Source organism: Gemmatimonas sp. (genome assembly GCF_031426495.1).
Taxonomy (GTDB): domain Bacteria; phylum Gemmatimonadota; class Gemmatimonadetes; order Gemmatimonadales; family Gemmatimonadaceae; genus Gemmatimonas.
This window is the reverse complement of the sequence record NZ_JANPLK010000040.1, coordinates 114,117-171,787: the sequence shown is the minus strand read 5'-3', so window position 1 is coordinate 171,787 and position 57,671 is coordinate 114,117. Positions and strand designations below refer to the sequence as shown.

The 57,671-nt window shown below is 64.7% G+C and carries 49 protein-coding genes (2 of these 49 cut by a window edge); 23 read left to right on the top strand and 26 right to left on the bottom strand.

The window, feature by feature from the left end:
• Nucleotides 1-405: the 5' portion of an ATP-binding protein gene (locus RMP10_RS10515; protein WP_310570249.1), read on the bottom strand. 1,395 nt of this gene lie to the left of the window's left edge; the window shows 405 of its 1,800 coding nt (coding positions 1-405); its start codon is at nt 403-405; its stop codon lies off the left edge, out of view.
• Nucleotides 406-507: 102 nt separating this feature from the next.
• Here RMP10_RS10515 and RMP10_RS10510 point away from each other — a divergent pair, with 102 nt between their 5' ends.
• From RMP10_RS10510 to arfB, 3 genes are read left to right on the top strand one after another with little or no spacing between them, the layout of a single operon-like run.
• Complete coding sequence (locus RMP10_RS10510) at nt 508-1,863, top strand: hemolysin family protein (protein WP_310570248.1); 1,356 nt, start codon at nt 508-510, stop codon at nt 1,861-1,863.
• On the top strand, nt 1,860-2,669 hold the full coding sequence (locus RMP10_RS10505) for a methyltransferase domain-containing protein (protein WP_310570247.1): 810 nt from the start codon (nt 1,860-1,862) through the stop codon (nt 2,667-2,669). The genes RMP10_RS10510 and RMP10_RS10505 overlap by 4 nt, the downstream gene beginning before the upstream one ends.
• 1 nt (nt 2,670) lies before the next feature.
• A complete protein-coding gene (arfB, locus tag RMP10_RS10500; protein ID WP_309670198.1) occupies nt 2,671-3,108 on the top strand; it encodes an alternative ribosome rescue aminoacyl-tRNA hydrolase ArfB in 438 nt (145 codons plus the stop codon).
• A gap of 27 nt (nt 3,109-3,135) precedes the next feature.
• Here the strand turns inward: arfB and RMP10_RS10495 are convergent, their stop codons facing one another.
• The gene (locus tag RMP10_RS10495; RefSeq protein WP_310570246.1) at nt 3,136-3,741 is read right to left on the bottom strand and encodes a hypothetical protein; all 606 of its coding nucleotides are present in this window, start codon (nt 3,739-3,741) and stop codon (nt 3,136-3,138) included.
• 327 nt (nt 3,742-4,068) lie between these two features.
• Here RMP10_RS10495 and RMP10_RS10490 point away from each other — a divergent pair, with 327 nt between their 5' ends.
• Entirely contained in the window at nt 4,069-4,788 is a 720-nt protein-coding gene (locus tag RMP10_RS10490; protein WP_310570245.1) for a class I SAM-dependent methyltransferase, read from the top strand.
• 299 nt (nt 4,789-5,087) lie between these two features.
• Nucleotides 5,088-5,921, top strand: coding sequence for a polysaccharide deacetylase family protein (locus RMP10_RS10485; RefSeq protein ID WP_310570244.1), 834 nt, complete (start codon nt 5,088-5,090; stop codon nt 5,919-5,921).
• Here RMP10_RS10485 and RMP10_RS10480 read toward each other — a convergent pair.
• Nucleotides 5,918-6,616, bottom strand: a complete 699-nt coding sequence (locus RMP10_RS10480; RefSeq protein ID WP_310570243.1) for a hypothetical protein — start codon at nt 6,614-6,616, stop codon at nt 5,918-5,920. The genes RMP10_RS10485 and RMP10_RS10480 overlap by 4 nt on opposite strands.
• Before the next feature lie 229 nt (nt 6,617-6,845).
• Here RMP10_RS10480 and RMP10_RS10475 point away from each other — a divergent pair, with 229 nt between their 5' ends.
• From RMP10_RS10475 to RMP10_RS10430, 10 genes are all read left to right on the top strand, one after another.
• The gene (locus RMP10_RS10475) at nt 6,846-7,286 is read left to right on the top strand and encodes a hypothetical protein (RefSeq protein WP_310570242.1); all 441 of its coding nucleotides are present in this window, start codon (nt 6,846-6,848) and stop codon (nt 7,284-7,286) included.
• Nucleotides 7,287-7,403: 117 nt separating this feature from the next.
• Nucleotides 7,404-9,626: an ABC transporter ATP-binding protein gene (locus RMP10_RS10470; protein ID WP_310570241.1), complete on the top strand. Its 2,223-nt coding sequence runs from the start codon at nt 7,404-7,406 to the stop codon at nt 9,624-9,626.
• A gap of 5 nt (nt 9,627-9,631) precedes the next feature.
• Nucleotides 9,632-10,993, top strand: coding sequence for an HlyD family efflux transporter periplasmic adaptor subunit (locus RMP10_RS10465; RefSeq protein WP_309671794.1), 1,362 nt, complete (start codon nt 9,632-9,634; stop codon nt 10,991-10,993).
• Complete coding sequence (locus tag RMP10_RS10460; RefSeq protein WP_310570240.1) at nt 10,990-12,456, top strand: TolC family protein; 1,467 nt, start codon at nt 10,990-10,992, stop codon at nt 12,454-12,456. The genes RMP10_RS10465 and RMP10_RS10460 overlap by 4 nt, the downstream gene beginning before the upstream one ends.
• 64 nt (nt 12,457-12,520) lie before the next feature.
• Nucleotides 12,521-12,829 (top strand): CPXCG motif-containing cysteine-rich protein, encoded by a 309-nt coding sequence (locus RMP10_RS10455; protein WP_309671796.1) that lies wholly within the window; start codon nt 12,521-12,523, stop codon nt 12,827-12,829.
• Nucleotides 12,804-14,336 (top strand): CHAD domain-containing protein, encoded by a 1,533-nt coding sequence (locus RMP10_RS10450; RefSeq protein WP_310570239.1) that lies wholly within the window; start codon nt 12,804-12,806, stop codon nt 14,334-14,336. Before RMP10_RS10455 ends, RMP10_RS10450 begins: the two co-directional genes overlap by 26 nt.
• A gap of 21 nt (nt 14,337-14,357) precedes the next feature.
• On the top strand, nt 14,358-15,566 hold the full coding sequence (locus RMP10_RS10445) for an HDOD domain-containing protein (protein ID WP_310570238.1): 1,209 nt from the start codon (nt 14,358-14,360) through the stop codon (nt 15,564-15,566).
• Nucleotides 15,566-16,060 carry a hypothetical protein gene (locus RMP10_RS10440; protein WP_310570237.1) on the top strand — a complete coding sequence of 165 codons (495 nt, stop codon included), beginning with the start codon at nt 15,566-15,568 and terminating at the stop codon, nt 16,058-16,060. Before RMP10_RS10445 ends, RMP10_RS10440 begins: the two co-directional genes overlap by 1 nt.
• Before the next feature lie 3 nt (nt 16,061-16,063).
• Entirely contained in the window at nt 16,064-16,471 is a 408-nt protein-coding gene (locus tag RMP10_RS10435) for an RNA-binding S4 domain-containing protein (protein WP_310570236.1), read from the top strand.
• 210 nt (nt 16,472-16,681) lie between these two features.
• Nucleotides 16,682-17,353, top strand: coding sequence for a response regulator transcription factor (locus tag RMP10_RS10430; RefSeq protein ID WP_310570235.1), 672 nt, complete (start codon nt 16,682-16,684; stop codon nt 17,351-17,353).
• Here RMP10_RS10430 and RMP10_RS10425 read toward each other — a convergent pair.
• On the bottom strand, nt 17,332-17,637 hold the full coding sequence (locus RMP10_RS10425) for a hypothetical protein (protein ID WP_310570234.1): 306 nt from the start codon (nt 17,635-17,637) through the stop codon (nt 17,332-17,334). The two genes, RMP10_RS10430 and RMP10_RS10425, sit on opposite strands and share 22 nt — an antisense overlap.
• 9 nt (nt 17,638-17,646) lie before the next feature.
• Complete coding sequence (locus RMP10_RS10420) at nt 17,647-18,057, bottom strand: Rid family hydrolase (protein WP_309671803.1); 411 nt, start codon at nt 18,055-18,057, stop codon at nt 17,647-17,649.
• Between the two features lie 30 nt (nt 18,058-18,087).
• On the opposite strand from RMP10_RS10420, the gene RMP10_RS10415 reads away from it, so the two are divergent.
• Entirely contained in the window at nt 18,088-19,227 is a 1,140-nt protein-coding gene (locus RMP10_RS10415; RefSeq protein WP_310570233.1) for an alanine racemase, read from the top strand.
• A gap of 41 nt (nt 19,228-19,268) precedes the next feature.
• Here RMP10_RS10415 and RMP10_RS10410 read toward each other — a convergent pair whose 3' ends face one another.
• Both RMP10_RS10410 and ybaK read right to left on the bottom strand, forming a co-directional pair.
• Complete coding sequence (locus RMP10_RS10410; protein ID WP_310570232.1) at nt 19,269-20,087, bottom strand: DUF4198 domain-containing protein; 819 nt, start codon at nt 20,085-20,087, stop codon at nt 19,269-19,271.
• Nucleotides 20,088-20,126: 39 nt separating this feature from the next.
• Nucleotides 20,127-20,597 carry a Cys-tRNA(Pro) deacylase gene (gene ybaK, locus RMP10_RS10405; RefSeq protein ID WP_309671806.1) on the bottom strand — a complete coding sequence of 157 codons (471 nt, stop codon included), beginning with the start codon at nt 20,595-20,597 and terminating at the stop codon, nt 20,127-20,129.
• A gap of 49 nt (nt 20,598-20,646) precedes the next feature.
• Between ybaK and RMP10_RS10400 the strand changes: the two genes are divergently transcribed.
• Entirely contained in the window at nt 20,647-21,933 is a 1,287-nt protein-coding gene (locus RMP10_RS10400; protein WP_310570231.1) for a DNA polymerase IV, read from the top strand.
• A 73-nt stretch (nt 21,934-22,006) separates the two neighbouring features.
• Complete coding sequence (locus tag RMP10_RS10395) at nt 22,007-22,255, top strand: hypothetical protein (RefSeq protein ID WP_310570230.1); 249 nt, start codon at nt 22,007-22,009, stop codon at nt 22,253-22,255.
• A 29-nt stretch (nt 22,256-22,284) separates the two neighbouring features.
• Here RMP10_RS10395 and RMP10_RS10390 read toward each other — a convergent pair whose 3' ends face one another.
• The gene (locus RMP10_RS10390; RefSeq protein ID WP_310570229.1) at nt 22,285-23,895 is read right to left on the bottom strand and encodes an ATP-binding protein; all 1,611 of its coding nucleotides are present in this window, start codon (nt 23,893-23,895) and stop codon (nt 22,285-22,287) included.
• A gap of 108 nt (nt 23,896-24,003) precedes the next feature.
• On the opposite strand from RMP10_RS10390, the gene RMP10_RS10385 reads away from it, so the two are divergent.
• On the top strand, nt 24,004-25,875 hold the full coding sequence (locus RMP10_RS10385; RefSeq protein WP_310570228.1) for a heavy metal translocating P-type ATPase: 1,872 nt from the start codon (nt 24,004-24,006) through the stop codon (nt 25,873-25,875).
• 175 nt (nt 25,876-26,050) lie between these two features.
• On the opposite strand, the gene RMP10_RS10380 is transcribed toward RMP10_RS10385, so the two are convergent.
• The 3 genes from RMP10_RS10380 to RMP10_RS10370 all read right to left on the bottom strand — a co-directional run bounded on the left by RMP10_RS10380 (nt 26,051) and on the right by RMP10_RS10370 (nt 30,223).
• Nucleotides 26,051-26,671, bottom strand: coding sequence for a PEP-CTERM sorting domain-containing protein (locus tag RMP10_RS10380; RefSeq protein ID WP_310570227.1), 621 nt, complete (start codon nt 26,669-26,671; stop codon nt 26,051-26,053).
• 460 nt (nt 26,672-27,131) lie between these two features.
• The gene (locus tag RMP10_RS10375) at nt 27,132-28,325 is read right to left on the bottom strand and encodes a GGDEF domain-containing protein (protein ID WP_310570226.1); all 1,194 of its coding nucleotides are present in this window, start codon (nt 28,323-28,325) and stop codon (nt 27,132-27,134) included.
• A gap of 107 nt (nt 28,326-28,432) precedes the next feature.
• The gene (locus tag RMP10_RS10370) at nt 28,433-30,223 is read right to left on the bottom strand and encodes an acyl-CoA dehydrogenase C-terminal domain-containing protein (RefSeq protein ID WP_310570225.1); all 1,791 of its coding nucleotides are present in this window, start codon (nt 30,221-30,223) and stop codon (nt 28,433-28,435) included.
• Nucleotides 30,224-30,432: 209 nt separating this feature from the next.
• Between RMP10_RS10370 and sppA the strand changes: the two genes are divergently transcribed.
• Nucleotides 30,433-32,346, top strand: coding sequence for a signal peptide peptidase SppA (gene sppA, locus RMP10_RS10365; protein ID WP_310570224.1), 1,914 nt, complete (start codon nt 30,433-30,435; stop codon nt 32,344-32,346).
• On the opposite strand, the gene RMP10_RS10360 is transcribed toward sppA, so the two are convergent.
• From RMP10_RS10360 to RMP10_RS10345, 4 genes are all read right to left on the bottom strand, one after another.
• Complete coding sequence (locus tag RMP10_RS10360) at nt 32,327-33,583, bottom strand: HD domain-containing phosphohydrolase (protein WP_310570223.1); 1,257 nt, start codon at nt 33,581-33,583, stop codon at nt 32,327-32,329. The genes sppA and RMP10_RS10360 overlap by 20 nt on opposite strands.
• Entirely contained in the window at nt 33,576-34,817 is a 1,242-nt protein-coding gene (locus tag RMP10_RS10355; protein ID WP_310570222.1) for a response regulator, read from the bottom strand. The genes RMP10_RS10360 and RMP10_RS10355 overlap by 8 nt, the downstream gene beginning before the upstream one ends.
• Nucleotides 34,814-36,625, bottom strand: coding sequence for an ATP-binding protein (locus RMP10_RS10350; protein ID WP_310570221.1), 1,812 nt, complete (start codon nt 36,623-36,625; stop codon nt 34,814-34,816). Before RMP10_RS10350 ends, RMP10_RS10355 begins: the two co-directional genes overlap by 4 nt.
• A 130-nt stretch (nt 36,626-36,755) precedes the next feature.
• The gene (locus RMP10_RS10345; RefSeq protein WP_310570220.1) at nt 36,756-37,082 is read right to left on the bottom strand and encodes a hypothetical protein; all 327 of its coding nucleotides are present in this window, start codon (nt 37,080-37,082) and stop codon (nt 36,756-36,758) included.
• A 111-nt stretch (nt 37,083-37,193) separates the two neighbouring features.
• On the opposite strand from RMP10_RS10345, the gene RMP10_RS10340 reads away from it, so the two are divergent.
• Nucleotides 37,194-38,234, top strand: a complete 1,041-nt coding sequence (locus tag RMP10_RS10340; protein WP_310570219.1) for a hypothetical protein — start codon at nt 37,194-37,196, stop codon at nt 38,232-38,234.
• Nucleotides 38,235-38,257: 23 nt separating this feature from the next.
• Here the strand turns inward: RMP10_RS10340 and RMP10_RS10335 are convergent, their stop codons facing one another.
• Together RMP10_RS10335 and RMP10_RS10330 are read right to left on the bottom strand one after the other, a co-directional pair.
• Nucleotides 38,258-40,450: a TonB-dependent receptor gene (locus RMP10_RS10335; protein WP_310570218.1), complete on the bottom strand. Its 2,193-nt coding sequence runs from the start codon at nt 40,448-40,450 to the stop codon at nt 38,258-38,260.
• Nucleotides 40,451-40,521: 71 nt separating this feature from the next.
• Nucleotides 40,522-40,956: a hypothetical protein gene (locus RMP10_RS10330; RefSeq protein WP_310570217.1), complete on the bottom strand. Its 435-nt coding sequence runs from the start codon at nt 40,954-40,956 to the stop codon at nt 40,522-40,524.
• 368 nt (nt 40,957-41,324) lie between these two features.
• Between RMP10_RS10330 and RMP10_RS10325 the strand changes: the two genes are divergently transcribed.
• Nucleotides 41,325-42,758 carry a rhodanese-like domain-containing protein gene (locus tag RMP10_RS10325; RefSeq protein ID WP_310570216.1) on the top strand — a complete coding sequence of 478 codons (1,434 nt, stop codon included), beginning with the start codon at nt 41,325-41,327 and terminating at the stop codon, nt 42,756-42,758.
• A 209-nt stretch (nt 42,759-42,967) separates the two neighbouring features.
• Here the strand turns inward: RMP10_RS10325 and RMP10_RS10320 are convergent, their stop codons facing one another.
• The gene (locus RMP10_RS10320) at nt 42,968-43,492 is read right to left on the bottom strand and encodes a hypothetical protein (protein ID WP_310570215.1); all 525 of its coding nucleotides are present in this window, start codon (nt 43,490-43,492) and stop codon (nt 42,968-42,970) included.
• 161 nt (nt 43,493-43,653) lie between these two features.
• Complete coding sequence (locus tag RMP10_RS10315) at nt 43,654-45,642, bottom strand: M1 family metallopeptidase (RefSeq protein ID WP_310570214.1); 1,989 nt, start codon at nt 45,640-45,642, stop codon at nt 43,654-43,656.
• 114 nt (nt 45,643-45,756) lie between these two features.
• On the opposite strand from RMP10_RS10315, the gene argJ reads away from it, so the two are divergent.
• Entirely contained in the window at nt 45,757-46,935 is a 1,179-nt protein-coding gene (argJ, locus tag RMP10_RS10310; protein ID WP_310570213.1) for a bifunctional glutamate N-acetyltransferase/amino-acid acetyltransferase ArgJ, read from the top strand.
• A 161-nt stretch (nt 46,936-47,096) separates the two neighbouring features.
• On the opposite strand, the gene RMP10_RS10305 is transcribed toward argJ, so the two are convergent.
• From RMP10_RS10305 to ytxJ, 7 genes are all read right to left on the bottom strand, one after another.
• Nucleotides 47,097-48,653: an amidase family protein gene (locus tag RMP10_RS10305; protein ID WP_310570212.1), complete on the bottom strand. Its 1,557-nt coding sequence runs from the start codon at nt 48,651-48,653 to the stop codon at nt 47,097-47,099.
• Between the two features lie 220 nt (nt 48,654-48,873).
• The gene (locus RMP10_RS10300) at nt 48,874-49,929 is read right to left on the bottom strand and encodes an LLM class flavin-dependent oxidoreductase (RefSeq protein ID WP_310570211.1); all 1,056 of its coding nucleotides are present in this window, start codon (nt 49,927-49,929) and stop codon (nt 48,874-48,876) included.
• A complete protein-coding gene (locus RMP10_RS10295) occupies nt 49,929-50,903 on the bottom strand; it encodes a hypothetical protein (RefSeq protein WP_309671836.1) in 975 nt (324 codons plus the stop codon). Before RMP10_RS10295 ends, RMP10_RS10300 begins: the two co-directional genes overlap by 1 nt.
• A gap of 219 nt (nt 50,904-51,122) precedes the next feature.
• Nucleotides 51,123-53,105 carry a methyl-accepting chemotaxis protein gene (locus RMP10_RS10290; RefSeq protein ID WP_310570210.1) on the bottom strand — a complete coding sequence of 661 codons (1,983 nt, stop codon included), beginning with the start codon at nt 53,103-53,105 and terminating at the stop codon, nt 51,123-51,125.
• Between the two features lie 130 nt (nt 53,106-53,235).
• A complete protein-coding gene (locus RMP10_RS10285; protein ID WP_310570209.1) occupies nt 53,236-55,377 on the bottom strand; it encodes a M1 family metallopeptidase in 2,142 nt (713 codons plus the stop codon).
• Nucleotides 55,378-55,419: 42 nt separating this feature from the next.
• Nucleotides 55,420-57,102, bottom strand: coding sequence for an ATP-binding protein (locus RMP10_RS10280; RefSeq protein ID WP_310570208.1), 1,683 nt, complete (start codon nt 57,100-57,102; stop codon nt 55,420-55,422).
• 285 nt (nt 57,103-57,387) lie between these two features.
• A protein-coding gene (ytxJ, locus tag RMP10_RS10275; RefSeq protein WP_310570207.1) for a bacillithiol system redox-active protein YtxJ crosses the window boundary here: on the bottom strand, nt 57,388-57,671 show its 3' end. The gene runs 442 nt beyond the window's last position; 284 of the gene's 726 nt are visible here — the last part of the coding sequence; the start codon falls outside the window, past its right edge; its stop codon occupies nt 57,388-57,390.

Genomic DNA, 57,671 nt, shown 5'->3' with positions numbered 1-57,671 from the left:
ACCCGCGACCGCCAGCCCGCCGCGAAAGGGCAACAGCAGCGCCGCGCTGGCGATCACCAAGATGTACAGGGCAGCGAACTGGGAGCTCCAGCCGCCCGTGATGTGCACGACGGCGGTTACCAATGCCAAGTCGATCGCGCACTGCAGTCCATAGAAGCGCAGACTCAGCGCGCGGCGTTCGAATTCGCCGTAGAGCGCAGAACCAATGGTCGCGAGGGTTGCGCCGGCGAACGCCAGCGTCGCGACCAGGGTGTCGCTGGGGGCCGCCTCGCTCCAGACGAACACCGCCGCCACCAGAATCGCACAGGACAACACGACACGGCCGAGCCAGACCCAGCGCAGTACACGGCGCGGGTCGAGCATCTCCTGAATCGGGACCTGCGGGATCGCGGGGGTATAGCGCACAGAAGTCGTGAGTCTTGCAGAATGCCGCAGAAGCGGAATGCCCGGCACTCTTGCAGATTGCACTACCCTGACGAATCACCCGCGTGTCCGTTTCCTTTCAGTATGCTTGCTGACCCTTCTTTGCCCGTCGTCCACGAACTCACGTTCGGGGTGGCTTCGGGCCGATTGCTCGTCGTGCTCCTGCTGGTCCTGCTCAATGCCTTCTTCGTCGCGGCGGAATTTGCGCTGGTGGCGGTCCGGCGAAGCCGCATCGATCAGATGGCCGCCGAGGGGGACAGCAGTGCGAAGGTGGTGCAACGTGCCCTGAGTCAGCTGGATCGGTACATCTCCGGGACCCAGCTCGGTATTACCCTCGCGTCTCTCGCCCTTGGCTGGATCGGTGAGCCGGCCATCGCGGTGCTGGTCGACCGCGCCCTGCACGTGGTGGGCGTCGAGCCCGCGAATGGTGCGGTGCACACGGGCGCCGGGATCGCGGTCGCGTTCCTGGTCATCACCTTCCTGCACATCGTGCTCGGTGAGCTGGCCCCGAAGTCGATTGCCCTCGCACGTCCGGAAACGGTGAGCCGCTGGGTGGTCCGCCCGCTCATGCTTTTCTCGCGCGTCATGTCGCCGTTCATCGGCATGCTGAACGGCACCGCCAACCGACTACTCAAGCTGCTCGGCGTCGAGCCCGTGTCCGAGGGGGGACATGTGCACAGCCCGGAAGAGCTGCGGCTGTTGGTGATGCAGGCGCGCGCACACGGCACGCTCGACGAGTCCGACTCGGCCATGCTGGCCGGCGTGTTCGACTTTCACAACAAGAAGGCGCTCGATGTGATGCGTCCGCGCACCGATATGATCGCGATCGCCGAAGACGTGGAGCTCGACGAGCTGATCGCAACGCTGCGCCGCGAGCGCTACTCGCGCTATCCGGTATACCGCGAAACGCCCGACGACATCGTGGGTGTCTTTCTCGCGAAAGACTTCTGGCTCGATGAACACCCCGAGTCGTTCTCGCTGCGCGATCACCTGCGTGAACCGATGTTCGTGCCGGCCACGCGCGCGGCCGAACGCGTGCTGGATGATCTGCGACGCACGCGCGCGCACCTTGCCGTCGTCCTCGACGAGTACGGCGGCACCGCAGGGATCGTGACGATGGAAGATCTCGTGGAGGAAGTCATCGGCGACATTGCCGACGAGTACGATCCGCTGTCACGCGATGCCCTGCTCTTCGATGGCGTCCTTGAACTCGCCGGCTCCATGTCACTCGTCGATGTGCGCTCCGACCACAAGCTTCCGATTCCCGAAGGTGACTGGTCGACACTTGGCGGCTATGCGTTCGCGATGCTGGGGCGACTGCCGAAGGTCGGCGATCGCGTGACCTATCCCGGCGGTGAACTCGAAATTGTCGCGATGGATGGCCGTCGCGTGGCGGCACTACGCGTGCACCTGCGAACCGAAGCACCGAGCACATCATGATTCGCGTCAAGTGGTCGCTACTGTTAATCGTTGCCGCCGTGGCGTGCGGCGCTGCGGTAGATCGCGCGGATCGCGCCGAGCGCGCGGCATCGGGTACGAGCGGAACCGCACAGGATACGGTCGGTCCGGCGGCGCCGCCCGGCGAGCCGGCGCGCGCCTTTCCGAGCCCAATGCGACCGGTGGCGGATATCGTCGCGCCGAGATGGAGCGATGAGGACGATCGCGACGACGTCGGCGAGTTCGCGCGCGTGGTGCAACTGGCCAAGATCGGTCGCGGACAGCGCATCGCCGACATCGGCGCAGGGGATGGCTACTACGTGACACGACTGTCGCCCGTGGTAGGTGCCACCGGCCAGGTGTATGGGCAAGACATCATGCCCGATTACCTCGCGTTGCTGCAGCGCCGCGTGCGACGCGAAGGGCTGCGCAACGTCCAGGTGGTACGCGGCGATGCCCACGATCCGCGTTTGCCGGCGGCCAGTGTGGACGTGGCCATCATGATTCACATGTATCACGAGATCGAGCAGCCCTTCGCGCTGCTCTGGAATCTTGCGACGGCCATGCGGCCTGGTGGACGCCTCGTGATCCTCGACCTCGAGCGGCCGACCTACGGCCACGGCACGCCGCCGTCCCTGTTGCGCTGCGAGTTGGCGGCTGTGGGCTATCGACAACGGTCGTTCACCAAGACCGCACCGTCGGAGTACGTGGCGATCTTTACAGCCCCGGACTCGACTGCACGTCCGACGCCCGCGTCGATCTCGACTGCACTCAGCGCGTCGCCGTGTCGTGCGCCGGGAGGTGACTGAGGTGACCGCGCCGTCACAGGACGACGTGGATGTGGTTCCGGGTGTTTGCATTCCGGCGTATGAACTCGACGTCACCGCCATCTCCGGGAGTGGGCCCGGCGGTCAGCATGTGAATCGCAGTGCCACGCGCATCGCGCTCCAGTGGAACGTGCGGCACACGCGCGCGCTGCGTGACGAACAGCGGGCGCTCGTCATGGCACGTCTCGCGTCACGCCTCGACAGCGACGGCGCACTGCGCATCGTGGCCGGCGAGTATCGCAGTCAGCAGCAGAACCGGCGGGCGGCGATCGAGCGGCTCGTGCAGCTCGTGTCGCGGGCACTGATTGTGCAGAAGCCCCGGAAGGCCACGCGGCCTACACGGGGCTCCGTCGAACGACGATTGACCGAGAAGCGTCAACGCGGTGAGACCAAGCGTCGTCGACGTCCGGACGACGACTGAGCGACGCCGAACGCTGGCAATACGCGCCTAGCCAGCGGCGTAAATGAGCAATTGTTCATACTCGGCTTTCTTGATGAGGCGGCCCTGGTCGACAAAGCGCTCGATGATCGGTTGCGCCTTGGCGTACGCAAATGAGCCGGTATAGAACAGCAGCTCCCCGCCAGGATTCATCGTCGCGAGAAACAGTTCGACCAGCGACGTATCGTCGAGCGGCGCGTATTCGGCATTCGACACGTTGTAGAACTCGCACAAATGGAAGAGCGACACCACGTCGAACTTCGGCAGCATGCGCGGCGTCAGCGTGTAGATATCCGCGAAGAGCACCTTGTAGTACTTCGCTGCCTGCGGCTCATTGATGACGTAGTCGACATACGCCTCGTACTCGCCGAGCGACGCGGTGATGCCGAGGATTTCATTGGGCTCCGAGAGTGCCTGATTCTCTTTGGCCAGCAGATGGTGTTCACCCGTCCCGAAGTGGAACACCATGCTGCCAGATCGACCACTGGCAGCCAGAAAGTCGGCAAATTGCAGGTCGCACGGACAGACCTTCGCTTGCAGCTTCCAACTGTCCGCATAAAAATTGAGCTTGCCTGGCTTGGGGTCCCAAGGCTTGGGAGGCGGTGAGAAAACCATGCGCCTCAGACGGCGCGTGCCGGCGCGTACGACGCGCACACCCTCGCTCAAGAAGGACGGAGCGGAATCCCCGCCCGCTGTGGCCGATGAATCGGAGTTAGTCTCTGGCAACGACCATGTCCCGCACGTTTGAGGTGATATGAGCGCACGACGAGTGTCCAAAGTCGATCAATCCGTGGTGTTGTCAAGTCTTGCGAGACGAACGTGGGACGTGATGCCAAACCATAACAAGGATGACCGGTCGCATTGACAAGCGTCGTCATTCGGCGATCGTTCATCGGCGTTGACACAGAGCGGACAGCGGCCATTTCCTCTTTTCTAGAACCGATGCCAGGTGCCGTTCCGAGAGACGCCGCATTCTTCGATGACTTGTATCGGACTCACGCCGACCCGTGGGGGTATCGTCAGGCGGCTGAACAGTCCAAGTACCACCTCACGTTGAGAGCCGCACGCCGTTGGCAACCCCGCCCGCGCCGCGTGCTCGACGTGGGCTGCAGTCTCGGGTACCTGACCGAGATGCTGGCCGACTACGCGCCACGTGTCAGTGCGTTCGACATTTCACCAACGGCCATTCGCATGACGCAAGACCGCTGCGCGGCCCGTCGAACCTCGACCGCGTTTGACATACAATTGGGCGATGCCTTGGCGCCCGCGTATCCTCGCGGCCACTTCGACGTCGTGTTCGCTGGCGACGTGTTGCTTGGCGCCTTCGATGGCGCTGAACGCGCTGTGCGGGCGGTGCGGGCGCTGTTGCCCCTGCTCTCCGCAAACGGCGTGCTGATTGCCACCGACTTCATGAACCCGACCGCGCAGCAGTCGTACGTGAATTTGGTCGAGACCGCCGGCGGACGGATTCGAGAAGCGTTGTACTTCAACGACCGGTACTGGTTTCGGCTCAAGACCGCGCTTAAGTCGCGGCGGGACTCGGCGTGGGGACAACGACTGTTGTGCAGCCCGCGCGTGTTCCAGTTTCTGGCCCACCGCGCTGCGCGGCGTGGGCCTGCGGGATCCAAGCACTTTGGCTTAGTCGTCCAACCAGTCGCCTGAGTGTCGTGCGAGTTCTCCTTACCGTAGACCATGCGGATCCGACCGCGGACGCACACGCTGTAACACTGGCCGATGCGCTCGTCGCACGAGGGCACGACGTGTTTATCGCCTCCGAGCATGCACACGCGCCAACCAGAGCTAGCCGCGTCAAGGTTCGGCTGGGTGCCGGTTCGCTTTGGCGGACCGGCAAGGGTGTGCTTTCGCTGGTGTGGTTGATCCGCCGGAACCGCCTTCAGGTTGTTGATGCGCGCTCCCCACGCGTTCGTTTGGCGAGCTGGCTGGCGTCCCGCCTGGCTGGGGTGCCGCTGGTTAGCGTAACGGCCGACGCCACGAGCGACGCTGACGTGGTTTGCCGTGAATACGCGTACCGATCGACGTACGTCAAGGCGACTCGCCATGAGATACCGATCCTCTGCTACCATCGTCTCATCGAGCGTGACGACGAGGGAAGCGAGTTCGAAACGCACTTGCGCGCCGACCGATTCGAAGCGCAGCTCCAATACTTGCGCGATCACCGCTTCCGTACCTTGCATTTCGCCGATGTCGACAATGCAATGGTGTTCGAGAAGCAGCGGCGCGCCGTCGTGCTAACGTTCGACGACGGGTATGAGGACAATTTTCGGTTGCTGTTTCCGCTGCTTAAGAAGTACAACGCCAAAGCCGTCATTTACCTCGTCTCCGGCCTCCAACACAACGAATGGGACATGCGGCGTGGTGATGCGCCGCGTCGTCTGCTGAATCAGGCGGAACGCCGCGAGATGCTTGAGAGCGGATTGGTGGAATTCGGAGCGCACACGGTCACGCACGCCGACCTGAGCACCGTCGATCTTGAACGGGCTCGGGTAGAGATTCAGCACTCCAAGACGCAGTTGGAGTCAGAGCTGGGCGTGCCCGTTCAGACGTTCGCCTATCCGTACGGCCACCTGTCGGCGCAAGCCAAAGAACTCGCGCGGCACGCCGGCTTCCGTTACGCCTTGGCGACCAACTCCGGGCCGCTCGCGATGCACGAAGATCCGTTTCACGTGCGTCGTGTCGTGGTGTTTCCCAGCATCACCATGAAACGCTTCAAACGGAAAGTGAGCGGACGATACGTCCAACGACCGACCGTCTGCCAACGAGAAGCGCCACGCTAAAAGACGATCGCGTTGACGCCGAGATAGTACGTCACGAAGTCGGCACGACCGCGAATCGGGACGGGCGGACGATCGTTGGCGTACGCCTCGCGGACCCGATCGGCGTTGAGATATCGGACGTCATCGTGACGGAGAAAGCGCGCGCCAAGATCGATGCGTACCGGATTCTTGCCGTTGCTCACCCGGATGTAGCTGCCCACGGCTCCCCCGTAGGCCAACACCGCGTCACTGGCATTCGTGGTCGTGGCGAAGGGGTCGTTCTCGTTGCTCGATCCTTCGATCGCACTCGAGGTCCAGAATACCGAAAATCCGCCGAGCGCGGTGGCGTAGGGGGTAAAGGTTCCGGTGGGGCCGAGCAGCTGCGGCCCCGTCACGACCGACACAATGTTGCTGGTGGTGCGCAAGTCCAGCTGAAGCAGGCCACCCGTTCCATTTAATGGAATGCGACGGGTGGTATTCCCGTACATCAGAAACGAGACATCGCCACGGAGATTGGCGATGGAGTTCGGATCGAGCCGCATGAGGACATAGCCGCCGAAGCCGAAGCCGTTGCCTGTATTCCGACCAAGCTCGCCTTTGGGTTCAGAGACCTGCAGATGGACGCCGATCGATCCGCGACCAGACGGCGCGCCGCCGATGCCGCTGGACTGTGCGCTGGCCGAACCGGCCAGCAGGACGGCCGCGAAACCGCTCATGAGCGCGGCCGCGACACGGTGTGAACCAATGGAAACGCAAGACATGGATAGGCGCGTTGATCGTGCAATTAGAGCCTGTGACAGAACCGCCGAGTGCGATCTGCTGGTGATGAGCCGTACGCCGGTGCCAGAAGAAAGTGTCACGAATCGGTCGCGCCTACCGATCGCGACCAATCTTAACTCCGAAGCCGCTTGAATCCCGATCAGTGATGTCGTATTTGTTGACCGTATGACTGCAGCGCCTCGTCCCAGCTGGCTGGTTCACCTCGCTTTGGCCTGTGCGGCCATGGTGTGCGTGTTGCTCGCCGGTGCGCCGATGGCCTCTCGGCCCCTGCCGACCATGCAGCATACCGCCACGAACCTGGAGAGCGGCCGGTTCCGGATCGAGTCGGCGCAGCGCGTGCTGGCGATGAACCACGCCGCACCGACTGATCGCGCCTCGGCGCGGCTGGCCCCCACCGCGCGCGCCGCCTGGCAGCGCAGCGGCGGACGCCGCGGCCAGCGCACGGCGTCGTCGCAGATCCCCGGCGTCGAGCGTACGGGTGATTCTCTTGCCCGCTCCTCGTACGATCGGCATCGTAGCACACCAACCGTCGCGCGTGTCTCTGCGCAGCGTCGCGATGGCCGGCTGGGCTCAGCGCCGACACGAGCCCCGCCGATCCACCGCTGATCACTCGCGGCACCGGTCTCTGGAGCGCGGGCACTCAGGCCCGCCTCTCATCGCGTTCGCCCTCGTCGCCCGACGCGACGACGGGACGTTCTTGCTCATAGCTCCCCCAATTGCGTCATGTCGGCTCAGGCAACTCGCGTCAACCAACTCGTTACCGCTGCGCTCGGACTCGATGTCGAGCAGGCGCGCTGGCGCGCGCTCACGCGTCAGATCTTGTCCACCGATCCGTTGCCGAATCGATTGCGGTCTATTGGCGGCGCCGTCGATGTCGGCTACCTCGACCGGCAGATCTCCCTCGATACGCTCAAGCTCGCCATCGCGGAGCGTACGGTGCCCATCGTGCTGGTCGACGTGCGCAATGACGATGCGATCGTCGTGTGTCGCGACGCCAGCGACCGGGTCCAGGCGCTCTTGGTTCCCCGCGACGGCAGCGAGATCGTCATCGACGGACAGGGCGACTCGCTCGCGGAGACCCTGTTTCGACGCATGAGTTCGGGGAATGCGCTGACGGCACTGGCGCCAATGGCGCTGCGGCCGTCCAACAGCTCCCTCTCGAGCGCCTACCCCCACAGTCCCGTCGGCGAGTCCGGCCGCGCCGACGAACACGAACCGCGGACGCCGCTCGACCGCACCTTCGCCCTGTTCGCCCGGGAGCGTCGTGAGATTCTCACGGTCTTTTTTTATGCGACGCTGTCCGGCGGATTGAGTCTGATTCTGCCACTCGCCGTTGGCGGTATCGTGCAGATCGTCCAGGGCCGGCTCTATCTGCAGCCCGTGATCGTGCTGATCTCCTTCGTCGTGCTGGGGACGATCATCGCCGGTGTGCTGCAGATCGGCATTCTCAAGGTGGTGGAGCGCATCCAGCAGCGCGTCTTCGCCCGCATGGCGCTCGAGTTCGCCTTTCGCATTCCGCGGCTACGCTATGCCGCGTCGCTGGAGCAGAATCTGCCCGAGCAGATGAACCGGCTGTTCGAGGCCATCGCGATTCAGAAGGGCGTACAGAAGCTGCTGCTCGATGTCCCCACGGCGCTGCTCACGATCGTGTTCAGCCTCATGCTGCTCACGTTATATAGTCCCTGGTTTTCCGTGTTCGCGATCGTGGTCACGGCTGCACTCTGGTTCATCATTCGCTGGTCCGGGCCCGAGGGGCTCGAGACATCGATTGTGGAATCGAAGTACAAGTACAAGGCGGTGCACTGGCTCGAGGAGATCGCGCGCGCGTTTCACGCGTTCAAGTATGCCGGCGACTCCACGCTGCCGGTGGAGCGGATGGACGACGTGGTCACCGGCTACCTCAAGTACCGGCGCAAGCACTTCGCCGTGCTGGTAAAGCAGACCATTGCCCTGATCGGCTTCAAGACGTTCATCACAGCGGCTGTGCTGATCATCGGCGCGACGCTGGTGCAAACCAACCGGCTGCTGCTCGGTCAGTTCGTGGCGGCCGAAGTCGTCATCGTCACCGTGCTCGCCGGCGTCGAAAAGTTGATCACCAGTCTCGCCACGGTATACGACGTGCTCACCAGCGTGGACAAGTCGGGCCACGTCGCGGATCTGCCGCTCGAAGCCCGCGGCGGCCTCGCGCCGATCCACACACTCGGGGTGGGCGTGTCCATCGTGACGAAGGACCTCCGCTACCGGTATCCCTCGGCGCGTTCGGCCTCCGTGGACGGTGTCACGTTGCAGATCGAGCCCGGCGAACGGGTGGCCATCATGGGCTCGGACGGATCGGGCCAGTCCACTTTGCTCAAGCTGCTCGGCGGCCTGATCGATGATTACGATGGCACGATTCGATTCGACGGCGTCACGCTGCGCGATTTGGATCGGCCGGCCCTGCGCGCGCGCATCGGGCAGATGCTCTCGTGGACGGATCTCTTCGACGGCACGGTGGAGGAGAATGTCAGCGTGGGCCGCACGCACATCACGCCGCGCGATGTCCGCGAGGCGCTTGACGACCTTGCCCTCACGGACGAAATCCAGCAGCTGCCGCAGGGCATCCAGACCGAACTCACGAACGGTGGACGAACGCTGCCCGCTCATCTCGCGAGCAAGCTGCTCGTGGCGCAAGGCATGGTTGGCCGTCCGCGCCTCATCGTGCTCGACGACTTCTTCCAGAACCTCGACGCCGCGTCGCGCACGCTCATCATCAAGCTGCTCACCGATCGCAACCGGCCGTGGACGGTCATCACGGTGTCGCACGATCCCCAGTTGCTGGCCGCGTTCGACCGCGTGCTCGTGGTCGATCAAGGTCAGATCGTGCGCGAAGGCCCGTTCAGCGTCCTGCGACAGGACCCGATGTGCCGCAACTTGCTGCACGAGACGCCCATGACCACGGGAGCCTGAATACCATGGCCTTGTCCGATCTCGATATCGAACGCGAACTCAAACACCTGCCGTTGGAAACGACGGCGCTGTTGGGCGAAGCGAACACCAGCCGCATCGTATCCCGCTGGCTGCTGGGCATTCTCATCACGCTGTTCCTCGTGCTCTTCGTGCCCTGGCAGCAGAGTGTCCGCGGCGAAGGTACCGTCACGGCCCTCAATCCCGCCGACCGTCCGCAGGAACTGCCCACGCGGATCGATGGCCGCATCGAGCAGTGGTACGTGCAGGAAGGTCAGTACGTGAGCAAGGGCGACAGCATCGTCCGCATCTCCGAGATCAAGGAGGAGTACCTCAATCCCAACGTGCTGCCGCTCACCTCGCAGCAGCAGTCGGCGAAGGAGTCCGCGATCGGCGAGAAGCAGAACAAGGCCGCCGCCCTCACCACGCTGATTTCCCAGCTCGACGCGCAACGCGATTTCAAGCTGCAGCAGACCGCGAACAAGATCGAGCAGTATCGCGCCGAAGTTCGCCAGGCGGTGTTAGAGGATTCGGTGGCGCGCGATCAGCTGCGTCGCCGCGAACGCCTCTTCCGCGACACGCTCGGTCTCGTCTCGGTCAACGAGCTGCAGGCGTTTCAGATCCGTGCGCAATCTGCGTCCGCCAAGTTGGTAGAGAAGCAGCAGATGCTCCTCAGCGTCCAGACGGATCTCTCGAGCGTTCCGGCGGAGTATGGCGAGAAGATTTCGAAGGCGCGGTCCGATCGTGCGTCGACGCTCGCCGAGGTCAGCGAAGGCCGCTCGGAGGTGGCCAAGCTCAAGGACAAGGTCGGCTCGCTCACCATTCGCAACGGCTTCTACCTCATCGAAGCGCCGCAGGATGGCTACGTCGTGCGCGCCACGAAGGCTGGACAGGGCGAGATCGTGAAAGCCGGCGAGCCCATTGTCACCATTCAGCCGGCCCGACCGAGCAAGGCCGTCGAGCTCTTCGTCAAACCGATGGATATCGCGCTGCTCAAACCCGGGCGTCACGTACGCATCTTCTTCGACGGCTGGCCAGCCCTGCAGATCTCGGGATGGCCGCAGGTGGCATCGGGGACATTCGGCGCGCAGGTCGCCGTCATCGATCAATTTCCGAATCGCTCGGGGCAGTTCCGCGTATTGCTGGTGCCGGACACGACGAACGATGGCGCGTGGCCCGCGCAGCTCCGCCTTGGCACGGGTGTGCAAGGCTGGGCCATGCTCGACAACGTGACCGTTGGATGGGAGATCTGGCGTCAGCTCAACGGCTTCCCGCTGTCGATCAATCCCAACGAAGCGCTGCCGGCCGACGCGGTGGCGGGCGGGAAGGGCGCGGGCAAGAGCGACTCGAAAAGCGCAGGAAAGAAGTGACGCGTTTCCTGCGCACGATGCTCGCCGCGACAATCGGTCTTTGCTGCACGGTATCGATCTCGCGCTCGATCTCGGCACAAGCGGCACCGGGCGCGCTCGACACGCTCGGTACGCCATTCACGTTTCCGGCGTTCGTGGACGCCATTCTCGCCAACCATCCCGTAGCGACGCAGGCACGTCTGGTCGCCGAGCAGGCGCGCTCGGAGCTCCGGACCGCGTGGGGCGCCTTCGACCCCACCGTGACCGCCTCGTGGGATCAGAAGAAGTTCGGCGGCACGGAGTACTACAACTACTTCGACGCGCAACTGAAGATTCCGTTGCCGATCGGCGCGGACGTGACCATTGCGTTCGATCGGACGATGGGCCGGTATTTCAACCCAGACCGACGCACCGCCGCCAACGGCACGCTCGAAGCGGGCATCTCCATTCCGCTTGGCCAGCGCATCCTGACCGACGAACGTCGGAACGCACTGCAGCAGGCGCGCGCGGCGCGGGATGCCGGCGACGCCGATCGTACGGCGATCGTGAACAAGCTGCTCTTCTCGGCCGCCAAGGATTACGGCGTGTGGTACGAAAGCTGGCGCCGTCGCATGATCGCGCAGGAAGGCGAGGCGTTGGCGGAGTTCCGGTTGCAGGCGGTCCGGCGGCGTGTGGCGAACGGGGAGACCGCGCCGATCGACACCATCGAAGCGCTGCTGGAATTGCAGCGCCGCGAAGTCACCCGCTTCGAGGCGGAGGCGTCTTTCTACCTCTCGTCGCTCGACGTCACGGCGTATCTCTGGGATGACGTGGGCCGCCCGGTCCCACTGCCCGCGGATGCGAAGCCCGTGCTGCTCGGCATCGAACGAGTGGGGATCGACTCCACGCGACTGGTGGAGCTGCTCGACGTCGCGACGCGCCGAAATCCGGATCTGCTCAAGGTACAGGCGCGTATCAAGCAGGCGGAGGCCCAGCGACTGTTCACGACACAGGCGCTCCTGCCACTGGCCGAAGCGAAACTGGCCGGACTTGGGGCGAGCGACAGCGAGCAGTCGTTTTTTGACGGTGAGCGGCTCGACAACAACTACAAGGCCGGACTCAGCATCAAGTCGCCCTTGCTCTTCCTGAAGGAAACCGGACGCTTTGCGGCGTCGGGCCAGCGCCTTGAATTTCAGCGACTCGAGCGGGACCGGCTGCGACGCGAGGTCGAGTTCGACGCACGCGCCGCGATCTTCGACATCTTCAATCTCGAGCGCCTTCGACAGCGACAGGTGGCGAACGTACGGAACGCGAGGTTACTGCGCGATGCCGAGCAGGTGCGCTACGAGAATGGCGAGGGCACGCTCCTCATTCTGAACCTGCGCGAGCGCTTGGTGCTCGACGAGGCCGTGAAGCTCGCGGCGGTGGAGGCCAAGGTGGCGGGCGCCCGTGCTGCCCTTGCGGTAGCCACCGGCGACCGGACGCTGCTGTTGAAGCAGAACTAACACGCCAGAGGTGGACAGGGGCGGCAGCCACGTTTGATTACGCGCATGCTTACACTGTGCCAACATGGGTAATCGGGAAGAGTGGGACCTGCCGGATGACGCCGGCGATCCCGATGAGGCCGAAGACGCGCTCGACGACGAGGAGTTTCCACTCGGCGACGGCGTGGCCGATCTCGTCGGGGAGGTGCACTGCCCGTACTGCGGCGAACCGGTCGAGATCACACTCGACCCGGGCTCCGGGACGCATCAGCAGTACGTCGAAGACTGTCAGGTCTGCTGTCGTCCGTGGCTGGTGTCCGTGAGTTACGACGACGACGGCACGGCCCACGTGCACGTCGACGCGAACGATGATCACGATGACAACGATGGCTGACGGTGCTCTCCTGACCGCGACCGATCTGCGCCGCCTGTTGCCGGAGGTACTTCGCCGGCCGGCGCAGGAAGGCGCGCGGGTGGTCGCCTTGCACTGGCTCGAACAGCTCTGTGAGGCGCGTGCGCGGTGGCAGCCGTCGGCCATCGGGTCGCCCAAGGCGCTCCCGCCCGGCGAGGCGGCGCTGTTGACCGGTGCTCCCCTGGCCACGGCCGGTACCGCGTTCGGGACGGATGCCGAAACGTTGCACCGCGCTCGCGTCTCGCTACGGCGGCTGCGTGCGGTGCTGCGAGAGCATGAGACTGCGCTTGATGGCGCGGTCGACGGACGCACACTGCGTGCACTTCGGGCACTGGGGCAAGCGACCAATGCCGTGCGCGATGCCGACGTACAACGCTCGTGGCTCGACGCGGAAATGGAACAGCTGCCCGCCGTCGCGCGCGACGAAGCCATCCGTCTGCGTGCCATCCTCGACCGACGCGCGTCACGCTCGTCCGCCAACGTCACGCGCGCGTTCGAGAAGCATCTCGATCCGATCGTGGACCGTCTGGTGGCTCGCCTGTCCACGTACCTGCTCATGCATCGCGTGGGCATGCCGGCGACACCCACGCCGTTCGCGCGCCATCTCGCCACACGCGTTGAACGGGCGTCGGTGCGACTACGGCGTGATCTCGAGGGCGTGACCAGCGTGGCCTCGCGCGACGCGATGCATCGGGTACGCATCCGGCTCAAGCGGCAGCGCGCCATGCTCGCACCCTTCGCCAAATCGCGTCCGGCGTTGGGCGCCTGGTACGAACTCGCCACGCGGGGGCAGGACCTGCTCGGCGCCGTGCGCGACGCGGATCTCTTGGCGGAGCGGGCGCTCAAGGCCAAGCTCCCGGCGCTGCATCGCGCCTTGGGGGCGGTTGCGCTCGCGCACTACGAAGCGTTCACGCTGGATTGGTGCGCGCGGATCGACAGCGTGATGAAGTCGCTCGAGTTGGCCGTCGTCGAGCTGCGGCGTGACAGCGCACCGGCAACCGAGGCCGGCGTGCCGCTCGAGATCGAACGCAAGTATCTCCTGACTCGCGTACCACCGGTGGCCGCCGCCGTATCGCCAACACTGATCGAGCAAGGCTGGCTGCCCGGGACCGCGCTGCGCGAGCGATTGCGTCGATCCACCAATCCCGATGGAACAGTCGTGTGCTGGCGGAATGTGAAACTCGGTCCCGCACAGGCCCGTGTCGAAATCGACGAGGGTACGAGCCGCGAGTTGTTCGAGGCGATGTGGCCGCTCACCGCGGCGGCGCGCGTACGTAAGCAGCGGCACGTCGTGCGCGATGAGGCATATGCGTGGGAGATCGACGTCTTTCTCGATCGCGATCTCGTGCTCGCCGAAGTCGAGCTCTCGGGGCTTGACGACCAACCGGCACTCCCTGCATGGCTCGCGCCGTATGTGGAGCGCGACGTCACCGGCGAGCCGGCATTCTTCAACTCGGTGCTGGCGCGCGCCGAGCGCGCGCCGCGCTGATCGCGTGAAGCGGAGCCGCGTATGCTGACCTCGCTGATGCCGATTCGTGATCGTCGCGACCGCGTTATCGGGTATGCGGTTTCGACCTGCCCGGCCGATCCGCGCCGCAGTGGTTCGGATCCAGACGGTGATGCCCGCCGACTCGTAGACATGGTGGGGGCGCTCACGCGTCTCGCCGGTCGGAGTCTCGTGGTGCCGATCACGTCCACGATCGTGCGCGAAGGTGCGATTACCCGCTTCGCCTCGGCCGATGCCGTGTGGCTCCTGGCAACGGAGTCGCTCGACGACCCCGCGACGCGGCGCGCGGTCGATCGGTTGCTTGGCGCCGGCTTTCACTTCGCGCTCCAAGGATTTCCCGACGGTGACCCGCTTCCTCCGTCGTTGGTGGGGAGTACGATCGTACTCGATGCGGCGCACACGCCGCCCAGTGCCCTCGAGAGTCGCGTGCGGGTGCTGCTCGACGCGGGTCTCCGGCCGCTCGTGCGCGGCGTCGACGACCGCCTGACGCGCCACCGCGTGCTGCAAACGGGCGTGCCACTATACAGCGGGCGCTTGTTGGCGCGTGGCGCCGGTGTACCGGTGGACCGGACCACAGAAGAGAGCGTGATCCGCGCGATCACGATGCTCGCGGCATTTGCCGATGGCCGTCCCACCGATTCGTCGTTCGACACCTTCGTGCATGATGATCCCCACTTGGCGGCATCGCTGTTGCGCGCCATGGGCTCGGCCTCGCTCGGCGTGCGCGGGCCACGTTCGGTCACGCACGCGATCACGATGCTCGGTCGCGATGCCATCATGGACCGCCTGGTGTCCGTGGCCGCACGACTGATCGGTGATGCCGCGCAAGATGCCGAACTCGGATTCATCGCACTGCGTCGCGCGCGTGCGTGCGAGCGAGTGGGTTCCGCACTCGACAACGCACCACATCCGCGCATGCGCCTGATTGCCGGCCTGCTCTCGACGCTCGAATTCGCACTCGGCGCGTCGGCGCCAATTCTGGCGGAGCGCTTGGCGCTGCCGAACGCGCTGCGTGACACGATGATCGACCGCCAGCAGCCGCTCGGGCAATTGCTCGAGGTGATCGACGCACTCGAGCAGGGGTGGTGGGATGATTTCGTGTCACGCTGCGGTCGCATCGGAATTGCGCCGGCGGTTGTCGCGGACGCGTGGCTGGCGTCGTGGCGCACCGCACGCGACGAACTTGGCATTACCCGCAACGACTTGAGCTGATGACAACGACTGCCAGAGAATATCTCGTCAATCGCTTCCAGACCGATGCCGCGGTGCTGCGCGAGCGCGTCGCGCTCATGGCGCGCGGCACGAACGTGCCGGGTCCCGATGCGATGACCTCGAGCCGTATGGCTGATGCCTGCGACGACGTCGTCGCGATGCTGATGGCGATGGCCAGTAGCGGGGACGCCGACGCAGAGCTCGATGCGACCATGGCCCTGGTGCCGCTGCTCGAACGGCGCGCGAGTGAGCAGCAATCGAATCCGGCTGTTCGCTCGGTATACGCCGGTGCCGCCACCCGAATCCGGGAGGTGCGATCGGCGGAGGCGCAGTCCGCACAGGCCGATGGTACGTCGTCGGCGGAGCTCGACGACACCGATATCGCGGACGACGCATTGGACCACGGCGACGACGTCGATGATCTCGACGACGACGTCGATGATGATGTGATCGTCTTCGACGAAGAGGATGACAGCGCCGACGGGTCGAAGTAGTCGATGCGCGACGACGACGAGCAGTCGCCACCGGGCAAAGTTCGGCTCGACAAGTGGCTTTGGGCGGCACGCTTCTTCAAGACGCGAGCGCTCGCAGCGGAAGCGATCGACGGCGGCAAAGTTGACGTCAACGGAGACCGCGCGAAGCGGGCCAAGTTGGTGCAGCTGGGCGATGAGATCCGCGTGCAGCAGGGCCCTCTCGCCTGGCAGCTTCGCGTGAAGGACGTCGCTGAACGCCGGGGCTCCGCCGAGATCGCCCAGCGGCTCTACGAGGAAATGGCCGATGGGAAGCGGAAGCGCGAGGCGGCGCAGGAACAGCTCCGACAGATGCCGACGGCCTTTGCCTTCGGTGACAGCAAGCCGGGAAAGCGAGATCGACGCGCAATTCGACGATTGAAGGGCGACAGCTGACCTGCGGCACCGTTACACGGCTGGACCAACTTCATGAATTGCCATTCATCCTGCCAAATTTGTGACAAAACCGCATTAACATGTCGGAACAACGGTTAGGGGATCACCTCGCCGTCGGTGGCGGCAGCCCTCCCCGGACTCCCGTGGCCACCGACGTTCGCTCCCGCCACGGCTCTCCGACGCATGGTTCCTACTCAATCCGACACGCGAATGCGGATCCTGGTCATCGAAGACGATCGACTCGTCGCTGATCTGATGCGCCAGGTCTTGATCGACGATGGTTACGATGTCGATATCGCTCCGGTCGCCGAAGATGGACGACGACTCGCGCTCTCGACCGCCTACGATGCGATCGTCCTCGATCTCGAATTGCCCGACCGCAACGGGATCGCCGTGCTGCAGGATCTTCGCCGCGAAGGAAGCACCACGCCCATCGTGGTCGCCACGGCGCATGATACGACCGCAGATGTCGTTCGGGCGCTCGATGCGGGCGCCGATGACTACCTGCAAAAGCCGTTTCCCAACGAAGTACTGGCCGCCCGCGTACGGGCAGCGATTCGGCGCGGGGGCGCACGCTCGATGGAGCGCGTCAGTGCCGGCGATCTCACGCTTAATCGCGTGTCACATGAAGTGCAGTGCCACAACAAGCCGGTCAGTCTGACGGCGCGTCAGTATTCGCTGCTCGAGTTCCTGGCGATGCGGGCTGGTGAAACGGTTACGCGTCCGATGCTGCTCGAGCATGTGTGGCACCTGCAGTTCGATCCCGGTTCGAACGTGGTCGACGTGCACGTCGCGCAGCTCCGCAAGCGACTGCGCGAGTCCGGCAGCGTCGTCGACATCCGGACCGTGCGCGGCGAGGGCTACTCGCTCGACCTCGGCTGATCCGCCAGAGTGTCTGCAGGACCGAGCGCCCGCGCGACGATCTCTTCGATCGATTCGCCGGGCGCTCGCTGCATCACGACCACGCGTGTCACCACGCGCGCGACGGCAGCGTCGCGGTCATCATCCACGATGATCGCCGCGATCGTCCCTTCGCCGAGGGCCTTGGCGAGTTCCGCCTGCCTGCTGGCGACACGCACCGCCGCCCCGGCCGCGCGCAGCAGCGCGACACACTGCACGCGGAACGACCGATTCATCGCGTACACCACGATCCGCGGCGGCGGCATCACCACGTTCTAGAGGGCAGCGATCGCCGAGATCTCGACGCGGATACCGCGCAGCGATGCACCGACCACGGCGCGGGCCGGGTACGGCGCCGAGAACACCGAGCGATACACGCGATCGAACGTGCCCCAATCGTTCTCATCGGCCAGATACACCGTGATGCTGACCACGTTGGCCAGCGTGGCGCCGCCGGCGATCAGAATACGCTCCATGTTTGCCAGCGTGAGGCGGGTCTGTGCTTCAACGTCGCCTTCGACGATGTCCCCGGTGGCCTGGTCCCGCGGCGTCTGGCCGGACACGAACAACAGACTCCCCATATTTGCGGTGCGCACGCCCGGAGAGTAGGCTCCCGCAGGGGCCGGCAGGTTGGGCAGCACGACCGGAGTCCACGGGCGATCGGACGGTGCGTCAGCGTGTGGCATTTTCTACAGTCTCGAAGAGAAGGGGGCGCGATGACTACGTATCTCGAACAGCTCGAGACACCGGTACCGATCGTCGACATGGATCGGCTCGCGTTCAATCTGGACCGAATGGCGGCGTACGCTACCCTGCACGGGCTTCGACTGCGGCCGCACGTCAAGACGCACAAGTCGCCACGGATTGCCGCGGACCAGCTACGGCTGGGCGCTGTCGGGCTGACCTGCGCCACGCTGCGGGAAGCTGAGGTGATGGCGGAGGTGTGCGAGGATCTGCTGGTGGCCTATCCGCCGGTCGGGGCCGCGAGACTCGAGCGGCTCGCGCGATTGCCAGTGGACGTACGTGTGACCGTTGCCGCTGACGACGCCAACGCGCTCGACGCCCTCAATGTGGCCGCCAGACTCGGGCAGCGACAGTTCGACGTCTTGGTGGAAGCGGATCTCGGGATGCATCGCGTCGGTGTGTCATCGCCGGAACGCGCAGTCGCGATCGCGCGGCACATCGATCGTGCGTCGGCGCTGAATTTCGCCGGCATGCTGTTTTATCCCGGCCACATCCGCGAGGCCGTAGACGAACAGGGTACCGCCCTCGCTCAGCTCGGCGTGAACATCGCGACCTACGTGCAGGCGTTCGAGGCCGCGGGTTTGCCGCCGCGCATTGTCAGCGGTGGCTCTACGCCAGCTGCCTGGCGCATGCATGAAGTACCCGGCGTGACGGAAGTTCGACCAGGAACGTATGTGTACAACGATCGTACCACCGCCATGATCGGCGCATGCGACTGGGATGATTGCGCGCTCACAGTCCTCGCCACGGTGGTGAGCGTGGCGGTGAAGGGACAAGCAGTGATCGATGCCGGTACGAAAGCACTCGGCCGCGAGCCACTGCGCGCCGAGGGAGACGGCTATGGCGCACTGCTCGATCATCCCGAGGTCGTGGTGTCACGGATGTCGGAAGAGCATGGCATCCTCGATCTCTCCAAGACCGACTGGCGTCCGCGACTCGGCGATCAGGTTCGCGTCGTGCCCAACCACGTCTGCATCGTCGTTCACCTATTCGACGAAATCATCGGGGTGCGTGGCCACGCGGTCGAGACGCGCTGGCCGGTGGAAGCCCGCGGCCGTGGACCGGCACTCGATGAGCTGGCCGAAGGGCCACCGCGACCGCGAGCGGTATAGCTCGCGGTGTAGCGCGCGCCACGAGGGCGCCATACGGTTGCTCAGCGCACTTCGAAGGTGAGCGTCGCCCACTTCGATTCGTAGTCGACCACGCCATCGGTCACGGGCGTCATATGTATGAACTTCACGTACCAACGCCCGGCTGCGGCGAGCGGAACCGTCACCACCCCTGTTGCGTCGCTTCGCAGGCTGCGCGGTGGGAGGCGCACATCTCCGGCCGGTCCACGGCGCCCGCCCACGATGACGAGTTGGTTGGCGACGGGTTTACCGTCGACCAGACAACGCAAGCGCAGCGTCGTGCCCGCCTTCGCCTCGTATGGGTTTGCCAGCGGGACGAGCTCGGCGGGATATCCGAACGCGGCCTGCCACCCCAACGTACGAGCGTTGCCCACCTGGAAAATCGCTTTGACGTGCTTCGAGTAGCGCTCTTTCGCGGATTTCTCCAGCGATCCGTCGCGCCGTCGTGCGGCCAAAATATCCGGAATGCCGTCGTCCGCGAGATAGGCGTTGAAGGCCTTCGCGTCGAGTGAGAAGTCGCGCGATTTGGTGGAGAGCCCAACGACGTAGGTGCCGGTGGCCTGCGTGGTATACGACAATCGACTCGTGTCGCCAGCCGTACTCCAGGACAGGCTATCGAGCGAGCGACGCTGGCCAGGTTCCGCTACGCTCAAATCCGCGACACGGTCCCACTCGATGGAGTTCTCACTCTTGGAGAACGTTCCATTGAGCAACGGGATGGTGAGCGCCGTCTTTGGGGCTACGTAATACGAGGACAAACGCCAGAACATGTCGTGCGCCAGGAGTGGCGTCGCGGCGAGTGACGCCACCAGCACCCAAATCCATTTCCGTCGATGCGGCATGGTCTTCCTCGTAAGGTGGATTGTTGACCCCAGCAAAAACTACGCGCGCGCGATCGGTCCCGTGCGGCCACGCGACAGCTTCACCAAGTCCATCGGGGCCAACGAGAGTTCAAGTCCGCGCCGGCCCGCGCTTACGTACACGCGATCGAACGCGAGCGCACTCGCGTCGATCACGACTGGCAGTTGCTTCTTTTGGCCCAACGGACTGATGCCACCGACCACGTAGCCGGTGGCCCGTTCGGCGGCGGCCGGGTCGGCCATGCGGACGCGGCGCGCGCCGACGGCAGCGGCCAGCGCCTTGAGATCGAGCATCATCAGCACCGGCACCACGGCGCAGACCAGTCCCACGCCTTCGGCGTCGGCCACCAGCGTCTTGAACACCGTGGCGGGCTCGAGCCGCAGCAGATCCACGGCTTCGCGCCCGTACGACTCGGCGGCCGGGTCGTGCTCATACGAGAGCACGTCGTGTGCGATCTTGGCTTTTCGCACGAACAGGATGGCGGGCGTCATCCTTCAAGATTGCTGCTAGCTTGCGTCAGGGCCACCACTTTCCCCCGACATGACCACTCTTTCGCCACGCCGCATTCTGCTGGTCGACGCCGACGCGTTCTTCGTGGCCGTGGCGCGCCAGGAGGATCCGGACGGCGCCGGCAAGGCGACGTTACTGATTGTGGGCGGGCGCCCAGGCTCGCGCGGCGTGGTGTGCAGTGCCTCCTACGAGTGCCGCGCGTACGGTGTGCGATCGGCGATGCCGATCTCGCGTGCCCTGAAGTTGTGTCCTCAGGCCACCTGCGTGCCGGTGCCCCGTGGCGCCTGCAGCGCGCGCAGCAAGGAGATTCAGCAGGTGCTCGCCACCTTTGCTCCGATCGTCCAAGCGTCGAGCATCGACGAGTGGTATTGCGACATGGGCGGCACCGAGGCGCTCTATGGTCACGAGTCGCTCGAGGCCACCGCGCATCGCATTCGGGACGCGGTCTTCGCCGCCACCGGCCTCACGGTCTCGATCGGCGGCGGGACCTCGCGACTCGTCGCCAAGATGGCCGTTGAACTGGCCAAGCCGAAGCCCGGCAGCGGCGCCACCGGCGTGCGCTGCGTGACGCCCGGTCAGGAAGCGGCGTTTCTGGCGCCGTTCCGGCTGGCCGACCTACCGATGGTCGGCCCGCGCTTCTCGGCGACGCTGGAGCGCATGGGCCTCGAGACCATCGCCGACGCGCAGCAGTGGAGTGTGACCGACCTGCAGTCCCGCCTTGGCGAGCGCGCCGGTGCCTGGCTGCACGGGCGTGTGCGGGGCATCGATGACAGCATCGTGACGCCGCGCGAGGTGCAAAAGCAGGTGAGTCGCGAGGAGACGTTCGGGCGCGATCTGCACGATGACGACCTCCTCGAACGCGAACTGCTTAGGCTGGCCGTGCGCGTGAGCACCGACCTGCGACGACAAGGGCTCCGGGCCAGAACCGTGACGGTGAAGCTCAAGGACGCCGACTTCAAGACGCGGTCGGCGCAGCGTACCCTGGCCCAGCCGATCGAATCCGAGAAGTCGGTGATCAAGGCCGCGCGCGTGCTCTACCGCGCGCTCCGGGGCAAACGGCGGGTCGGGGTGCGTCTGCTCGGGATCGGGCTGTCACACTTCGACGATGAGGCCACGTCCACCGGTCCGGCGGTGCAGCTCGGCTTTTTCGCCGCCCCGCCCGCCCCTGCGGCGGAGGGGGAACCGGTCGAAAACGCCAAGGACCGGGCCCTCACCCTGGCACTCGACCGGATCCGCGACCGTTACGGCAGTACCGCGATCATTCCGGCCCGTTTGATCGACAACGCGCATGATACTGGGCCAAGGGTGGAAGAATGACGCGGCCCTGTATAGCTTCCGCTCGCTGAAGTGTTCTTCTTCGCCGTTTGCGCTTTCCCGTCGGGGTGTCTTCATGAGTGTCGCGTACGATCCGAACAAGCAGGGCTGGGCTGCTGCTGCCGTGACCACGGTGGCCACGTTGGGGCTGCTGTTTACGGCCTACACGATCCACAAGAATACGTATCGGCATCCGCGCGACCCGATGAACTTCCAGGTGTATCACGCGGAAGACAATGCGAAGCACAGCACCGCTGCGACCCACGAGGCTGCTCCGGCGGTCGAAGGTGCCGCTGCTGCTCCCGCGGCCGAAGCCAAGCACTAAGACGGATCCTGTTTCGTTCGGGCGGCGTGTTACAGCGGCACCGTGAACCAGAACTCGCTGCCCTTGCCCACTTCGCTGTCGACGCCGATTTCGCCTCCGTGCGCCTCGACGATGCCCTTCGCGATGAACAATCCCAGTCCCGACCCCGCGCGCAGCAGGCGCGGCGCCTGCCAGTGACGTTCGAACAGTCGCGGCACGTCATCGGCTGACACGCCGGGACCGGTGTCGCGCACGCGAATCCGCACGCAGTGGTCATGACGTTCGGCGGTGAGCACGATCTCTCCACCGTGCGGCGTGAACCGAACGGCGTTGCCAAGCAGGTTGGACAACACCTGTTCCAGGCGATGACGGTCGGCCTGAATCGGCGGGAGGGTTTCGTCGATGTGACGCACGAAACGCAGCACGGCGTCCTCCATGACCGGCTCGAACATGTCGGCCGATTCCTTCACCAGTTCCGAGAGCAAGACGGGTCGGCGATCGACCCGAAGTCGTGCGTTGGCAATGCGTGAGACGTCCTGCAGATCCTGAATCAATCCATCGGCTTGACGGGCGGCACCGCGAATCGCCTCGATATCCTCACGCTCCATCAGCGGCCGCTCGTCGCCTGGCTCCCGGCCAAGCACCGCACCGGTCAACATCACGATTGCATTGACCGGGTTGCGCAGGTCGTGTGATACGATGGCCAGCATGTCATCGCGCTCTCGAACGGCGCGTCGGGATTCCTGGTACAGCCGCGCGTTCTCGAGCGCGAGCGCGGCGAGGCCGGCAAACTGGTCGGCCACGAGGACTTCGTCCATGTTGTGCGACGCACCAGGCCTCGTACGTACGAGATGTAACGCGCCGATCGCCCGTCCACCGGCGCGCAACGGCACGATCAATACCGCACTGGCACCAAGCGATTGCGCGTGCTCACGGGTGACTTTGTCGTGAAAATTCGCCGACAACCACGACGCGATATCGGTAATGCGCTGCGCTTCTGTCTCGTGGGCCACACGTCCGGCGCTGGCAGCGGGAAGATTCGCATCCAGTGTTTCGTACACGCGAGACACGAGCGCAGACGACTCGTCATGCCGCCTCGGATCCATGTGCGTGGCCGCCGCGCGCCGGATCTGTCCGTCGGCGGCAAGCAACTCGAGCAGACTCCAGTCGCCCAGCAGCGGCACGGGTAGTTCGGCAATCGTCGCCATCGTGGACTCCACGTCGAGCGATGCGGCGAGCACCCATCCCGCCGTCGCCAGCAGCTTCTGGCGTTCTTCGTTCTTTCGGCGATCGCTGACGTCGCGCAGGGTCACCATGAAGGTGCGCTCGCCTTCTATGGTCACGCGCGCGATCGACGCTTCCGCCGGAAACTGCTCGCCATCTCGGCGAAGTCCGGCGATTTCCCGCCGCTCCGCCATACGTCGGGATTCTGTGCCTCCCTCCGCAAAGCCTCGGATATGCCCACGGTGCACCGCGCGAGCCGCCATGGGGAGCAGCCGGTCCAGTCGCTGCCCGAGCATCTCGTCTTCCGTCCAACCGAAGATATGCTCCGCACCCTTGTTGAAGCGCACGATGCGGAAATTGTCATCGAGCGCGATAATGGCGTCGGCGGCGATGTCAACAATTGCCGCGAGCGCTGCATGCGAATGCGTGTCAGTCATACCACGAGAATAGCCTCGCGGACCGGTAACTTTCCAGCATCGGGCCGATTCCGTCCGGTTTAGGTTGTCGCACCATCTGTCGTTCGACTCCTTCACGCAAACCTGCTGATGCGCTGGACCTCGATTCCTCGATTACCGGCGGCGGCGCTGGTCTTCCTTGTCGCAGGGACGCTGACGCCAGTGGTGGCGAGCGCCGATCCGTGGCGGAACCGTGTCTGGTTCGCGGGTCTCCTACTCACGGGGATTCCCGTGGCGTGGCGGACCTTTGCCGGGTTGCTGCGCGGAGAGTTCGCCGCCGACGTGGTGGCGATGCTGGCGATCGCCGGCTCAATCCTGCTGGGGCAACCGTTAGCTGGTCTGGTGGTGGTGCTCATGCAAACCGGCGGGGAAGCGCTCGATGCGTATGCGGTGGCGCGTGCGTCGAGCGCCGTCGCATCGCTCGAGGCCGATGCGCCGCGAACGGCGCACCGGGTGGTGAAGGGACAGGTCCACGACATCGAGGCCATCGAGATCAAGCCGGGCGACGACCTGCTCGTGCGTCCTGGCGAACTGGTCCCCTGCGACGGCACGGTGGTCAGCGGGTCCTCCCACGTCGACACGTCTCGACTCACCGGCGAACCGATTCCCGTGCGCGCTGCCGCCGGCACGGCACTGCTCTCGGGCAGTGTGAATCAGGAAGGGGCGCTGTCGCTGCGCGCGGTGCGCACGTCGCAGGACAGTCAGTACGCCAGGATCGTGGATCTGGTACGCACCGCGCAGGCGTCCAAGAGTCCGTTACAGCGTACGGCCGACAAATGGGCGGTGTGGTTCACGCCACTCGCGCTCGCGGCGTGCGCCATGGCGTGGTTCGTGTCGCATGATTGGACCCGGGTGCTGGCGGTGCTCGTGGTGGCGACTCCCTGCCCGCTGATACTCGCGGCACCGGTGGCGATCATTGGTGGCATCAATCGCGCGGCGCGTCGCTCGATCATCGTGCGCAACGGTGGCGCCCTCGAAGCGCTGGCCTCGGTGAACTCGGCGGTCTTCGACAAGACCGGCACGCTCACCGTTGGCAAACCGCGCGTGCATCAGGTGGTCACCGACGACGGCGTCTCGGTGGAGTCGATGTTGGAGATCGCGGCGGCGGTCGAACAAGGCTCGGGACATTTGCTGGCCCGCGTCATTGTGGCCGAGGCCGAGTCACGGGGGGCGACGATGCGGATCGCGACCGAGCTGGTGGAAACCGCCGGCCGCGGTGTAACGGGTATGGTGAACGGTCGTTACGTGGCGGTGGGGTCACCCGACTTCGTGCGCGAGCGGGTGCCGTCGATGGCCGCACGACTCTCGGCCTTGGAAGTCGGCGCATCGGGGCTGCGCGCGTATGTGGCGACCGATGACAGCCACGGCGGCGTGCCGAACGGTCAGGTGCCGTCGGTGGCGCGTATCGAGTTTGCCGACGAACTGCGGGAAGAACTCGCGCCGATGTTCGCCGAGCTGGCGGCGCTCGGGATCAGCGACGCGTATCTGCTCTCGGGCGACACGACCGAGAACGTGGCGAAGATCGCGCGCGAAGTGGGGATCACGCAGTTCGAGGGCGATCTCACGGCCGAGGCCAAGGTGGCGCGCGTGGCGGCGTTGGAGGCGCGCGGTCGTCGGGTGGTCATGGTAGGCGACGGTACGAACGACGCGCCCTCGTTGACCACGGCGACGGTAGGGATCGCGCTGGCGGGACACGGCGGTGGGGTGGTGGCGGAAGCGGCCGATGTAGTGCTGCTCATTGATGATCCGCGGAGGGTACCGGAAGCGGTGCGGATCGGGCGGCGGTCATTGATGATCGCGAAGCAGTCGATCTTCGTGGGGCTGGGGCTGAGCTTGGTGGGAATGGGGTTTGCGGCGGCGGGGATGCTGACGCCGATCGCGGGGGCGCTCATTCAAGAAGCGATTGATGTGGCGGTGATTTTGAATGCGTTGAGAGCAGCGGGCGCGGGGAGAAACGGCTAACGGCGCTAGGAATCAACAGCGCTAGGAATTAGGGGCGCTAGTAATGAACGGCGGGGGATTTGGGCTGTGGGCTGTAGCCGGCCACGCTTGCAAACCTGAGTAACGCGCAAAAAACCACCGCCTCGACGACTGGCCGAGGCGGTGGTGTGTGAAGCTAGTGTAGCTAGTCGAGAGCTCAGGCGTTGTTGCGGCGACGACGGGCGAAGCCGAAGATGCCGAGCAGGCCCGACGCCATGAGGGCGTAGGTGGACGGCTCGGGGACGGAAGTGATCAGCGCGCCGCACGACTCACCAGTCTTGCAGGACTGCGTCGTCAGAATAGCGAAGTTAGAAATGCCGTTCTTATAATCGGTCTTGAGGGCTAGGCTATTGGTGCCCGTACTGCCAAAATCGAAGAGAAAGAATGCGGACACGTTGCCGTTTCCCGACTGGTTGTTCACATCGTCGAAATAGTTGCCCCAGTGCATACCGACCACGGTCCAACCTTTCATGGTATTCCCGAACGACGAGGTACCGTTCCAGCTCCCGACTTTGAGCACCGTGGACGAAGAGGAACTCCCAAGCTTCCCGAGCGCATTCTGCGCCTGAGAAGTCGGATTGTCGCCGGTGTCGAAGTCTATGGCGTTCTTGTCGTAGAAGCCCGCACACTTCGCAGCCGTGAAGCTCACGAAAATGTCCAGCTTGCACGGCGTCGCTGCTAGGGGACTGTTCAGGTCCCCGGGGAAGATGACCTGAGCCTGCGCCATCGTCGGCAAGGCAAAGGCAACCACGGCCGCTACTACAAGTTTCTTGAACATTGGTTTCGAGGCTTGGGAGTGAGCACAACGGTATTCAATGTCTTAAAGCGTTTCAATTCGCGTGCCGCGCGGCAGACGAACAGGCGCGACCTGAAAGAAGCCACGCTGCGTCAGCAAGCGCATACGCTGCAACGTTTTACGAATTCCTCAAAGATTGCGAGAACTTTGATGTTCACAGCGCCTCAGCAAAGCTGTAGCGCAAGAGCAACAATACGTGCGGTTCTACCACAGCAGACCGAGCCATCCAATATACCGTTCAAGACGCACCGCAGGCTGCGCGTTGCATTCTCAACCTTGCGTTCTCCCGCGTTCTTCTGCTCCTCACCATCGAAAAACACTATGGGGCACCTACACCGACAACAACACCTTCGACAAGGTCCTTCACGAACCACCAAAACCAACGCGGGCCCGGTCAATCGACCGGGCCCGCGTTGCATTACCTCCCGCTCAACCGGCCCAATCAGGCCGTTTTGAGCAAGAGGCTTTCCGCCACACACACCCGGTCCCGACCATTCTGCTTGGCCTTGTACAAAGCCTTGTCGGCACGCGCAATCCATTCATCCACCTCTTCGTGCGCTTCCAGCTGGGCCACGCCCACCGACGCGCCAATCGAGAACTCCATGGCCGGGTGCGGTGCCGGCATGGCCGCCACCTGCTCCTGCAGTCGACGCGCCAAGGTCTGCGCCATCTTCCAGTCGGTGTTGTGTAGAATCGCGGCGAACTCGTCGCCGCCGTACCGGCAGAGCACGTCGCTCTGACGAAGGAACACCCTCGCCAACGCACCGCCCAGATTCGCGATCGCGGCGTCACCGGCTTGATGCCCGTACATGTCGTTCACGAGCTTGAGCTTGTCGAGGTCGATCATGAGCAGCACCACCGGCTGACGGCCCAGGGCATACATCTGCACCGCGCGCGGTCCCATCATGTCGAACAGCTTGCGGTTGCCGATGCCGGTGAGCGGATCGGTCGTGCTCTCCTTGCGCGCCTCCTCGAGCTGCTTGCCCATGCGGTCGAGCTTCGTGGCGAGCGACACGTACTGCTCCTGCTGCTGATCACGACGCGTCTGTAGCGCACCCTCGATCGACAGCACCGCACCCAACACTTCCTGTTTGATCGACCCGGTCTGCAACCGCTTCAGGGCGTTCTTCGCCCGGTCCATCTGCGTTTCCGTCGACGCGTCGGTCGAATGGTCGATCTTCACCGCGTTGTGCACCGTCTCGACGCAGGCCCAGAGGGCCTCACGGAGTTCGGTGATCGACGAATCCATGTACTTGTGCTCTTCCCGGCGCTGCTCGGTCACCGCACGGACCACGCCGCCCCAATCGCGATCTGTCACGCCAAGCGTGCCCGCCCCTTCTTCCAAGGGATATCCCATCGTCGCGTGACGTTGCCATCGCGCGATTTCTTCCGCGCTCTTCTCCGCGGGTCGATCCGGGAGATCGATCGGATAGCGAGACAGCGCGGTCAGGACGCCCCCAAGGGCATCGAGCACCAGACCGAGACCGGCCTCGCTGCTCGGGGACGCGGGCGAGACGGAGACCTCCGTGCTGGAGCTGCCGGAGATCGCTTGCAGGGTTGGGGAGCCGGACGCGCCGTTCGAACTGCTTCGTTCGATCGAGGGGCGGGGCTCAGACACGAGCTTCTTGAAGAACATGAAGTGGGTGTGAGGTTGCCTTAACTATCGGCACGTCCCACCCAGGAGTTGAGTACCCGCCGTGGCACCGTTACACGGCGGGCACACGCATTACGCACAGCGCCCGCTCAGAACTCGTCGTCGGCGAACGCCATGATCGGCGCTGAACCCGCCTGAATCGCCGCCAGCAGCGTCGCCGCTTCCGGTAAAAGTCGACCGAAGTAGAACCGTGCCGTTTTCAGCTTGGCCTCGAGGAACCGCTTGTCTCCCTTCCCGGCCGCCAGCTGCTGCTGCGCCACGGTCGCCATGCGGAGCCACTGCCAGCCCACCGCGACGTATCCCATGAGGTGCAGATACTCCGTAGCGGCCGCACCCACTTCATCAGGATTTGCAAAGCCCTTCTCGGCCAGCAGCATCGTCGCCTTCTGGAGCTGATAGAGCGATCCGCCGAGCGCCTTCGCGAACTCCTCGAGCCCGTCTACCTGCGCCGCCGCGTCCACGTCGCCCTTCACCAGTTCGAAGAAGCGACGCACCAAGCGCCCGCCTTCCATTGGGAGCTTGCGACCCACCAAGTCGAGCGCCTGCACCGCGTTCGTGCCCTCGTAGATCTGCGCAATACGCGCATCACGCACGTACTGCTCGATGCCGTACTCCTTGATGTAGCCGTGCCCGCCGAGCGTCTGCAACGCGATGTTCGTGTTGTCGAAGCCCTTGTCGGTGAGGAAGGCCTTGATGACTGGGGTCATCAGCGCCACCAGATCTTCGGCTGCTTCCCGCACCGCCGCATCGGCGTGACGGTGCTCGAGATCGATGCGAATGCCCACCCAATACGCCAGCGACCGCATGCCTTCGTTGAACGCCTTGATGCGCAGCAAGCCTTTGCGCACATCGGGATGCACGAGGATCGAATCGGCCGGCCCTGAGGGATTCTTGGGGCCCGTGAGCGAGCGGCCCTGCAGGCGGTCTTTCGCGTACGAGAGCGCGTTCTGATACGCGACTTCGGAGAGTCCCAATCCCTGCAGGCCCACCGCCAGGCGCGCGCCGTTCATCATCACGAACATCGCCCGCATGCCCTTGTGCGGCTCGCCCACCATCCAGCCGGTGGCGTCCTCGAAGTTGAGCACGCACGTGGCCGAGGCCTTGATGCCCATCTTGTGTTCGATGGAGCCCACCGTGACACCATTCCGCGTGCCGGGCGTGCCGTCTTCCTTGGGCAGATACTTGGGCACCAGGAACAGCGAAATCCCCTTCGTGCCGCCAGGTGCGTCGGGCAGTTTGGCGAGCACCAGGTGCACGATGTTTTCCGTGAGGTCGTGATCGCCGGCCGAGATGAAGATCTTGCTGCCGGTAATCTTGTAGGCGCCGTCGCCGGCCGGAATCGCCTTCGTGCTGATGATGCCGAGGTCGGTGCCGCTATGCGCTTCGGTGAGGCACATCGTGCCGCCCCACGTGCCGTCGATCAGTTTGGGGAGGAAGCGATCCTTGAGCTCGTCCGAGCCGTGGCTGAGCAGCGCGCTCACCGCCCCATGCGTGAGTCCGGGATACATGCTGAACGAGAGGTTCGAGGAGCAGAGCATCTCCTCCATCACGAAGCGCACCGACTCAGGAAGCCCCTGTCCACCGTACTTCGCGTCGGCCGCCACACCGGTCCAGCCACCGGCCGCATACTGCGTGTACGCCTCCTTGAAGCCGCTCGGCGTGCGCACCTCGCCGTTCTCGTACTTCACCCCTTCCGTGTCGCCGCTCTGGTTGATGGGGAAGAGCACCTCCTCGCAGATCTTGGCGCCTTCAACGAGCACGGCGTCGATCATGTCGGGCGTCGCGTCCTCAAACCCAGGGAGCGCGGCCAACTGCGCGACATCGTGCACGTCATGCAGCAGAAAGCGAATATCGTCGAGTGGAGCCTTGTAGGCGGGCATGGACGGGCGTCCTCCGGGCGGGATAACAGCGGGGGTGACTTGCTCCCTTGGAAGCTGTGATGGAATCCGGACGCCGGCAAGCCCCAATTGCGACGCGACCGTCATGTTTTGAATGCACCGACTCGTCGGTATACCCTTCTGGAGCTTTTTCGACGCTGCGAACGTAGGAGCTACAGGCCACGCTCGCCGATACCTCTCGAGTCCGGACAATGATGAAGCAGTTTCTGACCGCCATCGCCGCCAACCTGCTCACGATCGCGATCTGCGTGGTGGGTGGCATCTTGCTGATCGTCGGCATCGCGGCCTCTGCCGGCTCGAAGGATCCGGTGAAGGTCGCCGATGGCTCGGTGCTCGTGATCGATCTGGATCGCGCGTTCTCCGACCGCCCCGCCGAAGCAAAGGCGGAGTCATTCCTCGATGACGCGCTCTCGGCCGGACGCGGTGACGCCATTCCACTGCGCGCCGCGACGATCGCCCTCAAAGCCGCCGCCGACGACGATCGCATCAGCGGCATCCTGTTGCGTGGATCCATCTCCGCCGACGGCTATGCCTCGGGTTTTGCGGCGCTGCGCGAGCTGCGCGCGGCGATCGCCAGCTTCCGGCAGTCGAAGAAGCCGGTGCACGCCTATCTCGTGAATCCGGATACGCGTGACTACTACCTGGCGTCGGCCGCCAGCGTGGTCACTCTCGATCCGTTCGGCTCGTTGCTCCTGCCCGGTCTCGCTTCGGAGCAGGTGTTCTTCACCGGCATGTTCGAGAAGTACGGCATCGGCATGCAGGTGAGTCGCGTGGGTCGCTTCAAGGCCGCGGTCGAGCCGTTCACGCGCACAGACATGAGTCCGGAGAATCGCCTGCAGACCGAATCGTATCTGGGCGACTTGTGGAGCGAAGTGAAACGCGGAGTGGCACAGAGTCGTGGTATCGACACGATTGCGTTGCAGACCATCGTGGACACGCAGGGCATCATTCTGCCGGCTGACGCCAAGGCCGCCAAGCTGGTTGATCGTGTCGCCTACTTCGACGATGTCCTCGACGATTTGCAGAAGCTCGCCTCGGCGGCGCGCTCGGCCGACGGGGGCAAGCAGAGCGCCAAGGACAGCATCCGCGCGGCCGAGATGGCCACCCTGCTCGATCGGCCCACGCTGCCGCAGATCACGCTGGGTAACTACGCGCCGCTCGCGGTGGCGAAGGATCGCAGTTTCAGCGCGAGTCAAACCATTGCCATTGTCTACGCTGAAGGCGACATCGTGGATGGCGAGGGTGGTGATGGCACGATCGGTGGGGCTTCGCTGTCACGCGAACTGCGTCGCGTGCGCAACGACGCCAAGGTGAAGGCCGTGGTGTTGCGCGTGAACAGCCCGGGCGGCAGTGCGATTGCCTCGGAGCAGATCCAGCGCGAACTCACGCTCATTCGCAAACAGAAGCCGATCGTGGTGTCGATGGGCACGGTGGCGGCGAGCGGTGGCTACTGGATCAGCACGGCGGCAGCCCGTGTGTTCGCACAGCCAAACACGATCACCGGCTCGATCGGCGTGTTCTCACTCGTGCCGAATATCAAGGCGCTGGCCAATCGCAATGGCGTGACCTTCGACACCGTAAAAACGGGACGCTACGCCGATCTGTTCTCCCTCGCGCGTCCGCGGTCCGAGGCCGAACTCGCGGTGCTGCAGCGTGGCACGGATGCCGTGTACGAGGCCTTCATCACGCGCGTGTCAACGGCGCGCAGACTTTCGTCCGATTCGGTGCGGGCGATTGCCGAAGGACGTGTGTGGTCGGGCGAAGACGCGATGCGCATCGGCCTCGTGGATTCGATCGGAGGGCTCGATGCTGCGCTCAAAAGTGCCGCCACGCTGGCCAAAATCACCGGCGACTACGATGTGCGTGAGTACCCGCGCGTGAAGAGCGCGACCGAGAAGCTAACGGATATGCTGGACCGCAACCCGACGCCGGTGGCAGCGGCGATCCGTGCTGCCTCGCCGGCAGGTGCCAACGCATTGCTGACGGGACGCGGCCCGGCCAGCGCACTGGCAAGGGACATCACGCGTGAGCTGGACGTGCTCCTGCGCTACAACGACCCGCGCGGCGTATACGCGCGGCTACCGTTCATCCTGCGGGTGCGTTGACGGCGGGTGCGTTGACGGCGGGTGCGCTGACGGCGGTTACGCGCGCTGGCGGGAGCACGCGCACAAGGCGCTCGCGCACGCTACCGGGGAAGAGACCGATCCGATCCAAGAGCGGCGCCGTGACTTCCTGGCCGCGCCCGATCAACACGATCCCGTTGGGCGCGACGATGTCTTCGGCGAAGATCAGGCCGACGGAAACGGAGCCGAGTCGCATCAGTGAGCCGGCAGCACTCGCCGCCGACGTTGGTGCGGCCGCTTCCTCCACCAAATCGCGCAGCATCGTGAGCAATACCGGATCATATCGCCCGCCTGATGCGCGCAGGGCCCGAAAGCGCGCGTTGAGCGAGACATCGCGCGATTCGAGTGCGTCGTAGTCATTAGCCAAGTGGAGAATGCGTGCGCCAACCGGGATCCTTGCACCGGCGATCCCGCGTTCCGGACTATGTGATCCGTCGTAGTGCGTGCGCTGAAAGCGCAGGATATCACGGACGGGTTCCAAACGCGGTATCGCGGCTACCAGATTCGCCGCAACCACGGGCAAGCGATCGATCTGTTGGCGCTCGCCAAGCGTGAGCATCGCGCCAGCGTGCAGCTTGGTGAGTACGGCCGAGGGAAGCGTAATCGCCCCCAGATCGGAGAGCAGCGCGGCCACCTCGACAGTCCACTCCTCCACGCCATCCACTTTTGCCGCCAGCATACTGGCCACGCGTCGCACACGCGCGCCGCGACTCAGCGCTTCCGGATGCACTAGCGCCAGAATATCCAGGCACAGCTTGATGGCTCCCTTAAGCGTACCGGAGAGCAGTTCGCGCTCGACGCGCAGGAGCCGATGCTGCTCCACCGCATCATCCAGGGCCGCCCGCAACTGATCGCGAGGACACGGTTTGAGCAAAAAGCGAAACACATTTCCGTCGTTTACCGCCGCCACTGCTGCCGAGAGATCGGCCTGACCCGTCAGCAACACCCTCGTGGTCTCGGGGCGCAGTTCGCGCGCCGCGCGCAGCACCGCCACGCCGTCCACATCGGGCATGCGCATGTCGGTCATGACCACAGCGAATGCCTCGTCGCTGCGCAGTCGGTCGATACCGGCTTGACCACCGACTGCCACAGCGACGTCGAATCGGTCGCGCAGCAGACGTCGCAACCCATCGAGAATCTGCGATTCGTCGTCGATGCACAGCAACCGCGGGAGCGGGACACGCGGCACGGAGGACAGCACTCGCCCCGACTCAGTCACGACTGCCTCCTTTCTGCAACGCCGTTACCGCGCGGCTCAGGAGTCGCTCGCGCGTGGGAACGTCACCCAGGATCACAAACAGTTCACTCTCCAGCATTTCAGCCGAAGCCTGGGCTATGCCGTCGGGCTTGTGCACCGCGTTGACGAGCTGCTCGGCAAATGCGACTTTCGCCGGAATCGTGGTCGATGCGCTGCGCCACGCGTCTGGCGAGTGGTGCATGCCCACGGCTTCCACCAGAGACCACGGCAACCCCCAAAGTCCGAGCAGGTAGGCACCGACGTCCGCGTGCGTCACACCGTGAAGTTCGGCCTCGGCCACGTGAAACGCGTCACCGCTTCGCTCCGCGTGAAGCATCGCGGTCATCAGCATGGTCGGCGCACGGCTGGCCAAGACCAGCATGCCGACATCGTGCAGCACTCCCGCCGTGAACAAGTCGCAGCGATCGGCCTGCGAGTCGCCCATGGCCTGGGCCACCGTACCGACCAGCATCGCATGTTGTTGCTCCTTCTCCGCCGACCACGACGGCCACGAGCAGGGAAAGGCGTGCGTGATTTCCTGCGAGATGATGAGTGCACGCAGGAGTTGAAAGCCGATCACGTTGATCGCTTGCTCAACTTTGGTGACGGCGCGGGCCACGCCGAAGTACGCTGAATTCACCAGTTGCAGCAGCTTGGCGGTGAGCGCCGCGTCGCCGGCGATCAATGTCGCCAGATCACCGAATGCCGCGCCGTCATTGACCGTCAGCTCCTGGATCTTCAGGAGAACTTTCGGTGTCGTCGGAAGCGAAGAGAGACATCCCGCCATCGCGCGCATGGCGGGATCGCGCAACAGACGGACCGCGCTCGTCGCTCGGCCCAACGCGGCAATGACCGCCTCCGCATCGCTTGGCTTCGACAAGTACTGATGCGCAACCTGGGTTGCGCGCGTGCCCGTGGCGGCATCCTCTTGCCCAGACAGGATCATGCGCACGGTGGCCGGCCACGACTGCGCGACGGTCTCGAGCAGGCTGATGCCGTCCATTCCCGGCATGCGCAAGTCAGTGATCACGATATCGGCCGGCTTCTCGGAGAGCTTGCGCAACGCGTCTTCACCGCCGCTGGCCGTGTCAATCTCCCAGCGATCGCGGACCCGGTACAAGGCACGACGCATCCCATCGAGCACGCGGAGTTCGTCATCAACGATCAGCACCTGAAGCGGCGCCGACGTCGTAGGCCCGAAAAGCTGGCTGATCACGCGGCGTCCTCGCTCAGGCGTCGTACATCCTGACGCGCCACGTCGAAACAGCCCTTGATCGGCAAGGTGATCGTGAAGGTGGTCCCGACCCCTTCGACTGAGTCACACGTGAGCTGACCACCATGCTTCTCCACCACCACTGTATGCGAGATCGCAAGACCCTGACCGGTACCGGTGCCCACCGGCTTCGTGGTGAAGAACGGATTGAAGATCTTGTCCCGGATTCGCTCCGGAATTCCGGTACCGGTATCGGAGATGATGATATGGACCTGTTCCCCGTCGGCGCGCGTCGTCACGCGCAACGTGCCTTGGCGCAGCGACGCCGCCATCGCCTGGGCCGCATTCACGATGATGTTCAGGAAAACCTGATTCAGCTCGCCGGGAAAGCAGCGAACCGGGGGTAACGTCGGATCGTAGTTCGTCTCCAGGACGGCGACGAACTTCCATTCATTCCTCGCCACCACGAGTGTATTTGCCAGCGCCGCGTTGATGTCCGCGTCCTCAGCGTCGGCGCCGCCCGGATGCGAGAAGGCTTTGATGCTGTGGACGATGCCGGCGATGCGTTGCATGCCCTCGATCGTCTGTTCGAATGCGCGTGGAACTTCGTCGGCAAGGTACGCTGCCGTTTCGGGCGTCATCTCGTTGCGGCGCTCGCCGGCGCCGGAGCGCTCGATCGTCGATCGATCCAGTCCATCGCGCGCATCGTCGAGTACCCACCGAATTTCGTTGAACACCTGCTGCAGGAACTGCACATTGTCGGACACGTATTGCGACGGCGTATTGATCTCGTGTGCGATTCCCGATGCGAGCTGTCCGATCGCTTCGAGCTTCTGCGACTGCTGTAGCTGACGCTCGAGCATGCGCCGCTGCGTGAGATCGAGCGCCACCGTTCCCACGGCGCCCTGTCCAGTGTTGGTGTTCACGGGAAAGGTGTACAACAGCCATTGCCGTTCGTCACCGTCCGGTGTCGTGAGGGTCTCCGTACGCTCGGCACATTGCCCGCGCCGCAGGACAAGCGCGCACTGCGCGGCGATCGCTTGCGCAAGCGGATCCGACATCGTCGATATCGATCGGCCTACGGCCTGCTGGACCGACACCTCAAAATGGATCCCGAACATGTTGTTCGCATACTCGAGGATGCCGTCCCGATCGAGCAGCACGGCAACCACCGGTGAGTGATCCATGAACGCCTGGAACCGTGTCTCACTCAACCGGCGCTGGTGCAGGGAAATGCGGAGGTCCAACTCTGCTGCGGCGGCGAACGCCAGATCGCCGAGGCTCTCGATCTCCGCCTCACTCCAGATGCGCGGTACCGTATCGATCGCACAGAGCGCCCCGAGCGTAATGCCGTCGGCCGTCGCCAGTGGCACACCGACATACGATTTGACCCACCAGCCCGGATCGGTATTGATCGCCCGGGCAATGTCGCTGCATCTCGTGTCAGGTATGATCAATGGCGCCGAGGATTCGACCACGTGACGGCAGATCGAATCCCGCAACAGTGTTTCGCGTGCGCCTTGCAACACGTTCTCGCGATCGGTCACGCCGGCAAACAGCTGGCGGTAGTCGTCAACCAGCGAAACGAGCGAGACCGGAACTCCCAGCAGGCGGCTGGCGGCGCGTGTGAGGCGGTCGAGCACGACACTCGTTGGCGCGTCCATCAGTTCCGTTGCCGCGAGCGCTTCCGTGCGCGAACGGAGGGACGACGTGGGTTCGAGCGCGTGAAAGGCGTTCGAGGTCATCAGCGTGGGGCCAGCGGCGCAGTACCAGTTTGTGCTCGGACAGGTCGCTGCATCAGATCGACCCACCGAGGTGCCTCCCCGTCGGCGAGGTGCTCACTGGAGAGTGTCGTCCCGCAAGATGGAATACTTCACACAGGTGACAAAAATGCCGCGCGATATCCGCGCGGCATCTTTCTCACCAATTTCGTCCCAGTCGCTACTCCGGCTTGTACGACTGAATCACGCGTACCCGCTCAGCCCAAAGCGCGCGTTCAGCGCGCGCCGAGGCGAGGGTTTCTTCAGCCTTCGTGATACAGGCCGGCAGTCCTTTCGCCGTTACGTCGCCCAGCGCCCACTCGGCGATCTGCTCCCGCGCGGACGCTTCACGTAAGCGCTGGTCGTAGCGCTCGGCATGCGGACGACTCCACATCGCGATTGGGCGATCATCGTCGATCCCGTAGAGGCTCCAGATGCCGTCGTGCACGGGGATGGAGTCGAGGAGAAAGCCGTCGAAATCCTCTGGAACGGTGGTCGTGGAATGCATAGCAGCGGGAAGGAGTGGGATGAGAAACCGGCGCGGATCATTCGTGCGGCATAACACTAACCCAACCGATCCGATCCAGAGTGCGGTTCCCGCGCTGGCTAGATTATCGGGATGATCTCTCTCGCTTCTGTTCGACGACTCGCGGCGCTTACTGGGGTGGCCGTGATGTCGTTATCGCTGGCTACCTCAGGACGCGCGCAGTCGGCGCCGACGTCGATGGGCACAAAGAAGACGCCCGCGCCGGCGAAGCAGACGCCCGACTCGGGCCCCAAGTATGCCTATCCGGCCACCGGCACCTCGGCAGCGGCCCGTGCCCTCGCGGGCAAGCCCGTCCCGGTATGGCCCGTACCCGGCCCCGCGCCGCTGCCAGGAAGCGTGCTCCCCGCCAAGCGTATCATCGCATACTACGGCAATCCGTTTTCGAAACGCATGGGTGTGCTGGGCGAATATCCGAAGCCCGAGATGCTCGCCATGCTCGACCGCGAAGTGGCGGCCTGGACGAAAGCCGATCCCTCCACCCGGGTGCAGCCGGCGCTGCACCTGATCACGACGGTGGCGCAGGGTGACGCCGGCAAGGATGGCAAGTACCGCATGCGCCACGGCGACGCGCTCACCGAGAAAGTGTACGGGTGGGCGAAGGAGCGAAACGCGCTGCTGTTTCTCGACGTGCAGGTTGGCTTGAGTACGATTCAGGAAGAACTGCCGCGCCTCGAGGCGTGGTTGTCGCGCCCCGACGTGCACTTCGGCATGGATCCCGAGTTCTCGATGAAGGACGGCACCAAGCCCGGCAAGAAGATCGGGAGCTACGACGCCGCCGACGTGAACTGGGTGATCGACTATCTCGCGAAGCTCGTCACCGATAAGAAGCTGCCGCCGAAGATTCTCGTGGTGCATCGCTTCACCAAGCCGATGCTGACCAACGCCACGAAGATCAAGCGCGATCCGCGCGTGCAAGTGGTGATGCATATGGACGGCTGGGGGCCGCCGAGCCTTAAGCGCGACTCGTACGCGGCGTATGTGTACGCCGAGCCAGTGCAGTTCGCGGGATTCAAACTGTTCTACAAGAACGACCGGCGTTCGGGGAGCACGCTGATGACGCCGCGCGATCTGCTCGCACTCACACCAAGACCGTTATACATCCAGTATCAGTGATGCAGGGGCACGGCGCGACGAGGCTACTCCGCCTGGATGCGCATCACGAAGGTGAGCCGGCGCGGCAGGCCCGGTTCGAAATACCGTGAGCGCGTCGCATTGATCACCACCGAGCCGGCGTAGCGACGATCGAACATGTTTTCGATCCCGACCGTCGGCTCGAGTCGTACATGCCCCACGCGCGGTGCGGTATAGCCCGCGCGCACGTTCAACGCCGCGTATCCCGCGGCGTACACGGAGCTGGCATCGTCGGCGCTCACGCGTGAGGACGCTGTCCCATCGACGGTGGTGAACCAGCCGGCGCGCCGGGCCGTGATGTACGCCTGCAGCAGGTGCGCCGGAATACCGGGAATGACCTTGCCGTCGTAGTTCGCCGCGCCCACGCGGTAGGTGTCGAACTCGAAACGCGACCACGTGTGCGCCACGCCGACATCGAACATCGAGGTGGACGCCGTGAGATTGGTTTCGACGCCTTGGCGCGAGGTGCGCCCGGCGTTCCGGAACGCACGCCGTCCCGGCTGATTGGGTACGTCGAACGGCACCAGTTCATCGCGTACGCTGGCACGAAACAGCGCCACGTCGGCGCGCAGCCGCGACCAGAGCACGCCCTGCACGCCAATCTCCGCCGTGCGCGTGCGCTGCGGATCGAGCAACGCATTCAGGCCGGCCGCGCCGTTGTCCTGATTCGTGAGTTCGGTGATGGTCGGCGTCTCGAAGGCCGTGCTCAGATTTGCGTAGACCGACATCAGGGGTCGGGCGCGCCACGAGATGCCGAGCATGGGGCTCACCGCGCTGAGCACGCGCTCACCGGAGTCGTCGAGATTGGTGGCCGTGATGAAGCGGTCACGCACCGCGAAGTTCACGCGGTCGTATCGCAGCGCCGCGCTGGCGAAGACGCGATGCGGCGCCTCCACTTCGGCGCGCACGTAGCCGCCAAGTCCGCCCACGCGCTCCTGCTGATTGAGACGAATCGCCCCGCGCTCAGTGCCCGGCTTCGGACAGAGCGTGGTGGCGGGCGCCGTCGCGGCCAGTGAGCTGCAGTTCTCGAAATTGCGTCGATCGTCAACTTGGCGTTGCGCGTCGATGCCCGCCCCGAGCCGCACGGGCCACGACCATTGCGTGGTGCGGAACGCACCGTGCAGCGATCCACCGGCGACATGCCGATCGACCGCCACGATGGCGAACGGCAGCGGATTGTCCAGCGTGCGGGCGCCCACGAAGAGCGACGCGTTGAGTGTGTTAGCTCCGTCGCCGCGTGCCGCCAGTAGGGAGAGCTGCGACTGCTGCACCGCTTTGCGCGAGCGACGCGTGATGTTGAGCGAGTCGGGGAGCCGCGGATCGCGCGCCAGCTCGGCCGCCGTGAGCGCCCCGGTATTCTCGGCACGCGGCGTGTCGTAGCGCGTGCCCTGCACTTCGAAGCGGGTCCCCCCCACCGTCGCCAGCGCACGGCCGAAGGCGCTGGTGGCATCGAGATGTGACCACTGCCGCGGACCATCGCCCGTGGTGCGCGTGACGGACCCGAGCCACGCGCCACCTTGAACGACACCCGTGGTATCGCGCCGGCTGCCCGAGGCGAGCACGGAGCCGCGCTGCAGGCCACCGCCATCCCACAGCCGGGCATCGATCGCGAAGGGACGTGCCGACGGCGCGCGCGAGCGGAAATCGATGACGCCGCCGGCCGCATTACCATATAGCGCGGCCGCCGTGCCTCGTACCACATCCACGCGCCCGACCGATTCGAGGTCGAGCCAGTCGAGCGGAGTCTGGCCATCGGGCAGCGTGAGCGGAATGCCGTCGCGCAGAATACGCACGCCGCGGACCCCGAAGGCCGACCGCGCGCCGAAGCCGCGAATGGCGATCCGTGGATCCTGCGACGGATTGGCCCGATCCTGCACCTGCACGCCGGGGAGACCGAGCAGCAGGTCGCCGACGCCGCTGCGACGCAGTGCCGGGCGGTCGTCGATGGCGGCGCGCGACCAGGCGAAGGGCAACTCGAGCGGCGAACGGGCGGCGTCCCGCGTGACGGTCACGCGAACGCGCTGCACGTCCTGCGCGCGCGTCACCCGTGCGCTGTCGGCCCTCCCGCTATCGACGGGTGGGCGCGATTGCGCGCGTGCCGGCGTTGCGGCGAGCGTGAGCACGGCAACGCCAAGGGCCGAGAACGGAGCGCAGCGGAGGATCCGGCGCGTCGACGAAAAGCGAGGTTCGATAGGCACGCTCCGATCTATCGCCCGCGACGGCGAATCGGAACCCGCGACAACGATTCCCGTGGGGCCGATTTCGGCGGCTACTTCGCGGGCTCGCGGCAGACCGGGCGGTGATCGTCCGGGCCTTCGTCGAACAACTCACCCGTCTTCTCGCAAATCACGCCGGTGGCGCTGTCCCGCACCGACACGAACCAGTGCGAGGCCGTGGCGTTCGACTTGACCACCGCCTGTTCGGCCGGCAGGCGCATCCCGCGGGCTTCGAGCTCGCGCCAGGTCGCGAAACGCTGATTCAACAGGCGGAATGTGGACTGTCGTTCGTGCACCCCTTTGAGCGTGCCGGACACGGCATCTTTGCTCTTGGTCACGCGCATGTTGCCTCGTACACGCACCGACGCCACGACGAGGACGACCAGCACGAATGCGACCACCAAACTGGTTACGATCTGACTGTCCTTGTCCGATTTCGCGGCCCCTTTGGTGAGCAGGCGCGGCCGGGTCGGCGCCTGGTCCAGCATGGCTCCCGCTCCCCCCACGCCGGAGGCAAGCCGCGACGCGGCAAGAGGCGACGTGGCACCTGGAGCTCGCGCTCCCGGGTACGCCGTCGCCACAGACGCCGGCGGCCGCGCTGACCACGTCATTGCAGCCTCTGCGGGGCGCAGCGGAGCGCGCGGGTCGGGCGCCGAGCCGATCGGTCGCTTCGCGGCCGTGAACTTCTCCGCAGAAAGCGTCGAGGGGCGGCGCGGGGGAGTCGAGGACATGGAACCATGGTATTCCATTGACGCGCGAGCAGGCATAGCGACATCGGCACCACCGTCACGATGCGGGAATTGTCTCAAACTTTTTGTGACAAGCCGCTTGGCCCAGTGCTCGGTATATTCCGGGCATGTTCTTTCGCGAATTGTATGATCACGCGCTGGCGCAGGCGAGCTACGTGATCGGATGCCAGGCCACCGGCGAAGCCATCGTGATCGATCCGCTTCGCGATCCCGCTCCCTATCGCGATGTGGCGCGCGCTGAAGGGCTGCGCATCACGCACATTACCGAAACGCATATCCACGCCGACTTCGTGTCCGGCGCCCGCGAGCTCCGCGCCGCGACTGGCGGGCGCCTGTACCTGTCGGCAGAAGGCGGCCCGGAATGGCAGTACGCTTTCGCCGCGCAGGATGATGCGGTGCTGCTGCACGACGGCGACACGATCATGGTGGGCAACATTCAGCTCGATGTCCTGCACACCCCCGGACACACGCCTGAACATCTCGCGTTCGTGGTGACCGATCGTCCACGAGGTGCCGGTCCGATGGGGATTCTGACCGGCGACTTCGTGTTCGTGGGCGATGTCGGGCGGCCTGACCTGCTGGAACGGGCGGCCGGAATCGCTGACACGATGGAGGCGGGAGCACGAACGCTCTTCCGGTCGCTGCAGCGGTTCCGGGCGCTTCCTGATCATTTGCAGGTGTGGCCCGGACACGGCGCCGGATCCGCCTGCGGGAAGGCATTGGGCGCGGTGCCGTCGTCCACGGTCGGTTACGAGAAGCTGTCGAACTGGGGTGTGGCTGAGGCGGACGAGGCGGCGTTCGTGGCCGCCGTGCTCGACGGGCAACCCGAGCCGCCGCGGTATTTCGCGGTGATGAAGCGCATCAACCGGGAAGGCCCGCCAGTGCTGGGCCGGTCGCCGGCCGCGCCGCGGTTGGCCTCGAACGACGTGGTGGTTGCGACGTCGAGCCGCAGCCGGTGGATGCTCGACTTGCGACCGGCCAGCGAATACGCCGACGGCGCGATCGACGGCAGTGTGTCGCTACCCTACTCCAAGAGCTTCAGCACCTGGGCGGGATCGATCATTCCGGTGACGGACGAAATCGTGCTGATGTCGGACGGGGAGAGCGACGCCGTGTCGTGGGCGGTTCGCGATCTCTCGCGCATCGGTTTTGATCGGATCGTTGGCTGGGTTGATGCGCGCGAGGCCTTGGCCGCCGCTCGCGACGCGGGCCAAGCAGTGCACCGCATCCCGCAGACATCGGTCACGGACGTCCCGTCGCAACGGGCCGATGGCGCGGCGACCGTCATCGACGTGCGAGGCCGCACGGAGTGGGACGCCGGCCATATCGATGGTGCTCTCCACGTGCCGCTGGGCGACCTGCGTCAACGCCTCGACGAGCTCCCCGCCACGCCGCTGCTCGTGCACTGCCAGTCCGGCGTGCGGTCCGCAGTGGCGACCAGCCTCCTCCACCGTCTCGGTCGACAGGACGCGGTGAATATCCGCGGCGGCTTCGCGGCGTGGATCGCGGCCGGGTTGCCGACAGCGGGACGAAACGAATGACGCTGAGCTGACGCAACGCGCGTACTATCGCCTTGCTGGTCAGCTTGACCGGCTCCGTTGCGGCACCGACCGACACCGGGATCGCGCTTCTGTGTGTTGGTTGTGTAAGTCGACTGTGTGAATTGCTGCAATGCATTGAGCCGCCCCGGATCCCGGAAGCGGCTCTTTGCGTGTCGTCGTCGGCTTGGCCCCAGCGGGGCAATCCCAGGTCAGTCGAGCAGCGAAAGGCGTTGCGCGATCACGTCGGCCGCCACGGCGCGCTGAGCACTCGTGCCGACCCGGATGACATCCACGCACGCCAGCAGATGATGCAGCCGGACATCCCGGGTTGCCACCTTGGTGACCCCATTGAAGAGCGGCACCAGCGTTTCGCCACGCACCACGCCTCCCTCCATGGGCCACACCAGCGCCTTCATCGCCGACCCGTTTCCGAACAGGGCGGAGAGCTCGGGATGCGAACCGGCGGTCGGCATGCCCAGCCGCTCCGGACCATGCACCGGCGGAAACGCATAGCGTACTCCGTGCACGAGGAACTCACGACAGGCGCTGCGATTCACGGTACGACTGGAGGGTTCGCAGAGCCCGGCATGCTGGAGTCTGGCCACGGACCGGTGCGCCGCACTCGTGCTGGTGGCCAGCGCGTTGGCCAGCGGCTCATAGCGGTCCTCCGGCACCAGCAGCAGGCGAAGGGCCACAGCGACGTCAAACGGACGGAGTGAAGGCTGGGTTGGCATGTGTGACGATAACCCCATTCCCGATTCTGTACAGGACTGGTCCCACTCACTCCGTCCCTATGTGATAGCGTTTGAACCCACACAATCGGTAGTTCGCCACGCTTTTATAACGTCTCAGCAAATACAAGTTAAAGCGATCTTAATGTGCGCGCCTGAGTACGTCACGGCGTAACGCGCGTCTTGCCCCAACGGTTGTTGTTGCGATCCACGTCGAGCAGACGCTGTTCGGGGTCCAGCTCGATCTGCGCGAGCTGCTTTTTCACGAACGCATACTCACGCCCATATTGTCGCGAGTTCGTACTCCAGACTTCCGCCGGATACACATAGTCCTGCGTGGTGCCATCAGTGAACGTGAAGCGGGCCCGCACCGGCAAGACACCGCGTTCACGATTGCCATACAACACGCCGACAAAGGTGGTGTCGCCTTTCGTGCGCGTGATCACACTGTCCACGCTCTGGTCGAATCGCGCATTCTCGACGAACCACTGACGCCAGAACCAATCGAGACGACGGCCGCTGACGTCCTCCATGGTGCGGAAGAAGTCGGCCGGCGTGGGATGTTTGTAGGCCCACCGACCGATGTAGGTGCGGAAGGCATCGTCGAACGCGTCCGAGCCGAGGATCTCCTCGCGCAGCAGCTGCAGTCCCACGCTTGGCTTCACGTACGCCGCTTCGCCCAGCAGTGCCGGACTGATGCGATCGGGATTGATATCCACCGGCTTGTCGACCCCCTGCACCATGAACGACTCCACCATGCGCCGTTCTTCGGCCGCGCGCGCGAGCTGATCGCCGCGCTCCGGATAACGGCGCCCTTCGGAGAAGGTATTGATGAAGGTGTTGAAGCCTTCGTCCTGCCACATGTACGTCCGTTCGTTGCTGCCCACGATCATGGGGAACCACATGTGGCCGATCTCGTGGGTAACCACATTATACAGGTCGTAGATGTCGTTGCTGATGTTCTCCATCGCGATCATCGGATACTCCATGCCGCTGATCGGTCCTTCCACCGCGGAGATGTGCGGCCAGGGATACTGGAACCAGCGCTCCGAGTACTCGATGATGGACATGCGCGCCTGGTCGGCGGCGTCATGCCAATTCACTGCGGCCGCGGGGCGATAGTAGGCGTACGCCATAATCCCCTTCCAGCTCGACGCGTCCCACTGGAATTCGGGGGACGCCGCCCATACGGCATCGCGCACGTTCTTTGCGCTGAAACGCCAGGTCATCGTGCCACTGGTGCGCGGGCGCGCCGTGCCCTTGGCCAGTTCGTCAGCGGTGATGAGACGAATCACGGTGTCCGACTTCGCGGCCAACGTATGACGCGCGATCTGCGTGGGGGTGAGCACCTCGCGCGCGTTCTGCAGCGAGCCGGTCGCCGCCACGATGTATCCGGACGGCACGGTGATGGCCAGGTTGTAGTCACCGTAATCGAGATAGAACTCGCCCTGTCCGAGGTACGGCTCGATGTTCCATCCACGCACGTCGTCGTACACCGCGGCCCGAGGGAACCACTGCGCGATCTCGTACAGCGCGCCGTCACGACCCATGCGATCGGCACCATGTTCCGGCACGGGAAACGTCCACGCCATATCCAGCACGGCGGTGCGACCCGGAGCCAACGGCTCGGCAAACTCGACTTTCATCATCGTCTCGTTCAATCGACGGGCGAGCGGCATCCGCTTCGATGCCCCGCCCTTCGCCGCCACGAGCTGATCGAGCTTCGAAAACGTGTATCCACCCTCGAAACCGCGGGCTCCGAATCGGGACTCTTCGGGGAAGATGTACGAGTTGAGCGACTTGGCTCGGAACGCATTCTGTTCGACCTGCAGCCACATGAAGCGCAGCGTGTCGGGCGACCGGTTCGTGTAGCGCAGGGTGAGTTCCCCCTTCACGGTCTTGGCGGCCGTATCGAGTGTGGCGGCCAAGGTGTAGTCGGCGCGGTTCTGCCAGTACTTCGCGCCAGGGGCGCCGCTGCCGCTACGAAACGCATTGGGGGTGGGCAGCACGAGCGGCGCGAAGACCGACGTATCGGACACGGCACGCGACCGTGCGGTGCCGGCCGGCGCCGACTGCGCGTGGGCCACCGTGGCGACGACGGCGAGCAGTGTCGTCAGGGTTGCCGCACCAAGGGGTACGAGCCGACGCGCCATCGAACCGCGCGGCTGAGGAACAGGGCATGTGAACATGCGGACGCGGAGCGAGGGGAAAGGGCGGGTCCCGAGGTGCTGGCTACGTCGTACCCCGGAATCATAGTAGCTTTCGAGATGTCCTCCGCTATCACGTTTCATGCGACCCCGGTGTTTCCACGCGGCTTTCGCTGCGCCAGCCGCAATGTCGGCCTCAAGCCGTCGGCTCGCGATCTGACGTTGTTCGCCAGTGATGTCGACGCCGCCGCCGCCGCCGTGTTTACCCGCAATCATTTTCCCGGCGCGCCAATCATCCTTGGCCGCGAAACGATCAAGGGCGGTATGCTGCGGGCGATCATCGCGAACAGCAAGGTGAGCAATGTCGCGACGGGCACGCGCGGCGTGGAGAACGCGCGACGGATGGCCGTGGCGGCCGCGGCCGAGCTGGGAACGACTTCGGAACGCGTGTTGGTGAGCTCGACCGGTGTGATCGGCGTGCAGTTGCCGATCGAGACGATCGAGCTGGGCGTGGTCGGCATGACGTCCGATCTGCAGGACGATCCCATGGTGGGCGCCGAGGGCATCATGACGACGGACACGCATCCGAAAGCGCTGTCGGCATCGATCGGCAACGCCACGATCACCTGGGTGGCGAAGGGGTCCGGCATGATCGAGCCGAACATGGCCACGATGCTGTCGTACATCTTCACCGACGCGGCGATTGACGCGCCGACACTGGATCGACTCCTGCGCGTCGCGGTGGCGCCGACGTTCAACATGCTGTCGGTCGACACCGATACGAGCACGTCCGACACCTGCGCGATCTTGGCCAACGGCTTGGCCGGCGCGGTTGACGAAGCGGATTTCCTCGCGGTCCTTACGGCCGGCTGCCGTCGCATGACGGAGATTCTGGCGCGTGACGGCGAGGGCGCCGAGCATCTGGTCCGCGTGACGGTGCGAGGTGCCCTGAACGACACGGAAGCGCATGTGGTCGCGAAGTCCATCCTGAATTCGCCGCTGGTGAAGACGATGGTGCACGGCGCCGATCCGAACGTCGGCCGCTTGCTGATGGCGGTCGGCAAGTGCTTCGATTGCACGATCCGTCCGGTAACGACGGATGCATGGATCAACGGCTTTCAGGTGGTCGGCCACGGCGAGCGGCTGGCCTTCGACGACGCGGTGGTACGGGAGACGTTGTCGCGCGAAGTCGTGGATCTGTCGGTGTCGCTGGGCGTCGGTGACGGCGAGGCGATCGCGTACGGTTGCGACTTGACTAAGGGCTACGTGGACGAGAACGCGTCTTATTACAGCAGTTGAGCGGCAAACCGCCAACAGCAACGGCAACAGCCTGAACACGGAGTCCACCGATTGCACCGATGACACAGATAAGCCAAGAGCGCTATTCGTTTATCTGTGACATCTGCGGAATCGGTGGACTCCGTGTTCCCGCTTTTGCTTTTGCTGTTGCTAAGAGGGGCTCAGCGCGCCGTCAGCACCGGCGCGCGACGATGCTTGGTGGCCTGCTCGTAGTCGTACACGAGCTGAATCAGCCGTCCTTCGCTCCATGGGCGCCCGAGGAAACTCAGGCCGGCGGGTAATCGATTGTCGCGCGTGTAGCCCATCGGCACGGTGATGGCGGGGAAGCCGGTACTGGGCGAGAAGAGTTGACTGTTGTCGCCGTGCGGCGTGTTCAGGTCGCCGATGAGGCGCGGCGCGTTACTCCACGTGGGATAGATCGCGGCGTCGAGTTGCAGCGTGTCCATCATCTGCTGCACGGCGTCGCGCAGCGCCGTGCGGACCCGCTCACGGCTCTGGCAGCCAACGCTGGCTTCAGGGAGTTCGGTCACCTGCGAGGCGTCACGCAGACGCTGCTCCACGGTGGGGTGGAACTTCCGGCTGCGGAGCACCTCGTCGATGGTCTTCACTGGGGCGTTCGAACCGCGCGCGGCGAAGTAGCGTTCGAAGTCGGCCTTGAACCGATTGCAGCCACCCTGCTGGCGACGCTGAATGGCGTCGAGCGAATCGACTCGCACCTCGACGATCACGGCACCGTGCGCCCGCAGGTCGGCGACGGCGCGCTCGAACACGCGCTGCACTTCTGCGTCGAGCGTTGGCCGCTCATACGCCTGCCGCAGAATGCCGACGCGCGCGCCTTTGAGTGCACCACGCACCAGGAAGCTGGCATACGACGCGCGGCGCTTGGCATCGGCTGGAGCGGTAACGGAATCCGCGGGATCACTGCCGACCACCACGTCGAACACGGCAACGGCATCGGCGACGGTCCGTGCCATTGGACCGGCAACATCGGCCGACGCGTTGAGTGGGATCACGCCGGCCCGCGAGGTGAGGCCCATCGTGGAGCGAATGCCGACCAACGCCTGATGGGCCGACGGGCCACGGATGGAATTGCCGGTGTCGGTGCCGAGTCCGACTGCGCCGAAGCTGGCGGCCACGGCGGCGGCGGTCCCACCACTCGATCCGGCCGTGACCCGATCGAGCGCATACGGATTGTGTGTGTAGCCCGGCAGGATCGAGCTGACGGTCTCGTACGGCGTGAACGCCCACTCGGCGAGATTCGACTTCGCCAACACGATGGCCCCGGCGTGCTTGATCTGCCGCACCATCGTGGCGTCCTGCAGCGGCTTCCACCCTTCGAGCGCCAACGAGCCACCAGTGGTCTGCATGCCCATGGTCTCGAAGTTGTCCTTCACGATCATCGGGACGCAGTGCAGCGGGCCCGTGGGCCCGCCAGCGGCGTAGCGCTTGTCGAGCGAATCGGCCACGGCGATGGCATCCGGATTCACCAGAATGATCGCGTTGATCGCCGGGCCGCGCTTGTCGAGGGCGTCGATACGATCGAGATAGGCCTTCGTGAGCGCACGACAGGTCAGCGCCTTCGACTTGAACGCCGCATGGATCTGGGCGATGGTCGCTTCCTCGATCCGAAATGGTCGACGGGCCGGCTGGGCGGAGAGCGACGTCGCTGCGGTCGCGACGAAGAGCAGTGCGGTGGTGAGTTGGGCGTGTCTGGGCATAGTTCCAAAGTACCTGTTTCGTGGTGTGGCGACAGAGAGGAACGGCAACTGCGAAAAGCAACAGCGAAAAGCAACAGCGAAAAGCAACAGCGGGAACACGGAGTCGGCGGATGACGCAGACTTCACAGATAAACAAAAGCGCTCTTTGCTTATCTGTGTGACCGGTGAAATCCGCCGACTCCGTGTTCCCGCTGTTGCTTTTGCTGTTCGCGGTTACGGCCTACGCCGCCAGCACCTTCTGTGTGCGCACGAGCGGCATCACCTGCTCGGCGAAGCGCTCCATCTCCTCGAGCTGTGGGCTGCACTGCAGCAGCAACAGCCCAACACCAGCCGCCTCGAACTCGCGCACCCGATCAGCCACTTGCTCGGGCGTGCCCACAAGTCCCGCGCGCAGGCCGCGATTGGATACCGAGTAGTCCTGCAGCGACAGGTGTTGATCGAGCTGCGTGTTGGCGATCCAGTCCTGATAGTTGTGGAAGCCAGGTGAACCTGGCTGCACGTTCGTGATGCGCTCGAGCTCGCGTTGTGCTTCGGCCTCTGTGTCACGCACGATCGCGTAGGCTGCCATGCCGTATTGCATCGGACCCAGGCCAGCCGCTTCACGACGGCGCTGCATGTCGGCCACTTTGGGGGCTACGCGATCGGGCGGATCACCGTGCATCACGTACGCATCGCAGGCACGCGTGATCAGCGACTTCGCCGCGTCGGATTCGCCGCCGGCATAGAGCACCGGATGCGGATGGCCGCGACTGCCGATCGGCTTCGGCTGCACAATGAGTTCATCCACCTGGTAGTACTTGCCGTGATAGCTCAGCGACGACTGCGACCACGCGCCGTGCAGCACGTCGAGCCATTCGGCCGTGCGCGCGTAGCGATCGTCGTGTTCATCGAACTGACTGCCGTAACGCCGCGCTTCGTCCTTCCACCAGCTCGACACCACGTTCAGCGAGAGACGGCCGTTGCTGATCCGATCGATGTTCGCGGCCTGCTTGGCGAGTGTGGCGGGATGATGATACGTGGGGCGCACGGCCACCATGAGCTCGAGGCGGGTGGTTACCGCCGCGAGTGCGGCCGCGGTCGACCACGCGTCGAGCGCTGGTGCGTCGATACCCTTGATGTCGTTGAGGAACAACTCGGCGATCAGCGTGAGATCGTATCCGATCTCTTCGCTGCGCCGTGCGAGTCGCTGCACATACGGCCAGCTCGCCTCCATGCCCTCATCGGGCACGTTGCGCAGCCAACCACCAAACACTGGGAGCCAGTAGCCAAAGCGCATCAGGCCCCCACCGCGTCGAGCACGCCGGCACGCTCGGCCAAATAGTCGACCAGGCGTTCGAAAGGATCAAAGCCGACCACGTTGATGGCATCGGCCACGAAGTTGGACAGCGCGTTCACATCGTAGAAATAGTGCTGACCATCGCGGTCATCGACCAAGTACTCGATGCCACCGACGTCGATCTTCGCCGCCTGGGCGATGCGTTCCACTTCCGCAATGATGTGCGCCGGCGGATCCGCGCGCTCCACCCGCATCCCCGACTTGGGTGCATCGATCGCGCAAGCACCGCGCACGAGCTCCACGCCGTTCGTGGTCTGGCACGCGTCGGCCGGGCACAGATCGAACGAACCGATGGCGGGATACACGTTGATGGCGTACAGGTACTTGCCGTTGAGGGTCTCCACGCGCGTGATATGTCCATCGCGCAGCGGCGCGGCTTCCTGCACGAGTGCGGTACCATCTACGCCGAGATCCACCACGCCGGCCGACACGGCATCAGCCAACGCCTGCTCCGTGTCGTACTTCACGATGCCGGCGCCACTGCCGCCCACATTCGCCTTCACCAACACGGGATAGCGGAAGCCCCGAGCGGCGGCGACCGCGCGCGACGGATCGTTGATCACACGCGAGCGCGGATACGGGAGCCCAAGCTCGCGCAGCAGATCGAGCTGCGTGGCTTTGGAGAGTTCGAGCGCGTAGGCGTCGGCACCGTTCACCACCGGCACGCCGAGGCGCTCGAGATGACGCAGCCAGTGCAGCGTGTAGAAGGTGGTCTGCGCGTGACCGCGCAGATACGCCGACGGGCTCGCCCGATTAAACACCAACGCGTACGGCGTGTCGGTGTTGGCGGGTTCGAATTCGTGCGCGGCGGCGTCGAGCCGCTCGTAGGCGATACCGCGACGCTCCAGCTCGGCGAATAGCGGGCGAAACCAATCGGGATGCTCGTGATAAATGGCGATGGGGCGCGTGGACATGTTCAGCTCCGGTCACGATGGCGCCGTCCCAAACGACAAAGCCCGGGCTATTGGTTCGCCCGGGCAGTCGCGTTTTAGCTCGTTGTTTTACGTGGCGGCAATAGGCGGCAAATGACCACGATCTCTGTTGTTCGCGGAGACTAGCGGCCGGGGCGCCCTTTAGTCAAGTGCTGAGATAATTGAGTCTCTATTCTCAGTCGGCGCCGATTCCTTCGCCGCTCACGCGACCTTCCGCCGCCGTGCGTTCAACGAGCGCGCATCGTCCTGCCGCGTCTCGATATCTCGCGTCTTGAAGCCGCGAACCGCCTCAGCGAGCGCTCCGGCCTGGCCCAGCAACTCTTCTGACGCGGCCGCACTTTCCTCCGCGTTACTGGCCACCGTCTGTGTGACCTCGCTCATGAGCGCCACACCACGGCTCACCTCGTCGAGTCCCCGTGCCTGCATCGCCGACGCCGTCACGATCTCCTCGACCACGATGCCCACGCGCTCCACCTGCGCACGTGCGGTAACGAGCTGCTCGCGCACCGACTGCTCACGCTGCACTCCGCGACTCACATTTTGGATCTCTTCTTCGATGAGCGCCGCCGTTTGCTTGGCCGCTTCGGCTGAACGAATGGCGAGCGCGCGTACTTCTTCGGCAACGACGGCGAAGCCGCGACCGGCGTCACCGGCGCGCGCCGCTTCGACGGCGGCATTCAGCGCGAGCAGGTTGGTCTGAAAGGCAATCTCATCGATCGTCTTCACAATGCGATGCGTCGCGTCGGCCGACCGCTTGATCCGCAGCATGTCGTCGCCCATCGCGATCATGGACTCGGCGCCCACCTGCACGCTGTCTTGTGCGAGTCGGGCGGCGGCCTGCACTTCCACGGCCTGCGTCGCGGTGCGCTGCGCCAAGGTCTGCAATTCGGTGACCGATGCGCTGATCTCTTCGGCGCTGGCCGCCTGCCTGGATGCGCCGTTGGCCAACTGCTGACTTCCCGACGAGAGTTGGCTTGCCGCGTCATCCACCTGAAAAGCGGCTGCGCGCACCTGACCGAGGGTGCTCGCCATGTTGCGCACTGCGGTATTCAACGACTCCTGCACTTGGGCGAACTCGCCGGCGAATTCGCCGTCCATGCGTGCTTCGAGATTGCGCCCCGCCACTTCGGCGAGAGCGTGTCGTGCGGCGGCCAGCGGTGTCGCGATCGCGGTCATCAGTCCGTCCACGCCGACCAGCACATCGGCATAGCGCCCCTGCACGACGGTACGGTCGCTACGCCCATCAAGCACGCCGCGACGCGCCTGTCCGGCGATCCGTTCGATTTCCTGGACCGTATGCGTGACCGCGTGCTGCGCCCGAAGGCAAGCGGCGAGCGACGACACACATTCAGCGGCCATGCGATCGACCGCTGCCGACACGGCGCCAAGTTCGTCCGGCGACGGATCGTCGATCGGCGTGATGGTGCGCGCTTGCGCGGACAGCATCTCGCCTCGGGCGAGGGCGGCGAGCGAGCGAGAGACGACTTCCACACCGTCTTCCTGCAGCTGCGTCACCTGCGCGGCGATGCGCGCCATACGGGCGCCCAGTGATTGTGCGACGCGCCACGCGTACGTCAGACCGAATACGAAGAAGACGGCGCAGATGGCCCAGATGAATCGAGAGGCCTGTGTAAAGCGGGATGCCGTGCGCGCCTCGACCGCGCGGGAGTTGTCTTGAATCGCATCGCCGAACGCTTCCATGCGTCCTTCGACCACGGTGAATTGCGCGCGGAACGATTCGGAGCTCACGCGTGCCTGCACGGAGTCGCGCAGGACCGCGCCGATGACCTCCTCGGCTGCACCGACGTACGCAACGACTTCCTGGCGTGTCTCGGGCAGCGAGGCCACGATCGTCGCATTCTTGATCGAGGCGGCGGCGCTGTCGAGCGACGTTACGAACCGGGTCGCATGTTCGCGTAGCGCTTCGCGTGCGGCGTTGACACCGCTACTGTCCCCTCGCTGACCCAGCAGCATGGCTTCGAGCACGTCAGCGCGCATGGCGTCGTGCATCATGTCGCTATCCATCTGATAGCGCTGCGCCACATTGTTATGGGCACGATCCCCGGTGGCGGACTTCGCCACGCGAAGGGCGACCTGACCGGCGATCGCGACGGCAAGAATACCAACTGCTCCAATCAACGCAATGGTGCGCAGGCGAGCGCGCAGCGAACGAAGGGCAAACATGATGACGAAGCACGGGAGACGATCCAATGTGACCGACTTCGTCGCCGGCAAGCGAGAGCCCACCGGTCAATATAGTTGGCGGGCTCTCTCTTGAATTATCGGGCTTGGACAAACAGGACTTGAGTAGCGGCTATCTCGCCGGGGGCGCCGCCGTGGGGGCTGAGGCAGGCCACTGGTTGTCCGCCGGCGTGCGGTCGGGGAAGCGGCGAGCCGGGTCGAGTGTGATCCGTTCAATCTTACGTCCGCCGAATACGAGGTCCGCCGCGATGCTTCGCCGGCCGCCGAACCAGACATCGACCGGCCACGTCACCAGCGCCGTCAGGCTGTCCGTCATAACCGCATTCTTCATGGGTCGAATGGCCGGGCCGCTGCCTGCGAACTTCACTTCGAGCACGATCGGCGCGGGCATGTTGCCGTCTTGCGCCACCGTCACCGTGGTGCGGATGCCCTGCGTCTTCACACTGACCAATCGGCCGTCCACGCTTTCGGTCGTGAACAGCCAGCTGTTCCAGAACCAGCTGAGATCGCGACCGAGCGCCTTATTCATGAAGAACATGTAGTCCCACGGCGACGGATGCTTGAACATCCATGCCTGCGCCCACTCGCGATGCGCGCGCTGCACGGCGCTGTCGCCGACGATGCCGCCCAGCGCCGATAGCATCAGCGGCGTCTTCTGATACGTGGTAAAGCCGTAGAAGCCAGGCCCCGCGTAGTTGGCGTTCCACATCATCGGCGGCTCGGCTTCGGCGCCGCTGGTGCGGCCGTAGTTCTGGCCGAGTCCATCGAACACCGGCGCTTTTGAATCGGCATCAGCATCGGAGAGGATGTTCATGTACTGATTGAAGCCCTCGTCCATCCATCCGTACCAGGTCTCGTTGTTGCTGACGACCATGGGCCACCACTGGTGCCCCGTCTCGTGGTCGGCCGCGCCCGCATTGGAGTTGATCACCATGGGATATTCCATGCCCGAACTCGGTCCGTCCTGCAACGTGAGTTGCGGGAACTGATACGGAAACCAGAGCTTCGAGTAGAACTCGAGCGCATGGCGGCTGATCTCACCCGCCTTCGCGAACAGGTTGGCACGACCTGGCAAGAACAGCATATGCACCGGGATCGCGCCTCTGCCGGGGATCGTGGCCCGGGTCGCGTTCCACACGTATTTCTTTGCGGTGGCCCACGCAAAGTCGTTTACGGTGTCGGCGTGGAAGCGCCACACGAGTCGTCCGTTGGCATTGCCCACGGCGGTGGCTTGCCCCGGTCCGATTTCGTCGGGGCCCACAATCATGGTGACGGCATCGGACTGCGTGACCTTGGCAAGGCGCTCGCGTGCCGCCGCAGTGAGCACCTGCTCGGGATTCTTCAGCACACCAGTTCCGCTGACGATCCAACCGGCAGGCACGTCGATGTTCACATCGAAGGTGCCGAAGTTGTTGTAGAACTCCGACGGACCGACGTACAGCTCGTTGTCCCAACCACGCAGGTCGTCGTAGACGGCGACGCGCGGGAACCACTGCGTAGGCTGGTACAGGGTGTCCGCCCATCGCTGTACCATGCGGTGGCCGGTGCCGGGTCCGCCGGGAAGCTTGTGCGACCAGGCAATCTCGAGCACCGCCTTCGCGCCGGCGGCGATCGGCGTTCCGAGTCGGACGCTGGCCGATGTGGACCGACCGTTACGCAGCACAGCCTCACCAGTGGCCGCATTGGCCGCACTCTGCTGCGCCGCGACGATCGCACGCGCGCCGGAGCCACCGTCACCGGCCGGTGCGGCGTTTGACGCGAGGTTCACCGGCTTGCCGTCGATCGACATTCGCGAGATGACCATGCCATCGGTCACTTCGGCCGGGACCCACGGCGCGGCGTGCGGCGCGTTGCCGAGGAAGTGATTGGGATCGAGACGAAGACCGAGTTCACGCAGCGGATCGGGGCTGCTGTTGTGCAGCGTGATGCGCGCCGTGCCGGTCAGTCGCGATGTGGCCGGATCAAGCGAGACGTCGATTGCGTAGTCGGTGCGTAGTTGCCAGTAGTGACGTCCTGGACGCCCAGTGGAATCGCGCGTGCCTGCGGCGTAGGCGCGACGGATGCTGTTGGTAATGGGTACATCCCGGCGGATCGCGCGCGGCGGCATGGCGGCGGCAGCCGAAGGTACTGCTACAGCGGATGCCGGAGCCGACGCCACCTGCGCGAGCAGCACGTCAGGCACCGCCGCGATAACGGACACCAGCGTCGCCGCGACCACGCGGCGGGAACGAACGACAACGAGAAACGGAGACATCGGCAAAGGGGCCGGGGAGCGATGGACCAGCGTCCCTAATGTCTAGCTCGCCGGGGCTGCCGGCGCGAGGCGTGTATGCTCGACGAGCAACGCATGAATGGTTCGGGGGGAGATGGGCTTGACCAGGTGATGATCAAACCCCGCTTCCTGAGACCGACGTCGATCTTCGCCCTGTCCCCATCCGGTCAGCGCGATGAGCAGCAGCGAGTGCCCACCCTGCGCCATGCGCATCGCCCGCGCAGCCTCGTAGCCGTCGAGGAGCGGCAGACCGATGTCCATCACGACGGCTTCCGGATGCTGTTCGGCATAGACGCGTACCGCATGTTCCCCGTCGTACGCGACGGAGACCTGGTGGCCCTCGCGCTCGAGCAGCAGGGCCAGGCTGTCGGCGGCATCGATGTTGTCGTCGACCACCAACACACGGCGGCCGGCAACGAGGGGCACGAAACGAGGCGTAGACATAGGCAGGGGGATGTCGGAAAGCTCCGCCGATGCACTCGACCGATCGGCGTTGACCTTGAGGAGCTGCTCGTGATGGACATCGGAACTCACGACGCGCGGCAACGTGAGGCGGAACGTGCTACCCTGCCCCGCACCGGCACTATGCGCGGTCATCGTGCCACCATGCATTTCCACCAGTCGGCGTGCCAAGGCCAAGCCGATCCCAAGCCCGGCCGGCATGCGACTGCCATGGTCGTACACGCGGGAGAACATCTGAAACACGTGTTCCAGTTGCTCGGCCGGGATCCCGATTCCGGTATCGGAGACTTCGATGCGCACGGCGTCGGCCGTGATGTGCACGGCCACCAGAATGTCACCATTCGCGTCCGTGTACTTCACGGCGTTACTGAGAATATTCGTGAGGGCCTGCGCCAGACGCGCCGGATCGACGAACAACCCGATCGACTCGTTCGGCATGTTGACGGTCAGGTGCAGATTGCGTTCGATGATCATCGGCCGCACGGCTTCGAAGGCCAGTTCGAACACATCACGCATCAAGACGACTTCCCGACGCAATTCAAGGCGGTCCTGCGTCACGCGACTGACATCCATGAGGTCATCGATCAAACGGACCAGCTGACTGGACTGTCGGTCGATCGTCGCCTTGGCGCGCGCGACCCCGCTGTGCGAACCGGCTACACGCTCGAGCATGGCCACCGCATTCACGATCGGCGTGAGTGGATTGCGCAGTTCGTGGGCGAGCGTGGCCAGGAAACGGTCCTTTCGCTGATCGGCCTCACGCAGCGCATCGATGAGGTCGAGATTCTCGATCGTCACGGCGGCTACCTGCGCCACTTGCACGGCGATCGAGACCTCGTCGGACGTGAACGGCGCCGATGCGCGCGAGAGTACCAGTTCGCCGAGCGGGCTTCCATCACGTTGCGCGAGCCTGATACGGAGCGGCTCACTGGCGTCGCCGCTAACTGTGTCGGAGGCAGCCGGCGCGACGCCGATCGCGTGGTGCTCGGTGTGACGCGCGCCACGAAGCACGTCGACATCGACGCGGTCGGCCGCGCACAGCGCGAGTAGCTCATCACCCAGTCCCTGGACGACGTCGCTGACATGCGCAGCCACATTGAACGCCACGATGATGTCAGACAAGCGGCGCAGTCGCTCGGAGTACCGCTGGATGTCCGACTCGGGGCTGTGACGCTCGGCGACGTCAGCCACGTCGGCGACATATCCGACCACGCGCGCCACCTGGCTCTCTGCGTTCGTGATCATCGACGATAGCTCCGGGACATAGTGCGTACTCCGCTCGCGATACCGACTGCGATGGCGAATTCGATGTGATCGGAACTCGAACATCCGCGCTCAATGCCTTCGCAAGAATCGAGCGCGTTTCCCAAGTGCAGCCGCATCGCTAAGCCTTAGAGTCTACAGACTCCCTGCCGTGCTCGTCAGTGCAGCCATTGGGCTGCAGAAGCACGTCCGGGCCGCCGTACCAGCGTTCGCTTGCGGCATCAACCCGAACCGTGTCGAGAGGATCACGCCGCGCGACTGCGTGCATTAGCCCGGGGGCCGCACCGTCACGAAGGCTTGTTCGAGCCGCGGCTTCGTGATGTTGCCGTGTGACGCATCCCAGAGCACGCGACCCTCCCGCACGATGAGCGCCTGCGGCGACTCATGCCGCAACCGGCTCACGGTTTCCAGTGCACTGGAGAGCTCGCGTTCCTGCTGCACGACGACGAGGCGCGTGGGCACGTCGGGATTGGCCGCCACAAACTGATCGTATTGTCGCTTGGCGGTAAATGAGACGGGGCAGCTATTGCTGTGCTTGAACACCAACAGGG

What these genes read in the sequence shown, in the direction of transcription:
- RMP10_RS10510 (WP_310570248.1), top strand. Translation starts at nt 508, where the DNA reads ATGCTTGCTGACCCTTCTTTGCCCGTCGTCCACGAACTCACGTTCGGG.
- RMP10_RS10505 (WP_310570247.1), top strand. Translation starts at nt 1,860, where the DNA reads ATGATTCGCGTCAAGTGGTCGCTACTGTTAATCGTTGCCGCCGTGGCG.
- RMP10_RS10495 (WP_310570246.1), bottom strand. Translation starts at nt 3,741, where the DNA reads ATGGTTTTCTCACCGCCTCCCAAGCCTTGGGACCCCAAGCCAGGCAAG.
- RMP10_RS10490 (WP_310570245.1), top strand. Translation starts at nt 4,069, where the DNA reads ATGCCAGGTGCCGTTCCGAGAGACGCCGCATTCTTCGATGACTTGTAT.
- RMP10_RS10480 (WP_310570243.1), bottom strand. Translation starts at nt 6,616, where the DNA reads ATGAGCGGTTTCGCGGCCGTCCTGCTGGCCGGTTCGGCCAGCGCACAG.
- RMP10_RS10475 (WP_310570242.1), top strand. Translation starts at nt 6,846, where the DNA reads ATGACTGCAGCGCCTCGTCCCAGCTGGCTGGTTCACCTCGCTTTGGCC.
- RMP10_RS10470 (WP_310570241.1), top strand. Translation starts at nt 7,404, where the DNA reads ATGTCGGCTCAGGCAACTCGCGTCAACCAACTCGTTACCGCTGCGCTC.
- RMP10_RS10465 (WP_309671794.1), top strand. Translation starts at nt 9,632, where the DNA reads ATGGCCTTGTCCGATCTCGATATCGAACGCGAACTCAAACACCTGCCG.
- RMP10_RS10455 (WP_309671796.1), top strand. Translation starts at nt 12,521, where the DNA reads ATGGGTAATCGGGAAGAGTGGGACCTGCCGGATGACGCCGGCGATCCC.
- RMP10_RS10450 (WP_310570239.1), top strand. Translation starts at nt 12,804, where the DNA reads ATGATCACGATGACAACGATGGCTGACGGTGCTCTCCTGACCGCGACC.
- RMP10_RS10445 (WP_310570238.1), top strand. Translation starts at nt 14,358, where the DNA reads ATGCTGACCTCGCTGATGCCGATTCGTGATCGTCGCGACCGCGTTATC.
- RMP10_RS10440 (WP_310570237.1), top strand. Translation starts at nt 15,566, where the DNA reads ATGACAACGACTGCCAGAGAATATCTCGTCAATCGCTTCCAGACCGAT.
- RMP10_RS10435 (WP_310570236.1), top strand. Translation starts at nt 16,064, where the DNA reads ATGCGCGACGACGACGAGCAGTCGCCACCGGGCAAAGTTCGGCTCGAC.
- RMP10_RS10430 (WP_310570235.1), top strand. Translation starts at nt 16,682, where the DNA reads ATGCGGATCCTGGTCATCGAAGACGATCGACTCGTCGCTGATCTGATG.
- RMP10_RS10425 (WP_310570234.1), bottom strand. Translation starts at nt 17,637, where the DNA reads ATGCCGCCGCCGCGGATCGTGGTGTACGCGATGAATCGGTCGTTCCGC.
- RMP10_RS10420 (WP_309671803.1), bottom strand. Translation starts at nt 18,057, where the DNA reads ATGCCACACGCTGACGCACCGTCCGATCGCCCGTGGACTCCGGTCGTG.
- RMP10_RS10415 (WP_310570233.1), top strand. Translation starts at nt 18,088, where the DNA reads ATGACTACGTATCTCGAACAGCTCGAGACACCGGTACCGATCGTCGAC.
- RMP10_RS10410 (WP_310570232.1), bottom strand. Translation starts at nt 20,087, where the DNA reads ATGCCGCATCGACGGAAATGGATTTGGGTGCTGGTGGCGTCACTCGCC.
- ybaK (WP_309671806.1), bottom strand. Translation starts at nt 20,597, where the DNA reads ATGACGCCCGCCATCCTGTTCGTGCGAAAAGCCAAGATCGCACACGAC.
- RMP10_RS10400 (WP_310570231.1), top strand. Translation starts at nt 20,647, where the DNA reads ATGACCACTCTTTCGCCACGCCGCATTCTGCTGGTCGACGCCGACGCG.
- RMP10_RS10395 (WP_310570230.1), top strand. Translation starts at nt 22,007, where the DNA reads ATGAGTGTCGCGTACGATCCGAACAAGCAGGGCTGGGCTGCTGCTGCC.
- RMP10_RS10390 (WP_310570229.1), bottom strand. Translation starts at nt 23,895, where the DNA reads ATGACTGACACGCATTCGCATGCAGCGCTCGCGGCAATTGTTGACATC.
- RMP10_RS10385 (WP_310570228.1), top strand. Translation starts at nt 24,004, where the DNA reads ATGCGCTGGACCTCGATTCCTCGATTACCGGCGGCGGCGCTGGTCTTC.
- RMP10_RS10380 (WP_310570227.1), bottom strand. Translation starts at nt 26,671, where the DNA reads ATGTTCAAGAAACTTGTAGTAGCGGCCGTGGTTGCCTTTGCCTTGCCG.
- RMP10_RS10375 (WP_310570226.1), bottom strand. Translation starts at nt 28,325, where the DNA reads ATGTTCTTCAAGAAGCTCGTGTCTGAGCCCCGCCCCTCGATCGAACGA.
- RMP10_RS10370 (WP_310570225.1), bottom strand. Translation starts at nt 30,223, where the DNA reads ATGCCCGCCTACAAGGCTCCACTCGACGATATTCGCTTTCTGCTGCAT.
- sppA (WP_310570224.1), top strand. Translation starts at nt 30,433, where the DNA reads ATGATGAAGCAGTTTCTGACCGCCATCGCCGCCAACCTGCTCACGATC.
- RMP10_RS10345 (WP_310570220.1), bottom strand. Translation starts at nt 37,082, where the DNA reads ATGCATTCCACGACCACCGTTCCAGAGGATTTCGACGGCTTTCTCCTC.
- RMP10_RS10340 (WP_310570219.1), top strand. Translation starts at nt 37,194, where the DNA reads ATGATCTCTCTCGCTTCTGTTCGACGACTCGCGGCGCTTACTGGGGTG.
- RMP10_RS10330 (WP_310570217.1), bottom strand. Translation starts at nt 40,956, where the DNA reads ATGCTGGACCAGGCGCCGACCCGGCCGCGCCTGCTCACCAAAGGGGCC.
- RMP10_RS10325 (WP_310570216.1), top strand. Translation starts at nt 41,325, where the DNA reads ATGTTCTTTCGCGAATTGTATGATCACGCGCTGGCGCAGGCGAGCTAC.
- RMP10_RS10320 (WP_310570215.1), bottom strand. Translation starts at nt 43,492, where the DNA reads ATGCCAACCCAGCCTTCACTCCGTCCGTTTGACGTCGCTGTGGCCCTT.
- RMP10_RS10315 (WP_310570214.1), bottom strand. Translation starts at nt 45,642, where the DNA reads ATGGCGCGTCGGCTCGTACCCCTTGGTGCGGCAACCCTGACGACACTG.
- argJ (WP_310570213.1), top strand. Translation starts at nt 45,757, where the DNA reads ATGTCCTCCGCTATCACGTTTCATGCGACCCCGGTGTTTCCACGCGGC.
- RMP10_RS10305 (WP_310570212.1), bottom strand. Translation starts at nt 48,653, where the DNA reads ATGCCCAGACACGCCCAACTCACCACCGCACTGCTCTTCGTCGCGACC.
- RMP10_RS10300 (WP_310570211.1), bottom strand. Translation starts at nt 49,929, where the DNA reads ATGCGCTTTGGCTACTGGCTCCCAGTGTTTGGTGGTTGGCTGCGCAAC.
- RMP10_RS10295 (WP_309671836.1), bottom strand. Translation starts at nt 50,903, where the DNA reads ATGTCCACGCGCCCCATCGCCATTTATCACGAGCATCCCGATTGGTTT.
- RMP10_RS10290 (WP_310570210.1), bottom strand. Translation starts at nt 53,105, where the DNA reads ATGTTTGCCCTTCGTTCGCTGCGCGCTCGCCTGCGCACCATTGCGTTG.
- RMP10_RS10285 (WP_310570209.1), bottom strand. Translation starts at nt 55,377, where the DNA reads ATGTCTCCGTTTCTCGTTGTCGTTCGTTCCCGCCGCGTGGTCGCGGCG.
- RMP10_RS10280 (WP_310570208.1), bottom strand. Translation starts at nt 57,102, where the DNA reads ATGATCACGAACGCAGAGAGCCAGGTGGCGCGCGTGGTCGGATATGTC.